Here is a 57,671-nt window from a genome sequence, read left to right on the forward strand (position 1 = left end):
GCAACCACAGTTGGAATAACAACGGTTAGGGAACCTTGACAACCACAATCAACCTTTAAACGCAACACAGGAGAAGTCTGCCCTTTTTTAGGCTATCTTCTGGAAAGGTGAGGTATTGGGAGTGGTTGTAATGGCAACTACGGTAGATTTTGTGCACGCTTATACTGCCGTGAATAATTCAGGTTAAATATTATACTTTTTTACAACTTCAACACATTTCTAAATTTTTTCTTAATTTTTCACCACATAATAAAACCCACTGTGTTTACAGTGAGTTCTATTTGCTGCCAATAATTATTTTTTGTAATAAGCACTCGAATAATTTGAAACCACACCATTATAAGTATTGCTTGGCTTATTTTCTCCTTTCTTAACAAGTAAAATCTGCATACTCTCCATTCTCAGACCAAGCCCTTCCGTTCCAGCGTTTTCTCCATTTTTAGCCCAGCTAAGCCATCCATAATTTTGTACATGTACCCTATAATAAACATCATATTTTCGTGCCATTTCTCCTGTCAAGGAAATATTTATAGCTTCTACTCGTAAGGCTCTTCCAGTTGTTCCCGAAATTTGACCATCACTTACCATATTCTGCCATCCAAGATTCTGTACATGCGTCTTGTATTGTATCGTACCACTACATGACTGATCTTTTAAATTTAATTTAAGGCTTTCAAGCCTAAGTCCCTTTCCAGTTGTTCCTGAAATTTGACCATTATTTACTGTATTCTGCCATCCAAGATTTTGAACGTGCGTCTGATATTGTAGTGTAGTATCTGTTTTAATCGTTGGTGCATCATTATATCTTGAAACATAAGCACTTGAATTATTACATACATATCCACCATACTGTTGTGAAGGTGCAGATGTTCCTTTTTCGACGATTAATATTTGAATTGCCTCTAATCTGCATTTATACTCAGATGTTCCTGCCGGCTGCCCATTTTTTGCCCATCCAAGCCATCCATAATTTTGTACATGTGCTCTATAATATATATCATATCTGTCAGAATCCTCACCTGTAAGTTTAATCATAATAGCCTCAACTCGTTTTGCCTGACCAGTAGTTCCACTTATTTCATTGTCAAACGAATTGTTATGCCATCCATCGTTCTGTACATGTGTTGTATAAATCAGTCCTAATTTTTTTTCTGTATTCAACCCGATTTTAATAGCCTCTAACCTACTATTTTTCCCAATAGTTCCAGATAATTGTCCATCTGAAACGCTACTCTGCCATCCAATATTCTGTACATGTGTATTATATGAAATAGATACATTTTGCAGTTTCCAGTGTGCATATAAAACGTGATTTTTATCTATACTTACTATGGTATCAGACTTAACCTCATCACCACTATCAGTTTCCGTCCACCATCCAACAAAATCATATCCTTCTCTTTTAGGCACTGGTAGCTCACCATATGTCTGCCCAAATGTTATAGTCTTTCCCTTTTGTTCCACTGTTCCGCCATTCGGATCATACGTTACATTATAGTCATTTGCATTCCAATGAGCATATATCGTATGATCACTTGTAGAATTCACAACAGTATCCTTTGTAATTAGTGTTCCTCCTTCTGGCAAAGTATACCATCCAGCAAATGTATATCCTTTCCTTGTTGGTCTTTCCAACTCTCCATACTTCTCCGAATATGTAACTGTCTTAGTGCTGTTATTTACATTTCCCTCTTTCGCATCATATGTCACTTTATATTGTGCTAGTTTCCAATTGGCGTTAATTACCATATCTTCTACAACACTATTATATGTTTTATCCCACTCTAAACTATAACCCGTTTTTATTAACTGTGGAGCAGTTGCATTTCTTCCACATACAACTTTTTCTTCCTTAACAAGATTGCCATTATCAAGAAATTTGACATTATATACTGTTGGTTCAGCATTTCGTCCTTCTGCCTTACCATGCTGAATATAATGTATCAAATATGATTTGTAATCATTTTTAAAACAATTCTGCAAATCAGAATAACGAGCTCTATAACTTATTACATCAAATTTTTCACTCGTTGTTCTCCCTTCATTAACACCGTAATTCAAAAAATGATAATAATATCCGTACCAATTATTTCCAAAGCAATTTTGTAAATCTACATTATGTGTTTTATAGTAGTTAACATCAAACTCTTCTCTTCCCTGACGTCCCTGACTAATTCCACACTCAGCAAAATTCTGTAATGCTGTCTGCGGATCTCCATTAACAGCGCTTCTAACATCCGGATACTTATTCATGTAATATTCAGGATCAAATACCAATTCATAATTTACTCCATTAAATACAGTTCCAGGTTTTGCCTTAGTTAAACCAAAATATTTTACAATTCCTTGAGCATCTGCAACACCTAAACGCTTAAGAGCCTCATCAGATCCTAAATAATTAGATGCATCACTTGAATTACTAATAAAAGCATGCTCTACAATAATACCTGAAAACCCTGATTTTTTACTATTTCTTATAACACTATAATAATCACATATTGAACCATCCGCATATGTATCTCCACTCTCTGAGTTTCTAATTCTTGTACCATTATTTGCAAGTCCTAATACAACTAATTGATTAAGAATATTTGATGCCAACTGTCCACCCTGAGCACCAATATTAGCATTTAAACTAGAATTTGGATAATACACTGTTGCTCCGTGGACCCTAGAACTACTACTTGAATTATTATGAATAGAAACAAAAACAGTCGCGCCCCAGTTTCTAGCTTTTGCAACACGATCTTCCAATCCAACGTATGCATCATTATCCCTGGTCATATATACCTGTACATTTTCATATTTTTCCAATTCTGCTTTACAATATTGTGCTATCTTAAGATTCAAATCTTTTTCCACATAGTTTTTGCCGCCATAACTTTTAGTAGCACCGCCATCATATCCACCATGTCCTGGATCAAGTACTACCACAACCTTTGAACTTGCCCTAAACAAATTATTACTTAAGTTGCTCTCTTGTGTAGCTATTTTTAAAGCATCCTCAATAGACTCTCCATTGTCAGTTGCAATTTCATTATTAGATACATTATCAGTAGACATCTCATCACTTTCACTATCATCTACCACGTATGCATCCGCATCTATATTATCTATTTCAGTCTCAATACCGAATTTTGCTGAAATTTCAAGTTGATCAAAATCAATTTTTTCTTCTTGATCATCGTCCACATATTTAAAACTCTTTAATATATATGTTCCTTCGTCTAAACTTGATGTTTCAAAATACAGGTTACCTTCATCTGTCATATTTCCATTAACAGTATACTCTTTCTGTAGTTCCTCGTTGTATAATACCAAATCAGCAGACTTAATTTTAGAATCCTCTGATAATCCAACAACAATTTTCATTGGATCATTCTTTTTGACATACGTATTGGAAAGCGATACATATGTAACAACACTACCTTTATCCTGTATTTTTTGTTCATTTTGATTTTCTGTTTTTTCTAAATGCTCAATATTATCTGCAAATACACCTATATTCGATGAAAATACCAGACAACATGATAAAATCAGTGCAAATATTTTTTTCATAAAAAAAACGCCTTTCTTTCTGTAGTAAATCTAGTACTAGTCTACCACAAAAAGATTGACGTTTAAATATTTTTTCTTTATATTTTCTTAAAATTTTTAATTTTTATACTTTTTCTTATCCTGAACACTAATTTCATCGCCAATCTGAACCTCAATAACTGTCAAATCAGCTCCTGCCATTATAGAATGTTTGGTGTTCCGAGGTATTCGGATTACACTTCCTGCAGATATGAAATGTTCTTCATCATTCAGAGTCACTTTTCCACTGCCGGAAAGCACACTCCACACTTCATCTCTGTGTTCATGACTATGATAACTCATAGCACTACCAGCGTTTATTTTAATCCTTATAGTCATTGCTCCCGGTTGTGCATCAAGCACGGTATATGTTCCCCATGATTTTTCAGCAAACATTACATCACTACTGATTTTTTCAACATAAGGTTTCATATACCCACTACGTTCTTTATCTGATATAAGAATTCCATCACCACTTGCTGCAATAACCATATCTTTACATCCCATACAAAGAATTGGGATATTCAATTCATTGACAACATTTGTATTTTCACAAGTATCGTCTAACGTAACATTGCCTTTTGTAGGATCAGACATAACCTCAGACATCATATTCCAAGTTCCTACATCTTTCCAGTCACCCGAATATCTCATCACTTGAATACTGCTTTCTTTTTCAACAACAGCATAATCAAAGCTAATCTTTGTAAGAGTATCATATTTCTCATATAAATCTTTATAATCTTTAAATTCAATCATGCTGTGAGCTTTATCAACTAAATACCCCAACTTAAATGCAAACACTCCAGCATTCCATAAAGCTCCCTGTGAAATATACTCTTCTGCAACAGAAACAGTTGGTTTTTCTTTAAATTCGCTAACGGCACTAACATCTTCTTTTCCTTTTGGAATTATATATCCATACTTCTCACTTGGATAAGTAGGTTCAATTCCCATAAGTGTAAGATTAGCCTGACCTTCTTCAGCTAATTTTCCAAGCTTCTTAACTCCCTCATAATATGAATTTTCAACATACGGATCTACCGGACAAATTACAACAGCAGCATCCCTTGATACATTTTTTTCATAATACAGAAATGAAGCTGCAAGTGCTATAGCTGGAAACGTGTCTCTTCTACAAGGCTCAACACATACATCCACTTTATTGCCAAGCTGATTGTGAATAGCACTTACCTGTGTCTTACTTGTTGCTATCGTAACATCTGCATCATTATCAACTTCTGTAATCTGACGATACACACGCTGTACCATTGATTCATACTTACCATTTTCATCTTTGAATAATTTTATAAACTGCTTACTCCTAATATCATTAGATAATGGCCATAAACGTTTTCCACTTCCACCAGACAATAGTATAATATTCATATTTATCTTCTCCTTAAAATTTTTGTAAAAATACACATAATATAATTAACTATATGTGTCATATGCCTTTTTGTAGAAATGCATAATAATCTTTGTAATCCAATTAGGCCAAAATTTGTTAAACATATAAGTATCATCTTTTATTCTTCTATGATCAACAATAAATTCCTTGCTAGTAGCACCATCATGAACTCTATAATATGTCAATGGCTTATCTACATATGCAAAAGTTCCCGGTATGTTCGCTATTTTTAGAAATGTATCCCAGTCAATATTAAACTTCAATTCAGAAGTAAAAAATGACTCTCCCAAAACCGTTTTATTATAAGTAACGGCAGGACAACATATACTATTTCCCAAAGACAGCACTGCCTTTTTCCAGAACTTTGTTCCTGCAAATTTGTTATTCTTCAATGGAGTCCTAAGGAATTTTCTGATCTTTGAATTTATATCCCTTGGTCCAATTTTACCATTTTTAATCGGAATATAATCAGAGACAAACGCTATAGGATTTTTAACCTGATTTATCTTTTTAAGCATTTCCTCAACATATTTCTTATTGTACTCATCATCTTGGTGTGCAATTGTTACCCAATCAGTTTTTGCGCTATTATACGCAAAATTCCAATCATCTCTGATATCACTCTTTCCATCTCTCACAAATAACGGAATTTTATATTTATCAGCCAAATTCTTAACATAATCATTTGGGGTAGAAGTAGCCATAATAATATTTGTTTTAACAGTTTGCCCTTTTAATGACTTTATACAGTCTTCCAAGTATTCAGACTCTTTATATGCACATATTGCAAATGTATGATTCGTTTCCATTATTATCTCCATCTATAATTCAACTTTTATTTTAAAAACTCTTCTATGATATATCTAGGTCTTTCCTTTGTCTCCATATATATCTTTCCAATATATTCGCCAATTACTCCAATAGCTAATAATTGTAATCCACCAATTCCCCAAATAGAAACAACAATTGTTGCCCATCCCGGTGCAGTTCGACCTAAGAAATAGCCTACAATAAAATATATAAGCAAAATAACACTAAATGCAAATAATATAACTCCCAATGATGTTATAAATCTTATTGGCTTGATGCTAAGCGATGTAATACCATCCATCGCAAATGCCAACATTTTCTTTAATGGATATTTTGATTCACCAGCAAATCTCTCATGTCTTTCATACATTACAACATCTGTTTTAAATCCGATCATTGGAACTATACCACGTAAGAACAAATTAACTTCTTTATATTTAGCTAATTCATTAAGTGCTCGGCTACTCATAAGTCTGTAATCTGCATGATTAAATACTATATCTGCTCCCATCCATTTCATTACTTTATAAAAGCCTTCTGCGGTAAACTTCTTAAAGAAAGTATCAGTCTTTCTTGCACTTCTTACCCCATATACGATTTCACAGCCGTCATAATATTTTTTTACAAACTCATCCAATACCTCAATATCATCCTGCAAATCAGCATCCATGGAAATGGCCATATCACATTCATCTTTTACCGTCATAAGTCCCGCTAAAAGTGTATTCTGATGGCCTCTATTTCTCGATGACTTAATTCCAAGTACTAAGCCATTCTTTTCATGCATATCCTTTATTATATTCCAGGTACTATCTTTTGAACCATCATCAACAAAAACCATTCGACTTTCATCTGAAATCAATCCATCTGAGATCATCTGGTTTAATTTAACTGTTAATCTGTGCTCTGTTTCATGCAATACTTCCTGCTCATTATAACATGGTATTACAAGATATAATTTTTCTTTTCTGTCCATAATCTACCCTCTATGTATTTATGTTCTAATTCGATTTTTTAAAAGCCCAAAACTTATTAATAATAAAATTTAGCGGTACACTTATCAAAAGATTAATAATTGGTGCAATAAACTCAGATATTCCTAAAACCTGTACCCACAACACTAACAATATACTACTTAAAAACAATCCTGTAAATGAATATGATATATATGTCTTAATCAAAGATTTCCATATAGATCTTTTCTCACCATTTTTTAATTCAAAAACGAATTTATTATTCCAGTAAAATGACCATAGTACACTAAGTATAAACTGTACAACCTGTGCAATTATATAGTCTACACCATATAATATATTTCCACTTCTTAGTAGTATCAAACAGACTGCATATAGTATATAGCTTATTACAGTATTTGATACCCCTACTATTCCAAATTTAATGAACTGCAAAAAATTATCTACAGTCGACTCACTTAACTCCTTATTAACCAATCTGTATATAACCTTCAAAATTATTCTAACTGCATTTTCAATCAGCTTCCAGATAGTTGATACTATTTTACTCATACTCTAATTTTCTCCATATTTTTTGACAATCTCAACATTATGCTCCCATTCATCACTTGACATTGATTGCCGTAGTTGCTCAGTATAGTCATTAATACTAAAATAATACCATCTATTATCGCTTGATACTAAATCCGGATTACCTAATATATTTTGCAATTGTTCAATTAAATCCCCAAATTCATCATCTGTATAGGCAGCTGAGTTAATAAAAATACCATCAAACCCCATGTAGCACAAACTATCAACCATATCGTTTGTGCTTTGGTCTGATACATATTCATTCCACAACAATGATTTTTCACTTGAAAATGCTCCAAAACTCCATTTAATATTAGAAGAATATAAATAGGGTTGCAAAAGCTCATTAGGATTCATATTATTTATCCCCGGTCCTGGTGGATACTCCCAATAAGGCAATTGATATATCATAGCCCCATCACTTTCCATTAATTCCAATTTATCCACAAATTGTTTCTGTATATCACAGTTCTTTACTTGTAAGCTATTATCAAAATGATACCATGGAATTTGAGTATCCAAAGATATTAATAACACAATCCCTGACATCATGCATAATAACACTCTCTTAACTCTATTTCCATTCTCATTAAACTTTATATATGACTGTTGCAACAACAAGCATACCGTATATATAGATATAAAATCAATATATATACTAATTCTGTTTGTACATCTTACCATATCTGTCGCAAATAGAAAGAAAACAACTCCTAATCCTCCTAATGTAGCGTACAATATAGCACATATTGTCATTACTGACATTAACTTTATTTGTGATTTATGCTTATTAATAAAAATAGCCAAAAATAATACTATACATCCTATAATTCCTATAATTCCCAAATATTCTGAAGTTTCCGTCTGGCAAACTGCCGATGCATTATAGGCAGCAATAATATCATCAATTTTTTGAATTCCTGTTCCTTTAGGTGGCAAAAACATCCGCACAACTTTCAATGCATATATTTCTGCGTCACCATATGAGCGCAATGATGTCATGACTGCATTTTTCCCATTAAAACTGCTTAATATATATCCAGCAATTGTAAAAAGCAAGCAAATAACAGTTATAAACAATTCTATAAAAAATTGTTTTATGCCCAATAATGACTTGCTATCAAATGACTTGTATATTCCTACAATCATAAAAAAGAAACAAGCAAATACTGTATAATATCCAATTCCACTATTTACAATCAAAAAAGAAAAAATAATAATTGCTATATTTCTTCTATTTTTAAAGAAAGTTTTACTTATTCTTAAAACACTGTCATCTTCAAATATCCACAAACATATTAATATTGCTAATGGTATTGTATATATAGGGGTTAGCATCATATGAGATACATTTCGATAAAACACATAATATGAAAATGTAAATGTCAATGCTCCTATAACACTAAAAAATGGGTTAATTTTCCTATTACGTAAAACCGCATACGTTACACCTGAATTTAGATAAAACAACAAAATATATGTCATATTCTGCGAAAGGAAAACACTCCCTGTAATACACACTATTATCATAGATAATATATGAACATCATTAAACAAATAATAAGATATATTTGATGATCTATTCGTTCCAAATGGAGCTCCTAAATTATTAGTTTCCTTCCAGTTATTATCATCATATGACATTTTAATTTCAGCCATATAACTTGTATCGTCTCGTCCTGTATTCGACAAAGGATAATTTATGTTAAAACCACTTATTTTAAACATTCCAAGTAATATAAATGTAACTATCCACCACATTATTATAAAGCCTAAAAATGTTTTTTTCTTTTCTGTATTATTAACTATAATTTTATTCATTTATCTATTTCGCAACTTTCTCAGAGGTTCTGTAATCTTCCAACTTGTTGAATTAATAACTTCATTATACTCTTTTTCAACAATATTAACCTTATCCCTTAAATTTCTGTTTTCTCTAATCTGAGTTGCAACTTTAAAAATGTATTTTTCCGTTTTACCTGAAACACTTAATACAATGTTACTAAAATTCTCGTTTTTAACTACAAACCACGGATCAACTACATCAAACACATAAATATTATCATCATTTATTTCACATGCATTTGTATCCATTATTTCTTGAAGTTCTTTATCATTGTCAGCTGTAAATTCAATAAGGCTTAATATTGAACATTCTTTTCTCGGGTCTATCCTTACTCTCAATGCATTCTTAGGTATATCTTTTATATAAATAGTCTCCACACCATTTTCATCAATTTCAGGTTTTATAAAATATGAATTTTCGTGTAAAAATCCCTCACCATAATCATAGTAAACCTGCATGCCCGGTGTTTCATTCTTACAATATTCACTATATAGTTCATGTATATTATAGGTTTTCTGGCCCATTGACTCGTGAAGCTCACCGAGACTCACCTTACCTGAAGAAATATAATTCTGAAAATTTTGCTCCATTTTCAAATATTTTTCTATATTTTCTTCATCAAATCCAAGATCTTTAAATATTCCGGTTTTTACAAAAGCTACACTTTCAGGACATGTATAAACATAATAATGTAAGGCTCTATAGAGTAAAAACTCTACCGGTATTGGAAAATCCACCGTCCACTCGTAATCAATCAATGTCTGCCTATTTTCTGAGCTAATCACGTTAGCGAATCCATAATCGAGATTATTAAATTTACCACATTTTGTTTCTTGTGGAAAATCGAAATCTCCAAACATTTGAACAAACTTATTTGTTTTTTGAAACGGCTCTGTAGACGAATACTTTTTTATCATATTAAAGTATTCTTTAATTTTACTTAGTACAGCTTCATATCCCTGGTTATTATAAATATCATGAAGCAAACTCTCCATATCTGTTCCTTCAACATACGGAAAACGCAAGCCATCACTGGCTTCCTCATATGGCTGAATTGCCAATTCACCTTTCGGAAACATAGTTGCCAATCCCCAATATGCCGCTTTCATATTTTCAAAATGCTGCTTTCCTTCTTCATACAGTGGCTTTTTACAAATCCATCTAGCACCATCATTTTCAACAATGCTTGTCTCAATCGCATATTTTGAATTACGTTCATTTGAAAATTTCGAATAAATCAGTCTATCCATCTTTACTCTCCACACTTAGCCTCTACAAGAAATGAATTTGAGAAGAATGGGAACATCCCCTCATCAATTACCTGATCAAATACTTTGCTCTCATCAAACATATATATCTTTTGCCTGTCAAAATTCAGATTATTCTTATTAAGTGTACCCTTTTCCGGTAGAAAATCATCTGAATAAATCACCATAGGAAACTTATAATCCGGATAAGGATAATAGAATTTCTGTTCTATATAACCGGCTTTTTTTATAAGCTTTTCCAGTTCTTTTCTACCAAACGTATACACACCCTCTACGTTATTATAACCTTCTATTCCTTTGAATACGCCACCTATATGATCTTCCTGACAACCTGCCCAGTATTTCATACCAAATTTATTCTCAATGGCAATATACACTCTTCCATTTGGTTTTAAATGTCTTTTAATAATACTTAAAAATTCCAGATATGGTTCATTCGATTTTATATACAAAGCGCCATATTCCAATACTCCAATTAGAGTGATACAGTCATATTTTTGTGGCAGATTCGGTTCTATGACTTGAAAATTACCTACCATGATTTCAATATTATTATATTGTCTGTTACGGTAAGCATTTATAAGTGATCTTCTTTTAGACAAATCTATGCAAGTTACATTCTTTGCCTTTCTGGCAAGGGTTCCTGTAATGGCTCCGCATCCGGCACCTATCTCCAGTACTTCATCATCCTTATCAATTGGCATACTTTGAAGAATATTGCCTCTGATATCAGATAAATGATATAGAACCGGCCAGCTTTTTCTATCTGCTATTATTCTGTTAAATTCATTTGCAGGATATGTCTTTACTATGTCAAGGATTTCATCCTCTACATCTCCATCACTGTAAAAATCCTGTCCTTCGTAATACTCATAATTAACAGTAACATTTCCAATCTGTTCCGTCATATAGCACCTCTATTTTAGTCTTCTAAAATATTAACCTCTGAATTCATATCATAATACCCTACCGAATTCTTTTTTGCAACCACGTTAAGATTAAGTAAATCATATAATCGGTGATATACAGTGAATGTTCCCATCTTAAAGCCTGTACACCCAAATGAAATCAAATAATCTCCACCCTGTAAATTCATGTTCTGAGTAAACTCTATTGTTCTTACATCGCCTGCTTTATATTCATCATCATCAAGTCCTTCAAGCTGTGTATTTGTACCTGTTATCTCTGTTCCCTTTAAATCTTTTATCGTGAATGCAAAAATAGGTGAATCTACATCCTGCATGAATTTCACCTTCATTTTAATTGTACATTCTGTATTTTTTTCAATAGTATTACTTAATCTGCCATTATGGTCAACAATGGCAAAATCAATAATATTGGCTTCTCCATTTCCATATGATTCATGATTTGGATTAACATTGAACGCATTTTGCCAAAGTTCTCCTTCTTTAATCTCGTCAATGTGAGTTGCATCAGATGTTTTTGCCATATCCATAACAGCATCATGTTCCTGCACTAGAAGCTTCTTATACATATTCACCATATCCTTAGGCGAACCCTCTGCAAGCTTATCTCCTTTATTGAGCAGTACTACTCTGTCACAGTATTTATTGATTGAGCTTAAATCATGGCTTACAAACAGAATTGTTTTTCCGTTCTTCTTAAATTCTTCAAACTTGTGATAGCATTTAGCCTGAAAGAATACATCTCCAACCGACAAAGCTTCATCAACTATCAGAATCTCTGGATCAATATTTATTGCAACCGCAAATGCCAGTCTTACAAACATACCACTTGAATAAGTTTTAACCGGTTGGTTAATAAAGTCACCAATATCCGCAAAATCAAGGATATCCTGTAATCTCTCATCTATTTCTTCTTTTGTAAAACCAATCATTGTACCATTAAGATACACATTTTCCAATCCTGTATATTCATTATTAAATCCAGCTCCGAGCTCCAGTAAAGCTGAAATCCTGCCATCCACTTCTATATTTCCGGCTGTTGGATTTAATACTCCTGTTATAATTTTTAGTATAGTTGATTTTCCGGATCCATTAGTTCCTATAATTCCAACGGTCTCTCCTCTTTTCACCTCGAATGAGACATCATTTAATGCATAATGCTCCTTATATCGTTTTTCCTTTGTAATTCCCAGAGCCTCTTTAAACCTATCCGATGGTTTATTGTACAGCTTATACATTTTGCTTATATGATTTATTTTGATTGCTATATCTTCCATCTGCCTATCCTCTTACCTATCTGATTCTTGTCTTTTACAGAACATCTGCAAAATGCAGTCTCAATTTTTTGAATAATCTTGTGCCAATAAAGAATGCAAGCAATGTAAATAGCCAAAAGTACAATGTAAGCCATGGGTGTTCCCAGAAGCCCGCCTTATTTATCAGTGCATCTCTGTATCCCTGAACAATATAATATACCGGATTAAGCTTTAATAATTTCTTTATTGTATCACTCACCTGCATTGTATCAATATTCCACAAAATAGGAGTCATCCATACCCCCACCTGTAAAATAATATTGACTATTTGTCCTAAATCCCTGAAAAATACAACCAATGGGGCTGTTATATATGATAATCCAAGAACAAGTAAGAACAGACACAATGAATAATATAATATCTGCAATGAATACCAATCCGGATAATAACCATATAAAGCATACATTATAAGTAAAAACACGATAAAGAAAATGTGAACAAATACTGCCGAGATAACCTTAACCAAAGGTAAAATATCTATGTTAAATACTACTTTTTTAACAAGGTAACTATAATCTATCAGTGCATTTGTTCCTCCATTCAAACCATCTGAAAAGAAAAACCATGGTATAAGACCAGCCATAAACCATAATGCAAACGGAAAATTTCCCACATCCTGACTTCTTAATCCTACCTGAAAAGCAAACCAATATACAAAAATAGTAATTAACGGCTGAATAAATGCCCATACTATTCCCAAAAATGATCCCGCATATTTAGTTTTAAAATCATTAAACGAAAGATTCGCAATTAATTTTCGATTGCTTATTATCTCTTTTATATAATTCATTAATTTTCTCCTACTCAGCCTCGTAGTGAACATCTCTGTTCTTGAATAAAATCTTATAGGAATCAACTGTACCTTTTCTCTTCATAGGATCTCTGTGTCTTATTCCAAGATAGTACTGCTTAAGAAAGTACTTCCAATATTCTTTCTTAGAAATATTCTTTCCAATCATTAAGAGCTTGTTCCTATAAACATGGTAAGTAAAGAAAGGTGACCATTCTTTACTGCTTCCTGTGTGAATATGCCTTACTACAGAATTAGGACAGAACATTATTTTCTTACCAAGTTTTTTTATCCTTAACGATAAATCCGTATCTTCATAGTACATAAAGAATCTCTCATCAAAGCATCCTGCCTTGTCAAAATCTTCCCTAAGCATCATTATAGATGCACCACAACCATTTGTAAGCTCACAACATTTATTGTACTCTTCACAGTCCTTTTCACAAAATCCTCTGTCAAACCCATCATATTCTTCATTTATTCCTGACCCTGCATTTTGTATAAGACTATACTTGTTCTCTTTTACAAAACTACTACTTAAAAACATCTTCGACTTTCCTAGATTTGCTTCTACTACTGTATCCGCACATTTAATCTCTGATCCGTCAACCGTAGACTTTACAGTAATTTCAATATCATAATCTGCTTCTACTCCCACACCTTCTAACAATGGTATGCATATCTGTGTATGCCCAAAACACACCAATTGTTCAGGCTCATACAACAGGTTCTTACAGAATTTACTATCTATGGTATATTTCTTGTTGTTTATCAATATTTCTTTTTCTATAATTATTTTGTCTGTTGTATTGAATTCTATTGTTATAAAATCGTAAAAGAACAAAAGCTTAGAATTCGCCATGCCGCATTCCGGATTTTCAAGCATAAAATGATACAAATTTGTAAGCCACTTTTCATCTACAGCAGTATCATTGTTCAAAAGAACAATATATTTTCCGTTTGATGCTTTCACACCGGCATTGTTTCCTCCTGCAAAGCCCTTATTTGCTCCAGTCTCAACAATATTCAGATTACATTTATCTGCATATTTATCCTTGAGATAATCAACAGACCCATCTGTAGAGTCATTATCAACAAATACAATTTCATATGCGAAATCATCATGCTTAAGTCTGATTAAAGATTCAAATAAAGCATCTATATATTTCCTACCATTATAATTTACTAATATTACAGATACATCATAGTTAAATGTGTAGCTCATTGAACACCTCTTCGTGACGACGATAAAACTCTTCTATCGAATAATCTTTTGCTCTCTCAACTGAAATTTTTGCCATTTTTTCTCTAAGAGCATCATCATTAGCCAACTTTAAAGTATACTTAATGCACTCTTCTCCATCATTCCATCTAAAGCCGTTGACTCCCTGCTCTACAGTTTCCTTTTGTCCACCCTTATTGATAACAACCGGAACTGCTCCATAACTCATTGCCTCAACTGTCGTTATTCCAAAGTGTTCCATCTTTTCAGGCTCTTTATTCTCATCAATACCATAACCGGTTCCATGCCAGAATATTTTTGCTCTGCTATATAAATCCATAAGCTCATCAAATGGACAATTCTCATGTATAAATACATTATCAACTGTTGCAGCCAGTGCTTTTATCTTATTAAGATACTCTATATCCATAGGTAAATTAGACACTGCACCTGCTAGATGATACTGATAATCTTTCAGTTCATCATGATGCTTCACAAAAAACTCAACCATCTCTAGCTGCTTTTTACTATGTGCGGCAACAAAAAACCTTCCAACACTTACTATAATATTCTCTTTCTTAGACTCTACATATCTTCCCTCTATCTCATTTTCGTTAAACACCGGAGGATATATGCATGTCTCCTTTTTATCAGGTTTCCAATATGTTGCTAACCAATGCTGTGTATATTTTGAATTAGCTATCATAGACTGGTAGCTATGGAAGAATTTATAGTCATAGAATCTTCCAACCATCTTTTGCCAAAAACTATCCTGCATTTCTGTTACAAATCTATGTGGTGGAAACATACACTGATAGATATTCACTTTTGCTCTTCCCATATGCTTACTTAAGAACATAAAATTAATAAACAGATCATATTCCTTTGTAATATTCTCAATAGTCTGCTTATTATGGAGAAACTCTAGCTTAGTGGTCGGTTTTTCAATATCAAGCTTACGAATATGTGTATTTTTAAGCTCTAACCCAAACTGATTATTAATATCATCTATAGTAACATAATCTTCGGCATGGATATCAACTTCGTTATAGTTGTGTACTAAAATATCAATTCTAACATCATAATTATAATACTTCTCGATAAACTGACACATATATCCCATATGCTTTTCTCCACCACCGAGTGTTGGTATATATGGATTAAGTACTAAAACTTTCTTTATACTCATAACATTAACCTTTCCTGTTCCTTTGTCACTAAATGCCTAAAAATTATACTCTCTACTTATACTTTTGTCAAATCATCCCCACACAGCCTGTCCCAGCCGTCTCATGGTCCCGGTCTTATACATATCATTTTCCTTATAAAACCGTTGTCTCACGCGTCTGGATTCACCTTCCAGTGCCGCATACCTTACCGCCAGGCTGTCATCGGGCAGATTATATGTCTTTGCAAATTCTCTCGCCTGAATCCGTCCCAGCTTCATGCTATCCTGTATCTGTTTTTTCTGCCAGACACGGTGCACAATATATGAGAGCTTGTTTATCCCAAGCGCTCCCAGGCTGTTGTCTCCATGCTGTCTGTACAGTATGGTTGGCTCATCTATGAATGCTGTTTTGCCAAACTGCGCAGCTACAAGTGCTGCCCACCAGTCATGCATTATTGTGTTGTCTATATTTGTGATGTGAAGCATCTTATCTCTTAAAGCTCTGTTCACCATCATTGTACAGCCTGTCACAGAATTCTGCAATATAAACTGATTGATTGTGTGCTTGTGACAGTCAAGACTCTGGTATTCGCTCATCGTGTCCGCTATTGTATTCAGCTCGCTATCAACCACGCGCAACTCCGTGTATACCAGACATGGAATCCCAGTTCTGAGCTCTTTACCATCATTCTTTCCAATTTCTTCCAACGATGCTTTCACTGTTTTCTCAATAGCCAGCATCTTATCATATGTCAGCTCTATCTTCTTTTCCAGCCATACATCGTCCTGATCACAGGTCATATAGTATGGTGCTTCCACCTGACCAAACATATAGAAAAAGTTGTACTTTGCGCCGCCGGTTGATTTACCCTCTATCAGATGTATCTTATCAGGGTATTTTTCCACATAGCTTTCTACAGCAGCTATCGTGTTGTCTGTAGAGCCATCATCGTGTATATATAGTTCCCATTCTCTGCAGGTCTGTGACAGGATAGAGTCTATCTGCTGACATATATATTTTTCTCCATTGTATGTAGCCATGAGTATAGCTATTTTGCCTGTGCTATGCATTCTTCCTCTTCCACTTTCTTCCGGCCCTGTTGCCCAGAAACTTTGCCGCACTGTCAAATATGCAGTGCACTGCTGCCCCTATCTTGAACTGCTTTAAGAGCTGTTTTTCTATGAAAAGCACCATCCTGATGCCCTCACCTGTGGTGCCGTCACACTTTATCTCATCCTTATAGGTCTCCATAAAAACCGCCACATCAAAGTTGCGCTTGTACTGCTGCTTAAATGTATAGTTGTGTGAGTGATACACCTGCGCTGTGGCACAATAGCCTATCTTGTATCCTGCCCTAAGTGCCCTGGCTGCCATCAGCATATCCTCATTTGTGAGCAGTGGGCTTTCAAAGCCGCCTATGTCTTCAAAGAAATCACGTCTGTAGGCTGAGCATACATCTGAGAAGAAATATGCCTTTATTCCAAGTCGTGGTATATCCTCTTTGCTTCGTACAAAGCTTTCTGCCGGATAATTAAACTCCCTGACTAATGCCTCGTCAGGCTTAGCATCCCTTCTTGGAAGCTGTCTCGCTGATATCATAACTACTTCTTCGTTTTCAAAGCCTGCCAGCATATTTTCCACATAGTGTTCATCTGAAGGCAGCGCATCCTGTGACAGAAACATCACTATATCACCCCTTGACATGGCTACAGCATAGTTTCTCGTGCCACCATGATCAAATTCACTTTGCTTGACCTTCAGTGTCCTAAAGCCTGCCTGCTCTGCCATGCGCACTGTGGCATCCTCGGATTCTGAGTCTATCACTATTATCTCATCGGGCGTACGGCTCTGTCTGCCCAGTATATCTATCAGACCGGGCATATACTCTGCAGCGTTGAGTGTAGGTATTATGAGACTTATTTTTATATTAATTAAATCCAGTTTTTTCATCATATTTCTCACATCTGTTATGTTTAATTCACATCTTGCACACCCGGCATTATGTGTTCACATATGTTCTGATTATTGTGCTCCATCCTCCCTGATTACAGAGAAAACGGTTCTGAAAAGTATCTTTATATCCAGCCAAAGTGAGCAGTGCTCCACATAGTACATCTCCATCCTCTGGCGCTCTCCGCTCTCATAGGTGGCGTTATTTCTGGCATATGCCTGCCAATAGCCTGTCAGTCCCGGCTTTACGCTCAGAAGCTTTGCGATGTCCTTACCGTATATCTCGGTTTCCTTCTCCACGATTGGACGCGGTCCCACTATGGAGAGCTCGCCCTTAAGTATATTGATTAGCTGTGGCAGCTCATCAAGGCTGGTCTTTCTCAGAAAGCCTCCTATTTTTGTAATTCGAGGATCATTGTCTATCTTGAATTCCTTTACATACTGCTCCAGCTGTTCAGGTGTCAGTATCTTTTCCAGATCACCTGCGTTCGTCTTCATGCTCCTGAACTTGTATACAGATATTTTCTTTCCCTTATAGCCGACTCTTGTGTGCCCATAGAACACGCTACCGCCATCACTCATTCTGATTATCACAGCGAGAATGATAAATACCGGTGACAGCACTATAAGTCCAAGCAGCGAGGCAGCAATATCCACCAGACGCTTTATAAATCTGTATACCGGCTTTCCGCTGTCTTCAGTGGCCTGATATGCCTGGATGTCATAGCATAAAGGCTCTCTATCCTTCACTAGCTCGCTCAAGCATCTCATCTCATCAACCAGCTGTGCCGGCATGACAAGCTCTCTCTTTGACACAGACCTGCACAGAGGACATACTGCCCTGAAAATAATCCTCAGATCAAGGCCCACCGTCCAATTCAGTATATATTCCTGGTCGTATTCGCTTTGCTCCTCCTCGGTAAGCAGCCTGTGCTCCCTGCTGTATGCCTGCCAGAAGCCTATGATTCCGGGCTTTACAGATAGACTTTTTCTGTGAAATGCAGAGTATTCTATAAACTCCGGCAATGATGGAGCCGGATTTCCCACCATGCTCATATCTCCCCACAGCACATTCCAGGCTGATGGCAGATTTTCAAGCCTTAATGCCCCAAGCATTCTTCCAACCAGTGTAAATCTCGGGTCTTTTCCCTTCTTTCCATCCAGTATCCATTTGTCATATCTATCCCTCGCATCCATATACATGGTGCGGAATTTGTAGTAATAAAATCTTCGTCCGTTTTTGCCGACTCTGACAAGCGATATGAGCACCGGGCCATGGTCCCCTGTGACTATTTTACCTATAAATCCTACAAGCCACACCGGCACTATAAGTATGCTTCCGGCCACACCAAACAGCAGATCTATGAGCTTTTTAATAAGTAGATGCCTTACACGGTATGTCTTATTCTTCCATGTGACCACTGCGTATTTTCCAAGGAAATCCATATAGTGCTCACCGACCTTGGCCTCATACTCGTTGACATTCAGGTGCACTGTCTTGCCCATCTCATTAAGTACTGTAACAAACTCTCTCTGCTTAAACGGATAGTTGTCTGGCAGATGTACAAACACTGAGTCTATCTCCGCTGTTGATATCACCTTAAGCAGGTTATCGGCAGTTGCGACGACCTCTATCTTGTCTACTATCTCACCGACCATATCACAGTCCAGTATTGCAATATTCGATATACGAAAATCCCAGTTTCTTGTGGTCTTTATCTTTTTTATCACTCTCTCCACCTGGTCCGAGGTTGTGACAAGCATGATTTTCTCATTGGCCCCTGAGCGGTGATATTCCTTTGTCACCAGTCTTTTCAGGAGCTGTCTGACTATCACAGTGAATATAGTACTCAGTATGAAGGTCATACCCATCTGCCCTCTTGAGAAATATTCACTTGTTTTTGTGAAATACACACAGCCGACTGTGATTGCCCCCACATATACATACATCTTCAGGACATTATATATTTCAGGAAAGAGCTTTCGGTTTATCAGATTATCATCTGCAAATGCCACGAAATGTACTACCACATATGCCACGAGCTCCACCAGAAATAGTGTAAGATAGTGCTCTGTATGGTTTATAAGTCCCGTTCTAAAAAAACCGAACTTATACCAGTTTGCAATCAGATACGATGTAAACATCACAATTATATCAAGAAGTACCTCAAGGTACTGAATTATCCATTTTTTTGAGTTCATATCTTTCTCCCGGATTTTTCCTTATCAGCAGTATCTATACCGGCAAGCAGTACAAGCAGGAAAGGATCATATGCCACCTCCAGCAGATGATGCTCCATAAAAGAGTGCACGCCAATCATGACTATTACTGCAAAAAGCACATATTGCTTTGCTCCTATTGCCTTGTGACCTATAACTATTAATAATATCAGCACTACAGCAAACACTATTATTCCATACTCAAACAACATTCTAAGATACATATCATCTATAAAAAAATATTTTGCAGGGTCTATACCGGTCGGGTCTGCAATGCCTCCCCAGCCCTGTTCCTCTATAAACTGTCCAAATGGCTTAACGCTATACTCACTCCACACTTTGTGGCTTACCATCAGCCTTTGAGATAGTACAGTATCTATTTTAACCATTATAGCATTGCTCTCACTATAAAAATAGCTCAGTGCAAGAAACAGACTCGCCCACACTATCGGCAGATATTTAAATATCACACACACCCTGCGCGCCAGATTTTTCCTCTCAAGCAGATAAATCAGGCCTGTCAAAACCAGAAATCCTGTCAGGCATACTGTTCCTGTAAATGCTCCTGCTTTTATATATATAAATACAGCTGCTGCTATCACTATAAGCCATCTGAGCCATGCCAGATATCTGTATTTTTCGTTTTCCTGTACTCTCTTCCATATACCAAGGCAGCTCACCGCCAATATCAGATAAAATATATGTGCCGCAAAGTCCGTCGGATATATGATGCCGTATGAATGTCTGGCTGCTGCTGCATTTCTAGGTGAATAGCCTATCACATCCGCTATCACACCTGTCTGACTGGCTATAGCTGCCACTATAAGCATGACCGATACTACCGCCGTATATACCTTTAGTATATTGTCAAACCTCACATTTTTTGCCCCGACAATAAGCAGTACCGGCTGTAGCAGCTCATAATAACCGGTCTGTAAACCTACTATTCCAAATATAAGAATAACTACGGCAATTGCAAGCTGCTCTTTTCTGCTGTAGTATCCAGAAAAAAGAACCTTGGCTCCTGTATACAAAACCATCGCTGCAAGAAAAAGCTTAAAGGTTCCTACCAGCACCTGCTGCGAAAACATGGTAGTCTCGTATACACATTTTGCGAGCACAATGCCATACAATATAAAGTATACTACATCCCATCTGTTATTTTTCTGTGTTGAAATTGATTTATTTTTGTCCATAAAAGATATTTTAACATATTTGTAATATATTTGCCACTTATTATTGTATATCCATATTAAATCTATATTAAATTCCTATACCAAAATAAGCTATGAACAGTATAAACCATCCATAGCTTATTGCAAGTTTTATTTATTCTAGAACTTAAATGTATTCTCCAGTGTCTCCCACTTCTGATCCTTATCACTTAAATTGATTGGTGTGCCATCCTCAAGTGTGTATCCGCTTCCGTCGGCGCTTCCCGGATACTCTCCAACAAGCTGTGGCCACTCAATGCCGATTGCAGGATCATTCCATGCAAGACCGCTCTCGTCTCCAAGGTGCCAGAAATCTGTTACCTTGTAGCAGAACTCTGCTACATCTGAGAGTACTAAAAATCCGTGTGCAAAGCCCTCCGGTATAAGGAATTGCTTCTTGTTCTCTTCTGTGAGCTCTACTCCAAACCACTTGCCGTATGTCTTTGAATCGCTTCTTAAGTCTACAGCCACATCAAATACTGAGCCTTTTACCGCACGCACAAGCTTTGCCTGTGGGTATTCCTTCTGGAAATGGAGTCCGCGGAGCACTCCCTTTGTGGAGCAAGACTGATTATCCTGTACGAATACTCTGTCAATGCCTGCCTCCTGCATGTCCTTTGAATTGTATGTCTCCATAAAGTATCCACGGTTGTCTCCGTGTACTGTAGGCTCGATGATGCAAAGTCCTTCGATTCCACCTACGTTTTTCTGTACTTTAATCTGTCCCATGATTTCTATGTCCTTTCTAAAAGTTAATCTCCTGCAGATATCTGTGCAGCGCATCCTGCCATGTAGGGAGTGGCTTAAATCCATTCTCTACAAGCTTGCTCTTGTCAAGTCTGCTATTAAACGGACGAGCTGCCTTTGACACACCATACTCTGCTGTGGTAACAGGTGCGACTGTGAGTCTGTCCTCAGAATACTCTGTATGTCCAAGCTCCACTGCCTGCTTGAAGATTTCCTTTGTAAAATCATACCAGCTGATATATCCGCCCTCGTTCGTAGCGTGATAGTAACCATATTTATCAGTCTCTATCATATCTACGAGCAATCTTGAAAGATCGAGTGTGTATGTCGGTGTACCAATCTGGTCACTTACTACTGTGAGCTTGTCATGTGTCTTGCCGACATTCAGCATTGTCTTGATGAAGTTCTTGCCATTCACTCCAAATACCCACGCTATACGCACGATAAAGTACTTCTCAAGGGTATTTGCCACTGCAAGCTCTCCGTCGAGCTTTGTCTGTCCGTATACATTGAGCGGTGCATAGTCCTTGCAGTCAGGCTGCCATGGTGTGGTGCCCTGTCCGTCAAATACATAGTCTGTGCTGATATATACCATCTTGGCATCTATCTTCTTGCAGGCATCAGCGATATTCTGAGTGCCGTCTGCATTGATTGCATGCACCTTTGCTTTTTTGTCATCATCCTCTGCCAGATCTACTGCTGTCCATGCTGCACAGTGCACTATCACGTCAGGCTTAAGCTCTGTGATTGTTTTTTCCACTGCATCACGGTCTGTGATGTCAAGTGAGACATATGGCATAGTTGTAACTGCTGTGCCATCATCTGCTCCGCTGTACTGTGGTGCTATATCTGTTCCGATTCCTTCGTAACCACGCGCTGCCAGGTCATTCATTACGTCGTGTCCGAGCTGACCTGCAACTCCTGTAACAAATACTTTCATTTGGGGTCTCCTTTATGCTTAATTATTATCGTGACTAACATCACCATATATGCGCAAAACCACCAGACAAGGTCTGGTGTCGCATTTCATGCTCAATGTTTTGCTTATATACGTTGATGTTATGCTATCGCATACGAAATATTAACATAATGGTCACTGCCTGCAAGCAGTCGTGTCCATTCTGTCAATATTTCTATTCACGATAATAACTATCTATTCGCGTACATCTTCTCGTAATAGTTCTGGTACTCTCCGCTGATGATTGTCTCCCACCACTCACGGTTGTCAAGGTACCACTTGATTGTCTTCTTGATTCCGTCCTCGAACTTGGTCTCAGGAAGCCATCCGAGCTCGTTGTGAATCTTTGTTGGGTCGATTGCGTAACGCATATCATGACCCTTACGGTCTCCTACGAATGTGATAAGGCTCTCAGGCTTGTTGAGCTCCTTGCAGATAATCTTTACGATTTCAAGGTTTGTCTTCTCATTGTGTCCACCTACGTTGTAAACCTCTCCTACACGTCCGTTGTGGATGATAAGGTCGATTGCCTTGCAGTGATCCTCTACATAGAGCCAGTCACGCACGTTCTCGCCTGTTCCGTATACCGGGAGTGGCTTATCATTAAGCGCATTTGCAATCATAAGTGGGATAAGCTTCTCCGGGAAATGGTATGGTCCGTAGTTGTTTGAACAACGGCTGATTGTTACAGGAAGTCCATATGTGCGGTGGTAAGCAAGCACGAGTAAGTCTGCTGCTGCCTTTGATGATGAATATGGGCTTGATGTATGAATTGGTGTATCCTCATGGAAGAAAAGGTCAGGGCGGTCAAGTGGCAGATCTCCGTATACCTCATCTGTTGATACCTGGTGATATCTTTTAATACCATACTTGCGGCATGCGTCCATAAGCACTGATGTTCCGATGATATTTGTATCAAGGAATACCTGTGGGTTTTCGATTGAACGGTCAACGTGTGACTCTGCTGCGAAGTTTACAACCATATCAGGATGCTCTTCCTCAAATAATTTGTATACGGCGTCACGGTCTGTGATGCTCTCCTTTACGAAACGAAAGTTTGGATTGTCCATTACAGGCTCAAGTGTTGAGAGATTTCCTGCATATGTGAGACAGTCTAAGCATACGATACGATAATCCGGATATTTGTTAAGCATGTGAAATACGAAGTTGCTTCCGATAAATCCTGCTCCACCTGTTACGATAATTGTCATTTTGATTTCCTCCTGATTCCCGCTTTTCGCAAGCGAGATTTAAATTATTTCTATTAAATTAATCTACCAGCTAACTAACGCAATATCGATTTTACTATAATTAGTACAGTTGCTCGCGGTATTTTCCATCAAGTACATCCTTTAAGTACTGTCCGTACTGGTTCTTCTTTACGAGCTCATATGTCTTTAATACTTCATCCTTTGTAATCCAGCCGTTTAAGTAAGCGATTTCCTCAAGACATGCTATCTTGCGGTGCTGATGTGTCTCGACTGTCTTGACAAAGTTTGTGGCATCTACAAGACTCTCATGTGTTCCTGTGTCAAGCCATGTAAAGCCCTGTCCTAAAAGCTCTACATTGAGTGCCTTTTTCTCGAGATAGATTCTGTTAAGGTCTGTTATCTCAAGCTCTCCTCTTGCTGATGGCTTAAGGTTCTTTGCGTACTCTACTACATTGTTGTCGTAGAAGTAAAGACCTGTGACACAGTAATTGCTCTTTGGATGCTCCGGCTTTTCCTCGATTGAAATAGCCTTTCCCTCTTTATCGAACTCTACGATACCGAATCTCTCAGGATCATCTACATAGTAGCCGAATACTGTGGCGCCCTTACCGCTCTCTGCGTTTTCAACTGCTGCCCTTAGTCTCTTGTTGAGTCCGTGTCCTGCGAAGATGTTGTCTCCGAGAACCATGGCTACGGTGTCATCACCGATAAATTTCTCACCGATAACGAATGCCTGCGCCAGTCCGTCCGGGCTTGGCTGTACCTCGTAGGTGAGGTTGACACCAAACTGATGTCCGTCTCCTAAGAGCTCCTTGAATCTTGGTGTATCCTGTGGTGTTGAAATGATCAGGATATCTCTGATGCCTGCATTCATAAGCACTGACATTGGATAGTAGATCATTGGCTTGTCATAAATTGGAAGTAACTGCTTTGATGTTACCATTGTGAGTGGGTAAAGACGTGTGCCTGAACCTCCCGCTAATATAATACCTTTCATGTTGTTCTCCTTTAAACTGAAACTACGTGCTGCACTTGATGCTTTCGGTCTGTAGAATCCACTGACCTGATTCATCATTTATCTGCATTATAAAAGGTGCCCCAAGGGCACCTTCAAGTACTTTTTTATATTTTTAGCATTTTTCACAAAATATATGCTTATAATATCCTGTTTTTGAATCATTTTCGTGCAATAAATACACCTGCATCCTTTGTGATATGGAACCCTCCCTCTGTCTTCTTTCTGACAAATGCCGCAAATTCCTTATAGCGGTCCACAATATACCTGTTCTGGTTGCCATGGCACGAGAGCACATACTCTATCACAGGCTCTGCTTTTTCTACCACAAGCTCATCCTTGTATTCATGCCAGCTTACCTCACCAAAGTATTTTCCCAGTATTGCCTCACCATTTTCTTTACCGAATTGCTCATACAGCCTTTCCGCTGACAGCTCTATACGGTCATCAAACTCCTGCACCAGGTCGTTTATTTCCTTCATGTGCCGTGAGCTGTATGTACTGCACACGAACACACCACCAGGCTTTAGCACCCTTAGGATTTCACTGCACACGGCATCCATATTGTCACAATAGAACAGTACATGGTCTGCTATCACGCAGTCATACGATGCATCCGGTTTATACAGCCTGTGGGCATCCATCACCTCATATGTGAAGCGCCTGTCATCTGCGCCTACATTTCTCGTTGCATCCCTTACCATGCCATATGATATGTCGGTCAGGGTTATCTGCATATCTGCCGGTATCCGGTCTATGTTCTGTGTCCATAGAGAGGCATCACCACAGCCCACCTCAAGCACTTTCTCCCCCTTGAAAAAGTCACACTCATCAAACACCCAGCTAAACCAGCTCACCGGATTCATTGAGAAATCCCTGTGAAGTTTAATTCTGGCTGATATATTCGAAGCATCCCTGTACTGCTGCTTTAGCTTTTGCTCCATCTCATTTATATTGACCAGCTCCAGCATATGACTCCAGTCCACGCTTCGCCCCTCGTCTATTACCTCTGAAGCCTCCTGCAGTGCTGATTTCATAAGCTTCATCTGCTCTATCCTCTCCTCCACGAGACCAAGCTGCATGTGAAGCGACTCAGACATGACATTGCTGTCCGTGTTTCTGAGCGTCATCTCCTTGATATCATCCAGGGAAAAGCCCAGATATTTGAGGAACAGTATCTGCTGTAGACGAGCAAAGTCGTCATCATTATAGAATCTGGCTCCGTTTTCGTTTACGTAGGATGGTTTTAAAATATTGTGCTCGTCATAATACCTGACAGTCTTTTTTGTAATATGCGCTTTTTTTGCAAATTCTCCTGAGGAGTAGTAGCCGGGTAGTTTCATATTCTCTAATTGCCTCCTTGATAGCCCATATACTCTATGATATAATCATTGGGTAGTCGAAAAGAGCTCGGGTGTTAATTCTGATTATAGACAACCACAAAAAGAAATAGCACCCCAACCGCCTAAAGTGAGGGTGCTAATCTTTATACTAATCAATCACTGAGGGCAAATCGGAATAACATCCGATTACCTTTGAGTAGATTATACAATAGAGTGGTTGATAAATCAATCACTCTTTTAAAAATCTATCTAAATTAATTTGGAGAATACAATGAAATACGATTATTTAATAGTAGGTTCCGGTCTCTACGGAGCCATCTTCGCCCATGAGGCAAAGGCCAAGGGCAAATCAGTGCTTGTTGTGGACAAGCGTCCTAACATAGCAGGAAATGTATACACCGAGAAGCAGGAGGGCATCAATGTACACATGTACGGAGCCCACATATTCCACACCAATGACAAGAGGGTCTGGAACTACATCACACAGTTTGCTGAGTTCAACCGCTTCACAAACAGCCCTGTGGCAAACTACAAGGGTGAGCTGTACTCAATGCCTTTCAATATGTACACCTTCAACAAGATGTGGGGTGTGGTGACACCTGAGGAGGCTGCTGCAAAGATTGAGGAGCAGAAAAAGGAAATAACCGGTGAGCCAAAAAATCTCGAGGAGCAGGCTATCTCACTCGTTGGCCGTGATATCTATGAGAAGCTCGTAAAGGGCTACACTGAAAAGCAGTGGGGCCGTGATTGTAAGGAGCTTCCGGCTTTCATCATCAAGCGACTTCCTGTTAGACTTACCTTTGACAACAATTACTTCAACGCTCTTTACCAGGGTATTCCAATCGGTGGCTACACCAAGATGGTTGAAAATCTGCTCGACGGCATTGAGGTCAGATTAAATACCGACTATCTTGAGCACAAGGCTGAGCTTGATGCTCTTGCTGACAAGGTGGTATACACAGGTCCGATTGACGCATACTTTGGCTTTAAGCTAGGTACTTTGGAATACCGCTCAGTTCGCTTTGAGAATGAGACCCTCGATATTCCTAACTTCCAGGGCAATGCCGCTGTCAACTATACTGACCGCGAGACTCCATGGACACGTATCATCGAGCACAAGTGGTTCGAGTTCGGCAAGGATGAGGATGGCAATGACCTGCCAAAAACTATCATCAGCCGTGAGTACTCTTCTGAGTGGAAGGCAGGCGATGAGCCTTACTACCCTGTAAACGATGAGAAAAACGGACAGCTCTACGCCAAGTACAAGGAGCTTGCCGATAGGGAGAACGGTGTTATATTCGGTGGTCGTCTCGGCGAGTACAAGTACTATGATATGGATACTACCATTGCTTCTGTACTTGATATGTGTGAGAAGGAGCTTGGCTAATATTTTATTTAAGCAGCCTGTAAAAGGCTTTGCTTATGTTATATCAAAACCGCCCATAGCATATTTGCCACGGGCGGTTTTTAGTTATTAAATATAATTGAAGCTCATTTCCACTCTTCATGCATAGCTACTGTGCATTTCTTCTTATAGCATGCTATTCCGTATTTTAATACATGCTTCACATCATACTGATACAAATAAGATGTATATCTCATTTTATCAATCTGTTTAATTGCCTCTTCCGCCAATTCATCAACATTTCCGTCATCTGCATATTTCACTTCAATAACAATTCCTGTATCGCTGTCATCTATAAGCACCTGAATATCACTAAAGCCATCCCCTGACTCACAGTTAGACCTTACTGACCAGCCCGCCTTGCAGCCCAATATGCCAAGCAGGATTCCATGATAAAAATTCTCCCTGATATTTTTCCGTACAAATGTATCTCTGACGCTTATGGTAGACTCCATAAATTCCGTAAACAGTTTTTCTACCATTTTCGCATCTGCGCCAAGCAATGCAATGCAAAAAGCATTCACCCTCTGTCCATCAGCAGACAGCCTTGCTCTAAAAAGCGTAAGTATATGCTCTATGATAATATTTCTGATTTCTAGATTAGGTACTATCAGATCATACCTTCTGCCATTCGGCTTTCCTCTGTAAGTCAGATAGCCTGTCATAAAAAGTGCACTCCACAGATTTTCTATAGAGTCATACATCTCACTATAGGTAAGCTCCTCGTATATTTCCTTCTGAATGATTTCTCCATTGACCAGCCTCTCAAGTTCACTTTTTGCTGCTTTATTCTGTCCATCTGCAATATCTATAAAGTGTTTTATCACGTCATTACCGCTTGTGTTGAGCCAGTAATTTTTCGGTTCCAGATCAGGATTTGTTATATGACTGTTGCAATAATTAATCACATCCCACGGACAGTATACATCCTCACTTCCAAAACGATATCCATCATACCATGCCTTCACAATATCGTATTTATCATCCTGACCATAATAGTGAAGCAATTGTCTGACTTCGTCATCAGTAAATCCAAAGCTCTCGTCAAATTCCTCATCTGTTATTGAAAATACATTAAAATTATTGAGTCCTGTAAAAATACTTTCCTTCGCCACCCGAAGGCACCCGGTAAGCACCGCAAATTCAAGGCTGTCATTTGTTTTCAAAACGCTTGAGAGCATATTTCTGATTAAATCCACCATCTGCTCATAATATCCATTCTGATTTGCCTTTGCCAGCGGAACATCATACTCATCTATCAGTATAATAACCTTCTTATTAAAATGCTTCTCAAGCAGTGTGGTAACGGTTTTTAATCCATTTACAGCAATCCTTCGGCTCGTTTTATTTTCCAGCAAACCCTTAAAGGTCATTTTCTCGACATCTGTCAATTGACTGCTTTCTAATAAGAACTGATTTTCCAGTGCCACTTCAAATACCATGTCGCACACCATATCAAATGCATCATCAAAGTTTAAAGCCTCAACACTCTTTAATGAGACTGAAATCACCGGATACTGTCCCATATACCTCTCACACAGCGCTTTATTTTTAGAAATATATAATCCATCAAAAAGTGTCTTGTCTGTACCTATCTCAAAGAAGCTCTGCAGCATACTCATATTGAGTGATTTTCCAAATCTTCTCGGTCTGGTAAAAAGATTGGCCACTCCTCCTCGATTAACGAGTGTCTCTATCAATCCGGTCTTATCCACATAATAATAATCCTTTTTTATCATATCAGGAAAATTCTCTATTCCTATTGGAAGCCTCTTCATACTGACCCTCCGATTTTTATTCAATAATCTTGTTTGTATAAAAATATATACCCATACTATATACTTAACAAAAATAAATCAGCTATACTAATGTTTATAGTATAGCTGATAAATATACAAATTACAATTTTTTTCCGGCCAGATTTATCTCCGCCGCCGGAATATGCTCCCTCAGGCACTCATATCCGCATTCCTTCGAATACGCATATATAGCCGGAAGCTGTCTTGACAGAAAGAGCGCCGGTGCTTCTGTCACAGAGTATGCGCCACAGTGCCCGAACTCTATAATATTATCAATTTCCAGTCTTGGTAAGACAACTTCACGCACCATGACATCTGCAACTGTACATAAACTTCCACACAAGGTATAGTCCTCACAATCATTTGCTTTCTGCATATTTTTATTAATAATATCGTTTATACATTCATATCCAACCATGCCACGTACTCTACATACATCAGATGATTTTTCAAGTTCCCAGTCAATACCATCAAACACCTTAATCGGCGGCACCTGCATAGCCATTCTCTGTCCAAAGTAATTCAGGTGGTGGATTCCTCCATCCAGAATTGCATAATTGGCATCGCCTGTCGATTTTAAGTCCTTTACCTGTGTGTAATATTTACCGCATGAGGCCGCTAGGAAGCGTCCCATCTCAATGCCAAGCGGATATTCCACAGCAAATTCTCTAAGCACCTCTGCTGCCTCATCAAGTGATTGTTTTTCCTTTTCCTGCCAGTCATCCTCAAAATACTCCACGTAAAGCCCCGGGCCATACTCTACAAGCTGTGGCTCAAAGCCGTATTTTTCTTTTAATCCGGTCAGTGCAGACTTTATTTTTTCCAGGTCCTTATTTATTTTGCGCAGGCTCTTCTGTGTGCCGGAATAGTAGTGGATACCCATTACCGCAATACCCTTAAACTCATCCGGATGCGAAATAATGTATTCAATATCCTCAAGCGACATGCCAAACTGGTTGCCACTTGTCAGGCGCAGTATGACCTGTGCTTTCGTTTCGGCAAACTCGGCTTCATGCGCACCTTCCTGTATACATTCAAGCATCACTTCTGATATCAGCGTCGCATGTCTTATGCTCTCACATGTCAGTATGCCGGCGCCATATGAAACTGCTCGCTCTATATCGCATTTTTCCTTCATCACACCTGAATAGATGATGCTCTCCGGCTTCACGCCAAGTGCAATACATATCTCAAGCTCTCCCGGGCTGCACACCTCCACATGATCTAAGCCCTCCGGCAGCCTGTGAAGCAGAAATGGGTTTGCCTTTATCGAAAAGCAAAGCGATATCCTACGTCCTCCTTTACAATCAAGAGCAGCCCTTATCATGGCTGCTCTTTTTGCAAACTCATCCGTATCAAATACATAGTACGGTGTCTGTCTCATATGCTTTATTCCTCCACAAGCTCTTTCACAAGCTTCTCGATTGCATCTACTGAGTTGAAATTCTCAGGAACCAGATCCTTTGGTCTGATTGTGATATCAAACTCATCAGTCAGCTCCGATACGAGTGAAACTATATCAAATGACTCAAGAATTTTGTCATCGATAAGCTTTGTCTCCTTCTCAAAATCCACATCCGGTCTTAATTCCTCTAAAATCTCTAAAATTGTGTCTCTCATTTTACATTTCCTCCAGTTTTTTCATATCATATTTTCCGTTTGGAAGCTTAGGAAGCTGCTCCAGTTTCTTGATTTTCCTTGGCACCATAAAGCCCGGTAGCTCGTCCCTCAGTGCCAGCGCAAGGCTTCTCCTGTCACAGTCACCTGTGTAGAAAAGTATCAGCACCTCTTTTGCTTTATTATATATAACGCAGCTTTCTGCGACTCCCTCGACCACATTGGCGGCATGCTCCACCTCGTCAAGCTCCACACGGTGTCCCATGTGCTTTATCTGGCGATCCATACGTCCACAGAAATGAAGTATGCCGTCCTCATCGAGCCTTCCGTAATCCCCTGTGCGGTACATCCGCTCAGGATAAGCCTTGTTGAGTGGATTGAGTGTAAATGCCGCTTCGGTTCTCTCATTGTCATTATAATACCCCAGCGCCAGGATTGGTCCACATACGCATATCTCGCCCTGTTCTCCGACAGCCGGCTCATTTCCATGCTCATCTATCAGGAAAACTCTGTAATTGTCATAAGCGCGGCCTATCGGAAGCACCTCGTCATCTTCCACTGTATGATCCACGCTATAGTAGGTGCATGATGCTGTGGCCTCTGTCGGTCCATACTGGTTCACAAAATGTGCTTCCGGCAGATTTTCCTGCCATTTTCTGAGTACCCTGCACGGCATCACTGAGCCTGAGAAGCAGATTTTTCTGAGACTCTTAAGCCCTACTTCCTCAAATGCGCCAAGCGATGTGAGGATAGTAAATGCCGAAACACTCCAGCCGACACTGCTGACCTTCTTATCATTCATGTAATCAAACAGGGCATTTGGCTCCATAAAATACTCTTTTGGAATAATCGCTGTGCTGCAGCCGGTTTTTAGAGGCAGATAAATGTCCCTGATTGCCGCAATATAGTCAAGCGGCGACTGATTGCCCAGCACATCACTTTCCTCTATATGCATCACATCACAATATGCGTTGATGTACGTCATAAGTGACAGATGTGATGTCATGACTCCCTTCGGATTGCCGGTGGAGCCTGACGTGTAGATAATGTACAGCGGGTCTGTCATGGACATCTGTCGGCGGACTGCTGCGAGCTTCTCCAGTGAGCTGTCATCTGTTTTTCCTGCACAGCCTGCGACAACACCACCATCTGTATCGTTATCACTATCCGTCACAGCGTCTCCTGCTGATTCTCTGATTTTACAATTACTATCAGCGCACGCCGCCTGCTCGAAGCGCGATATATCCTCAGCAATAAATATCTGCGGTCTATCGAAGCCTTCTGACTTTGCCAGCTCATCCACTATGCTCTCCACATGCTCAAGGCTTTCCCTGTCTGCAACAATAGCCCTTGGACACAGATTTTCAAGAATTTTCTCAATTCTCTTGTCAGGAAGCGATGCATCAATCGGCGCATACGGTCTGCCTGCATATACCACTCCCAGGAAGTATGCCGGTGTCACCATTTTCCTTCCGGCAAATACTGCAACAGGGGTTCTGTCCACTCCAAGCTGTTCTATCAGATATGCTCCTGTATTTCTTGCTATATCATACACCTGTGCAAATGTAATGCTGCTTTCAATATCTGAAAACGCAGCCTTGTCAGGGTATTTTGCCACTGTGGCCTCAAGCCACTCCAGTACGTTTTTCATCTTATTCCTCTTTCATGCAATAATAAACGTTGCCGGGAAAAATTATAGCACATAACATCCGAAAAAAATGTCATGTGCTATCGAATTAAGAATTCTTAAGAAAGCCTTAATATTTCTCTGTAGGTTTTTCTATATTTGATTCTCCTATTAAATATATCGGTCTGTCCTTTGCCTCAAGATAAAGCTTTGACAGATACAGTCCAAGTATCCCTATACTAAGAAGCTGTATGCCACCGATAAAAAGAATGATGACCACAGTTGATGCCCAGCCTGCTACCGGATCACCAAACACAAGTCTTCTGATTATGATAAAAAGCATGGCTGTTATCGCCACAATAAAGCTGAACACCCCGGCTATTGAAGCCATGTATAGCGGAGCGTTGGAAAATGCCACTATTCCGTCAAGGCTATACAAAAAGAGCTGCCAGAATGACCATTTTGTCTCACCTGCCACCCTATTTACATTCTCAAACTCAAGCCACTTCACCTTAAAACCAACCCATCCAAACAGTCCCTTTGAAAACCTGTTGTATTCCTTGAGGGACAGCAGTGCATCCACGTATTTCCTGTTCATAAGCCTGTAGTCGCGTGCGCCGTCAACCATATTGGCCTTTGATATTCTGCTCATGAGCCTGTAAAATTTTCTGGCAAAAAAAGATCTGATCGGTGGTTCACCCTTGCGTGTCACCCGCCTCGTGCCGACTGCATCATACCCCTCTTTAGTAAGAACCTGATACATCTTCGGAAGCATCTCCGGGGGATCCTGAAGGTCTGCATCCATTATTGCCACATACTCACCCACAGCATGCTGCAAGCCTGCATACATGGCTGCCTCCTTGCCAAAATTACGCGAAAAAGATATGTATTTCACACCGGAATCATTTGTCGCAAGCTCCTTTGTGACATCAAGTGTCCCATCTGATGAGCCGTCATCCACTATAATCAGCTCATAGGACAATCCCGCTGTCTCACTCTCTTGATTCATCTGATTAAACAGCTGGGTTATTTTATTATAAAAAAGAGGCAGAGCCTCTTTCTCGTTAAAGCATGGTACCACAATGCTTATCTTATTTTTTTCCATATAAGCCACCCTGCATATAATATCAAATAAATAAAAAATCCGATTGCTGCTCCTGCCGTATTGGTCACAAAATCATCCAACTGACAATATCCCCTGCCTGTGATTAACTGCGTATACTCAATTGCAGCGCTTGTAAGAGCACCAACAGGTATTGTAAACCATCTCATCCAGTTTTTAAAAACCAGCGGAAACAAAAGTCCAAATGGTATAAACAATACTATATTTTCTATAAAATAAGCGTGCATTTGCAGTGTCATGCCCCAAGTGCTCCACAGCACCATATCGGCGACGCCCGTTCTGCTTCCCGGCTCCCTTGAATAATACACTATCATTATAAGCGTATACATATAAGCCACAAATGCGCCGCAGAACAGCATATGCCATATTTTGCCCACTATCTTTTTTCTTCTCTCATCTGCCTGTGATACCTCTCTCATTGTGAAAAGATATCGCAACAGACACACAAAAATATACATCGCAATGCAGATTAAAGCCAAATATACCGCTGACGGAAGATATTTGAACTTTTCCTGTATGTCTCTTATTATATAATCCTTTAAACTCAATGTCCTTTTTTATGCTCCTTGTAGGCACGAATGAACTCCAGCTGTCGTTCATCGTCCTTTTTCTGTTCGTCATCAGACATATGACTCACTTTAATAATTATACACAATATTATGCCAATTACAATAATACCGGCACATAATATAAAAATAATTAAGATTTCAGGCATAGACTATTTCCTCCGGCAGAATTTAATTCCTATTCTCTCTACAGATTAAATTATATCCACTTAATTTATCTTAATTCACTCATTTATGAACCCTGATAACAGCAAAAGCTGCATGATATTCTCACACAGCTTTTGTATATTACGTGTATTATCTTTGGCATTAACCTTTATTTCAATTTTGCAACAACCATATCCACATATTTCTGACAGATTTCTTCGCTCTCTGCCTCAACCATGACACGGATAACAGGCTCTGTGCCGGACTCACGCACAAGTATACGTCCTGTATCACCAAGCTCTGCAGTAACCTGGTCGATGGCCGCCTGAACCTCAGTATTGGCAAGTGCCTCAGCCTTGTCAGCTACACGCACATTCTGAAGTACCTGTGGGTAAATGTTAAGTCCCTCACATAACTGGCTCATCTTCTGTTTTCTCGCCATCATGACCTCCATCATCTTAAGGCTGGTAAGGATACCGTCTCCTGTTGATGCATACTTAGAGAAAATGATATGTCCTGACTGCTCTCCGCCGATGCGGCAGCCGTTCTGCTGCATGTACTCGTATACATATTTATCACCTACTGCAGTCTTTGCGTAGCCGATTCCAAGCTCATCAAGAGCCTTATAGAGTCCAAAGTTAGACATAACTGTTGTGACAACAGTATTGTTATCAAGCTTTCCTCTCTCTTTCATGTACTTTCCATAGATGTAGAGAATATGGTCTCCTGTAATTACATTGCCCAGTTCGTCTACACAAAGACATCTGTCTGCATCTCCATCGTATGCGAAGCCTACATCAAGTCCATTGTCCACTACATATTTCTGTAAGCCCTCGATATGTGTAGAACCGGCATTGTTGTTGATGTTGAGACCGTTTGGCTCATTGTTGATGACATAGCACTTTGCTCCGAGTGCCTCAAAAATAGACTTTGCCATATTCCATGAGCTTCCGTTGGCACAGTCAAGACCAACCTTCATGCCCTTGAATGAGTAGACTCCAAGCGATATGAGGTATCCCATGTAACGGTTACGGCCTGCCACATAGTCAACTGTGCATCCGATAGCATCCTTATGTGCATAAGGCAGCTCCTTCCACTCCTGACCAAACAGGCGTAGCTTGCCGTCTATATAGTCCTCGACAAGGAGAATTGTCTCCTCATCCATCTTCTCTCCATTGCTATTGATAAGCTTGATTCCGTTATCATAGTAAGGATTGTGGCTTGCTGAAATCATGATACCACAGTCAAAATCATCTGTTCTGGCTACATATGCTACTGATGGAGTTGTGGTAACGTGTAATAGATATGCATCTGCTCCCGATGCTGTAAGTCCTGATACCAGCGAATACTCAAACATGTAGCTTGAACGTCTTGTATCCTTTCCTATTACTATCTTTGCCGGTTCATCAAGCTGTTTCTGCTTCTTAAGCTCTCCATAATACCAGCCTAAAAATCTACCAATCTGATATGCATGCTCTGCTGTTAAATTAACGTTGGCCTCTCCACGGAAGCCGTCTGTTCCAAAGTATTTTCCCATTGTCGTCCCCTTGTGAATAAATTTTTCTTATATTATACACTTAATAAATATGTTTGTGTAGTAAAATAAGCTTATTTGTTAAATTATTCGACTTCATAAAATCAATTGTTTATTAATGTGATAAAATTGACATATTATGTAAATCAAGGCTACATAGATATCTTATGACACTCCATATAGTATCTCTTCTCATTCGCTTCTCCGATTGAGAATGTCTTTCTCGGAAGTACTCCGCCCGCATTGATTGCAGGAAACAATGTGCTCTTGTCTATCGACTGAAGAAAAATGCCACATCCTTTAGTCTCCTGTACCAGTCCGTGAAGTGCCTCATCACCATGGATATAGTCAATTACCACATTGGCATGTGTCTCAAGATATTTATCTAAAATACCCTGAAGTATCTCAACCGGAAGACGATCACCGCGGTTTGTAATATTTATTCCATGTGTCTTAATTGCTGCTGTGCAGGTTCCATCATTATTTTCCAGAATCGCTTCATTGCCATTTGCCGTTTTTGCACTGTCACCGCTTCCTGATTCAATATACTCAAATACTATCTCATCGCCCTCAGTGCTCTCAAGCCCCTGTTTTGTGATTTCAGCTTCAAAAAACGACAGCATATCCTTTACATCAACATTTGTAAGAAGTCTGTGAATAGGCTTAAACTCAAGTGCCCCACTATGCAGATTGCAGATTTCCACAAGAGCATACCTTGCAGGATGAGTTTTCAACTGCTCCTCTGTGAATTTTCCTGATTTTTTGATATTTTCCCAGCAGGTCTTCGCTGTCGCAAGCGAATGGTTTCCATCACCTACTGCAAACAAAAAGCCTCCACAGCTATTCTGTTTTGCTGCAAATGCCTCTGTCACCTGCTTTGCTGCCTCACCCTCGACAGCATAGCCGCGGATATGTCCGCCACCCTGCATAAGGTCTGTATCGTAAAGCTTACGAAGAGTATCCCTGATGGCATACACACACTCGATTATACCATGCTTTACAGCTCCTATATTTATAACATTTTCCCTTGAAGCTTCCATGCATCCATCAGTATTTTGTCCGTCTATCGGATCATCAACAAGCAGCATAACATGTGGCAGCTCAATCGCAGCATGCTCCCTGATTTTCACTCTCGGTGGTATACGCGAGATTACAGTTCCCTCGGTAGCTCTGATAAGTGTCTTCTTTTTCGGGTCGAAATCATAGTCATCCAAATCAATAAGTCCTACTATTCCAAGGCGTACCCCAGACTCTGTAGTACGCTCAACAAGCACATATCCGTCTGTCACTGCCTGCTTTAAGGTTCCATCTGTGAGATATGTATCCATCGTGGTATTGATATATTTGATTCTCTCATCATCTGTCATTGAAGCATATTTTGTTTTCCTGCCGGTTTCTTTGTCATTTTTGACACCATCCCCTGACGAATTGCAATCATTCTCCTGTTTTGTAATTGTTCCCAGATATATCTCAGGGAACACCACATTAAGCGTTGAGGGTGCATCATCCACATACTTTTCCACAGCATCCCAATAATCCGCCTGACTTGTGAACTGGTCACAGGCGATAACTGACCATTTTTCCATATCTATATCATCGTTTGGCAAAAGAATATTTGCCGTATTGAAACAATTTGACATATTAACAATTCTCCTTTAAATATACAAAATATATAACAAAAATCCGCTATACTCTATAGTATAACGGATTTTTGTTTATTTGCATATATTAAATTCCTTTTGTTGTAAGAATTCTTCCAACTGCATCATCTAATTTTTCTGCCGGTATCTCTCCACTGTTAACCGCTGATAATACCGCATTATAGCTGCCCTCGAAGCCTGTTGAAACATAAATCATGCTCATTCCTGCTTTAACCGCTGCCACAGCCGCCTCATCCTGTGTACATACCTTATTAAGAGATGCGTCTGATAAATCATCTGTAATCAAAAGGCCATTAAAGCCCATGGTAGTTCTCATATAGTTTACGGCACCTGCTGATGTAGAGCATGGCGTGGTTTCCTCTCCTGTCACACTCTGGCAAAGCACATTTCCCATCATGATTGCCGGAACACCTGCTTCAATTGCCTTCTGATATGGCACAAAATCAGATGCCTCAAGATCCTCCAGCTTGTCTGTCATCCAGAGCATTCCTGTCGCTGAATCTGTAGTAGCCTTTCCTTTTCCCGGAAAGCTCTTTGCTACAGAATTGATTCCTGCACCATTATAGCTGCTTACCTGTGCTGCAACACAGTCACCTACAGTCGATGACTCGCTGCCAAATGCATATGTATCGTTATCTGCATTGTCACCGTATGCTATATCCGCTGTCGGCCCAAAATTCATATTAAGGCCATTGGTAGCCATATATGAGCCTATCTTTCCTGCACTGCTGCCCGCTGCGTCAGCATCTCCAAGCTGTGATGGTGCCTGCTGTGCCTCATATCCATTAGCTGAAGCAAGAGGAAGTCTTTCTCCACCTTCTTCATCAATTGCAAGAAACAGATTCACGCCCAGTCGCTCCTGCGAAAATGACTGAAGACTGCTCATCATCTTTGTAACTGCAGCCTCACCTGAGAAATTCTCCTGTCTAAAAACAAAACCACCAAGAGGATATGTACCAATAGCTGCCTTTGTCTTATTACCGGCCTGAGTGAACTGTGATACACCTGTAATCTCCTCAGGTCTCGTAATGAATAGCTGAGCTACCTTTTCCTCTGTTGTCATAGAAGACAGCTTTGTCTTGACAGAATCTGACATAGTAAATGCCGATGCTGCCGGCTGTCCATCAGCTTGTACCTGCTGAGTTCCATCCGTCTCCTGAGTAGGATTCTGTGTCTCCTGCTGGCTTTCTGTTATTTTCTTATTCGCCTTATTCCCCGGCATCACAAAATGCACTGCTCCAAATACCAGCACAACTATCAGTGCAATTACTTCTATTGTGATGAGATACTTATCTCCATTTTGTCTGAAGTTCATATTTAATCCCCAAAATCTGTATTTGTTAAATCATTATTAGGCCCACTGACTTTTGCAGATAATGCACTACTGTACTCATTAACAGTCGCACTAGGAGTGTAACCTGTATCTCCGTCAAGAAACTGATGAACACCTGTTGCCATGTCTGCAAGTGTAGTAGGCACCTCAACCCATGCACCATCAACCTTTCCACCATAGAATACCTGTGGATATGCTGTCGAATCCTCAACAGTGTAATCTGCAAGGTTTTTGAACACTGAAAGAATCTCATTTGTATCATAATTGGTATTAACATGGCTGATAAGATCTGATACCATCTTAATTTTTGCAGCTGTATTCATCTCTTTAGCCGATTCAAAAACCTTAAAAAGAACTGTTCTCTGTCTCTCAGCACGTTTATAATCTCCACCTGCTGTATAACGGATTCTTGAATATGCAACTGCCTGTGTTCCATCAAGTGTATATGTACCGGCTGATGTAATATGGTCAGAGCTTGTACCACGCACTTTATTGACCTCGTCAATATATCCGTTAATTACTTTAACCTCTGAATCATCAAGATCCTGCACAATACCTCCAACTTCATCTATTATCTCACCGACTGTGTTAAAGTTTACAGTTACATAATTTTTAATATCAAGATCCAGATTTTTGTTAAGCGTATCAACTGCAAGCTTCGGACCACCAAATGCATGAGCATGTGTCACTTTCTGATATCCATGACCATCAATATTCATCATACAGTCTCTAAAAATGGATACCATACGTATCTTTTTAGCATCATGGTCAACCTTTACAACCATAATGGAATCCGATCTGGTTCCCTTGTCAAGCTGATCTGAACGGCTGTCAACACCAAACAATGCAAATTCTTCTATTCCTGATTTATCAGGAGTATTCTCATCTGTCTTCTGACTTTCTTCTTCAGACTCCACTGCCTCTGAGCCCTTATTTGCATCATTGGTTCCATTATTCTGAACCTTACCGCTGTTAATTTTAACAAGTACAACTGCTATTATTACAATCAAAGCAACAAATACAACTGCTATTATTATATTTTTCCTTTTCTTCATCTGCCACAATTCTCCGTCATCGTATTACTGTCTATTTTTCTTCCTCGTCTCTACCATAGTAATTGCCATAGTAATTACCATAATAGTTGCCATAATAGTGACCGTATTTGGATTCCTCAAACTTGCACTTATTGAGAACCGCCCCAAGAATCTTCACTCCTGAATCCTCAAGTGTACGCTTTGTATTGATGATTGCACGGCTGCTTGTAACATTCTGTGCTGCAACAATGACAGCTCCATCAACATTCTTTCCGACTACTGCAGCATCAATTGCAGCTCCTGTAGGCGGTGTATCAACAAGCACATAGTCAAAATTCTTCTCTCCAAACTCTATAAGCTCTGCAAATTCTTTTGTCTCAAGAAGCTCTGTAGGATTTGGCACCTCATGTCCTGCAAATAAAATAAATACACCTTTTATATTGGTCGCATAAACAACCTTGTCCAAACCGACCTGTCCTGAAAGATAATGTGACAATCCGTAAATCTTCTCTCCACTTTCAACCTTTGCTCTGAGTCGTCCGACAAGAACTGACTTACGCATATCTGTATCTACAACAAGTACTGACTTCTTTGAGTCTGCCATTGACCTTGCAAGATCCATAACAACAGTAGTTTTTCCCTCATTAGGAACACTACTTGTAAAAAGGATTGATTTCACTCCCTTACCACTGAAGCTGATGCTTGTCTTTAAAGCTCGGAGTGATTCTTTCATTGTATAGCTCTGGTCTTTTATCTGATTAATTACTACTGTTTCCATTAAACTGCCCTCTTTTTACTGCTTGAATTAGATGTCTTTGATTTTTTCTTTCTCCTCTTTTCCTTTGCTCCATCGTACTCAGTCGTATCAACAGGAAGTGAAGCAAGTACCTTGAGTCCTGTTCTGCTCTCCATATCATCAGCATTAGAGATTGTATCATCAAGCATATATCCAAGTACTACCATTCCTGCCGCAAGGAAAAGTCCCAGCACCGCACCTATTACAGTATTCTTCAGAATATTGTTGTTCACAGGTGTCTTTGAAGCGTATGCGGTCTGAATAATCTTTGGCTGTGACTGTTCCATATTATCTGCTATGTACTGTGACGAAACATTTGCTATCTCATCCGCTACAGCCTTTGCGTCATCATAATCAGTGTCTGTAACTACAATTTTTAATACACGGGTATCTGTAGGGTTTTCAATTGATACTCTCTGCTTGAGCTCTTCATATGTCTCATCCATATTCAGATTGTCAATAACCTTTGAGAGTACTGTTCTTCCGGTGATTACATACTCATAATCATTTGTAAGGCTGGAGCCTACCTGTATATCAGCAAGACTTGTGATAGATGTAGACTTTGTAAGTACATACATCTCGGCTGATGCATCATACTCCGGTACAAATGTAATCTTGGAATACAATCCAAATACTGCTGCAAGAAGCACTATCGATGCTACAAGCGCTTTCCAGTGCTTCACTAGTTCGTGGAACAATGCCACTAAATCAATTTCAATTTCCTGATCTCTTATTGGTTCGTTATTTTCCATTTTCCTGCCCTTTACATATATTTAATTAATTTCGGTTTAATCCAATGTTATAATACTATACTTTAGTCCTTATGTCCATTTTTAGATGTCACAAAAAAAGTGTTAAGAATATGTCATATTTTGTAAATAATTATGCAATAAAAGAGAAAAATGTCAGGAAACGACATTTTTCTCTTTTATAAAACCATTTAAGTTATTATTGTACTTATAAATCCGGCTTTGGATTTACAGTTATGTTTATTGAACTGCTTGCACCACCCCAGCCAGATATAGCACTTGCTGTAACAGTGATTGTTGCCTGTCCCTGCCCAACAATATGAACCTCTCCGTTTCCATCAACTGTTGCTACTGAATGGTTACTTGACTCATATGTAAGAGGTGCTCCATTATTTACACTAGCATTTACAGAAAAATCTCCATCACCTACTGTCTTTGTCACATTTCCGCATCCTATTGAAACCGATGGTGTCTGAATTGGTTGTGGCTGGGGCTCAGGTTGTGGCTGTGGCTCAGGCTGTGGTTGTGGCTGTGGCTTTGCATTTACAGTAATTGTTATTGTTTTTCTGCCAGCCTTGTATGCTGCTGTAGCCTCTGACTTGACCGTGATTGCCGCTGTTCCCACACCGTTGATTGTTACATTTCCGCTTGCATCTACGCTTGCCACACCCTCGTTGTCACTTGAGTATGTGAGCTTTGCGTTGTCCTGTGCTGTCACACCGAGGTTAAATGGTGCATCTCCTTCGGTAACCGTATGTGAATCTGCCCCGCCAAGGCTCTGTGACTTGCTCTCTACCTTATCTACACCACCGTATACAATAACCTTTTCACCCATTGATACATTTGCAAAAAGCTTCTGTACCTGTGCATATGGCATATTGATACATCCATGGCTTCCGCTGTACAGATAAATATTGCCGCCGAAGGTGCTTCTCCATGATGCATCATGGAATCCGATTCCACCGTTAAATGGAACAAAGAAATTAACCCATGACCTGTAGCCGTCACCATTTAAGTATCTGTTCTTGTCCATTGAGAATATGGAATATACGCCAGTTGGTGTACCATGTCCCTTTGCTATACAGCCTGTAACACATGGGCTGGACACTACCTGCTGTCCATTTTTGTACACATATACCATCTGATTTGTCAGGTCAACCTCACAATAATTGCCACCATATGTAACGTATTCTCCGGTTTCTTCCTCCTGTGCCTCACTGTAAACAGCCTCAACTGTTGCTGACTGTTTCTTATTTATTGCATCAGCAATCGACTCGTATAACTTGTTACCATCCACAGTCTGTCCTGCCGCCGGTACATTTACACTAATTACACTTCCTGAGGTTGTTTTGAACTGTCCCTTTTTTGTCTTTGAAACATCATGCTTTTTGGCAAGCTCTGTGCAGTAATTAGCCATGCTCTCACCATCAAGGGATACTGAAAGTCCATCATTGCCTACAATAAGCCACTGTGAAATCTGATCCTTTCCAACAGTCTCTGTCGAAGCTTTACCTGTAGAAGGATTAAAATTACAGGTTACCGTAACATCAAGGTATGCATTGGCTTCCTTGAGCGCATTCTGGACATAATCGCTGTCCGCTGCCACATCTCCCTCAACATTGCCTGTCTCTGATGCAAGCTCCGCTTTTTCCTTTAATTCTTTTACAGCCTTTTTAAGATTTTTTGTGGCTGTGTCATATACCGGAGCTTCTCCTGCCACTCCATCAACACCTACAAACGCTCCTGCTTCTGCATTGTAAGCTATTGTAGCGCGATATGGCTGTATTGTCCTGATATCAAAGGTCTGTGCTTCACCTGTCGAATCCTGTGTTGTTTCAGATTCCTGCTTTTTATCAGTATCAGAATCGTCTGCGCTTTGTGTTGCTGCATCTGACTGTTCCTGTGTCTTCGCAGTAATATAGGAATCCACCAGTGCACTTTCAAGCTCCTCGGCATTTTTAGTCTTAAAAAGCCCGACCTTTTTTTCCGGTTTCTCATCCTTATTAGCTGCATTGATAAGCATCTGCATATCTGTCTTGTCATTGTATTCAAGTCCCAGTTCATCAGCATTCATATCAAATGAAGCATCATCCAGCTTAACCGCTATCTGATATTTCTTTACTGCGTCTTTTACAGCTTTTTTTGCTTCCTTAGCCGTCATTCCTCCCACATCAACAGATGCAAGTGAATATTTTTCAGGGAATGTATCATAATTCTTTTTTCCACAGCCTGCCATTCCCAGCGCTCCAATCACGCAGGCACCAACTAATAGAAGTTTTACATTTGACTTTTTCATCTTGTTCCTCTTTTATATACAATCTTTTATTATTATCACAGCAACATATTTTATCACTTTATATGAACTGACTCAAGTGAGATTTGTCACATATTTTCTTAATTTTGTTTGTAATTCTTCATCATTATGCTCTTATTTAGTGTCTTATCACATGTAATAAAGGAATAAAAAATCTCCTGTATATGTTGTCACTCATATGAAGCTTATTCAATGCACAAAATACCCTATAATTTTTATTGACACAGTCATACATTTCAGGATTCTTATCGTTAATCTGCTCCACAAAATGCTTCATTCTCTCTCTTAGTTGTCTTTTATCACTGTTTCTTATCAGGCAAAGCTGCATATAGTCATTGATGAACTTACTTGTTTTGCTAAACCACAAGGCTTTTCCGCCTTTGCTGAAATTAGCAGCATCATTTCCTGCATCAATAAGTCTCATTATAACCTTCTCATAATGATCAAGCCTCTTTAACGAACTTTCTATAGAAACACTCTGGTTTACATCTCCAACCCTGTACTCATATAATGGTTTGTCGTATGCATAAAACCGCCGTGCATATGCCATAGGAACTATAGAAAATTCCTGATCCTCATAGAACACCCCTTCAATGAGTGTTCTGCCAATACTTCGATAAAATCCGGTGTTGTATATCACTCCATGAAGACTGAGACCCCACCAGAAATCATATAAATGCTCATTGATATATTCTGCATCGTAAGGTCCTCCATTTTGTTTGATAAACTTATCATCATATGGATACTGATTTGTTCCTTCACGCTGCAAAACATATGATTTGTAACTCATCAACACAACATCTGCAAAATTCTCCTTTTGCTGCTCGTGCTGCTTAAGATAACAAACTGTCTCCTTTAATATCTGAGTATCCACCCAGTCATCAGCATCTACTACTTTAAAATATCTGCCATTTATTATGCCAACTCCTGCATTAATTGCCGAACCATGACCCCCATTCTTTTTATTAAGTATCCTATATACATTTGGATATCTGTCAACATATTTCTGTGCAACTGCCACACTATTGTCAGGTGTTCCATCATTTACAACAACGACTTCTATCTCATTTAAAATAGAGTTATCATCCACTAAAAAAGATGATAACCCTTTATCCAAAAACTTTTCTGCATTATATGTCGGCACAATTATCGATAAAATCTTGTTTGTCTCTCTATCCATCCCTATTTCCTATACAGTTTTTCAACACCACCGGTTTTTTTAAAAAATTCCAGTATTTTTGAAAACTTATTCTCATAAAATTTATTACTCATATGAAACTTATTAAAGATCATAAAAACCTTGTACTTGCGCTGTACCGTATCATACATCAGTGCACTTTCTTTGGCAAGCCTACTGTTAAATGCTTCAACAATGCTGCGGCCATTTTTCCTGTCTGTATTCTTGATAAGTGCTATCTGATAATAGCTTGTAATAATACCAGAGGTTTTTCTTATGAAATGTTCTTTTCCGCCCGCCGGCATTTTATCAAAACTTTTCTCTGCCTCAAGCACCTTAAATATCACCTTGTCCAAATCCGGCAGTCTCTTTACCTGGCTGGCGGCTGATACACTCTGATTTACATCCCCAACCCTGTAAACATACAATTCTTCTTCTACAAATCTAATTGTCTCTGCAAACGAAAACGGTACAGTGGCATATTCCTGATCCTCATAGAACACATGCTCTGCAAGACTATAATTGAGTGATTTGTAAAACGCTGTATTATATAACACACCATGGAATGATAGCCCATCATATACATCATCCCACATATTCAGCACATCATTAAGCCCATACTCTCTGTTAAAATCAGGCACTTTGATATCCGCCGGTCTGTACTCATTCTTCGAAATGTCATAATATCTGAAGCTTTGTATTATAGCATCTGCTTCAGTATGCTCTAGAGAATTGATTAAATGCTTAAGGGCAAGTGTATCTGCCCAATCATCTGCATCTACAACCTTAAAGTACTTTCCCGATACATGCTCCACACCTATATTTATTGCTGATCCATGACCACCATTTTCTTTATTTATGATTTTAAACGTGCCTGGGTACCAGTTCACAAATCTTTGCGCCACTGAAACACTATTATCCGGTGTACCGTCATTCACAACGATAATCTCTAGCTTATCAAGCATATTCATATCGACATCTATTTCCTCAAAGCGGTCATCCTTTGCCGATACGTAATTGTGATATGCAGTTGTTTCGTCTGTATTCCTACATATCAAAAAAGAAGAAAGGCCCTTATTGAGAAACTTTTCTGCATTATAGGTTGGTATTATTATTGATAATATTTTACTCATTTATATGTTATATCCGTCCTGGTTTCCATAATGTTGTAATATTGCCCGACTAGCAAATGGTTACTATCCACGAAGCCTGCTGTATACCCATGCAGCCATAGGAAATAGCTTAAACTGTGTCTTGCGAAGAAGCCATACACTCTTTCTGGAGCAGGCTGCATAAACTCCCGGATGCTCCTCTCTCAGCTTTAAATCAAACGCTTTCATCTGTTCAATGTTTTTCTCATCATTTCCTTTAGCAAGAAAAATCTGATATTCGTCATCCACCGCTTCTGCTATGCCACGCTCTAAATACAGCTTCTTGTAGGTCTGAAGACTGCCATGCACATTATTGTAATCAAAAAGCGCATTAAGCACCCTTAAATGCTGGTCATGACGCTTAATCATCATTTTTATATCCACGCTCTGTCCGCTTCTGCCAAGCCTGTACTGGTATAGTGGAATTGGTGAAAAGGTGATGCTTGTGCAATATGGTATGGGATACAGTATATACTCCTGATCCTCATAAAAACAATGCTCATCCACCCTGATGTCATTTTTTTGCAAAATATCAGTACGTATCGTCATGGAATGTATTGTCACAAGAGGGTCCATAACTGCCTCTGCAAAGCCCCACTCTCTGTTGTAGTGGTAGCTGTTTGATGCTGCCTTTCTGCGCTTTGTGACCTTCATTGTCCTGTCATCAACCAGATTAAAATCATTTGAGATCATATCGGAATGTGTATGTTTCAACAGCTCAACAAACTTTGGCAGTTGACTCTTATCCACCCAGTCATCTCCGTCGAGCACCTTAAAATACTTTCCTGTAGCTCGTGGAATGGCATAGTTTATGGCAGAGCCATGCCCTCCATTCTCCTTTGACAAAACCTTTATACTGTAGGGATATTTATTTTCATAGGTTTTAGCAATCTGGAATGTCCGGTCTGTGGAGCCGTCATTCACAACCAATATCTCAAGACTTCTAAGCACGGATATCTCAATCAGTGAATCCAGACAGTTCTTTATATACTTTTCCACATTGTAGGCCGGCACTACTATGGTAAGAAGCTTTTCCATATGTTACTCTCCAAGTCCATCCTCTATATACTGTATCAGGTATTCCAGAGCCTCAGCTTCATCCTCTCCATCACAGATAAGCTCTATCTCAGCTCCGGATTTGATGCATGCTCCAAGCACTGACAAAACACTTTTTGCATTTGCAGTATTTTGTTCATCGTATCTGAAGTTTACCTTTGACTTAAATTTCATTGCCTCCTTGCAAAGATTCCCTGCCGGACGCAAGTGTAATCCTGTAGGATTCTTAATTGTAATTTTTTGTGATAACAATTTCATTACCTCTTTTCGGTTTTGTTTTATTTAAGGATTATATTCCATCATTATTTGTTGTTTTTGCTTTTGATTCGCTGCTATTGCTTCCGGTATTACTGCCGGAACTTCCTGTACCGGTAGTTCCTGTATCTCCGGCAGTTCCGTTGCTTCCGGTATTTCCTGAGCTTCCGGTATTGCCCGTATTACCGGTGTTGCCGGTATTTGAATCCCCAGTGTCTGAACTGTCCTCATTCTCGGATGAAATAATCACCTGCACCTTTATCTCACCCCAGGTATATTCGGTATTATCAAGATTTGGTGTGACTGTTACCGTATGTGTACCATCGTCTAGTCCTGTCACATCTATCCTGCCCCTGAGTGTCATTCCCGAAAGCTTGTCGATGTTTGATTGTGTTCCACTGACAACCACACTGGTCTTGTCTGTTGCAAATGAAAGTTTATGTCCATCTGAAACACCATCATAGGATATGTTACTGCTATTTAAGGTCAGTGTTGCAGTTGCATTTGTCTCAATCTGTATATCTATGCTAAGCTTAGACTTTCCTGAATTGACAAGTGATACATTATCAGGCAGATATCCCGACAAATCTACAGATGTCTTTATATCCTCTGTCGCACTTGTAATATCAATCGGTCCCACATCTATCGATGTAATACTGTTGAGACTTTCAGCCGCACCCTTTATGAGAACGGATTCCTCAGACAGATTTACTCCAAGCACACTCTTTCCTCCCGCCGGTGAGCCTGTTGTTGAGCATTTGATTGGAACCTCCTTGGTACTGAGCACATCAACTGAAATAGCTACTGACTTGTACTGGCTGTCAATATCAAGCTTTGACATATCGACCTCATCACCATTTTCATCAAGCAATATAAGCTCGCCTCTGTCAGTAATCTGATTATCTGCTACTATTGTATTCTCATCAACCTTGACGGTCACATTTGCAGAAGCAATCTCTGATACCAGTGATTTTGGTCCTCCAACCTTTACAACCTTTGGGTTTGCCTCCGGATTATCCCCCAAAGCCCTGTTGCCGGACACGCTTCCCTCAATCGATACCTTGACCGCAAACTGCTTTTGCATATATTCCTCAATTGAAACCGGTATCTGATGCTCGCCTCTGTTGAATGTAATGGAATGCTTATATTTTGTACAGCCTATATCCACCTTGACCGTAGCAGAATTCGGGTCATCCTTGTCTACAACTATATTCGATAAATCAACGTCTGCATAAAAATCAGAGTCATCAAGCTCAGACAGATAGCTTCTCTTTGCCGATACGGAAAAAGTCACTGTTTTGTCAGACTCTTTTATAGTAGGCCATTTACCCATATCTACCACTGCTTCTTTGCCTGTAACCGACACTGTCGTGGTAAATGTCTTTGTCTTTACCGGATCATTCAGATTGTATACAACCAGCCATAATATAAAAGCAAATGCAACTGCCAGTATTTTATATCCAATATTATTTGTGAAGGTCTTTAGAATCCTGTTTCCCATTCTTAAACCTCCTTTTTATCAATTCAAATCTTGTTGCCTCTCTGTGTCTGTTCTGGAGCTGTTTGAGCTGTTCTTTCAGATATTTTGAATCTATATCATACTCAATATGCCCCTTATAAGCAGTTGACACCGCTCCGGTCTCCTCTGAAACCACTATGGTAAGTGAATCACTGACCTCACTGACACCAACTGCCGCACGATGCCTTGTTCCAAGATCCTTTGAAAGCGCCAGGCTGTCCGACAACGGCAGATAACATGTCGCTGAAACGACACGATTACACCGGACTATCACTGCTCCGTCATGAAGCGGTGTATTTTTCTCAAATATATTGATGAGAAGCTGGCTTGTAAGTATAGCATCAACATCAATTCCTGTTCTGATATACTCTCCAAGATTAATCTCATCCTCTATAACTATAAGCGCTCCTGTTTTTACTTTTCCCATTGCAAAGCATGCTCTTATAAGCTCTTCTATGGTCTTATCTGAAAATTTTTCAACCTCACCATGCGACGTGCTGAAAAAATCCCCAAGAATTGTTTTTCCTCCCAGGTTTTCCAATGCATTTCGAAGCTCCGGCTGAAAAATAACAACCATTGCAACAAGTCCTATATTAAACAGTCTCTCTGCAAGCCACAATATGGTGTCCATCTGGAATATTGCCGCCACAAGCACAAAAAGCAATATAACTATGATTCCCTTAAAGAGATTCCATGCTCTTGTTGTCTTAATCCACAAAAGTATGTTATAGAAGAGTACTGAAATAATGAGTATCTCTATAATATCTATGACACCGATTTTTACACCCGGCACATTTGTAAAAGTAAGAAACTGGTCTTTAAAACGTACCAATACACCACTCACATTTTCCATCGTACCCTCCTTTCCCAACAGTTATTCTGCCTTTCTTTAATCATTATTGTCTTTAAATATGTCTTCATCAATATCAAGCTCTCTCGCTATAGATTTTCTGCTGATATTCTCCTGATTGTGTTTCGGTATTTTCTTTCCCAGGCTTCCTGTATTTCCAAAATGCTTTACCACCTTTTCCTCTGTGGCAATCATCTTCTTTGGAACAGCCTTCACATAATAATAATATTCGTCATCCTCAAACTGTACATTTTCAGTACGTGCATAATCAAGATCCATAAATATAAATCTGATTATAACACCGACTAACAGTGAAAAAATACTTCCAACAACCAGCCATACAAGTCTTGACGTCATTCCAAGTACTAAATATCCGACTAACAGCGAAACAAACTGAATGAGTACGCCGGCCACCGTCGCAATATTCCATGAATTATTGACATTAAGCCGCCTTACCTGATATACAACCAGAGTCGTAATCACAAACACTACCATCACCATGAGCATTTCCTTGTTTTCAAGGAGCTGTCCCATTGTGACATTAATCTTTGTTGCACTGCCACCCTTTTTGTCGGCAACCTCCGCAAGAGCAGAGGCATTCTGCCTGATCCCATCAAGGAAATAATAAACAAGAGTACCACATACTATCGCAATTACTGAATAGGCCTTTCTCAGCAAACCTGCTGCCACAGGCATCACATAAGGAATATGAAGCTGAAAGCACACCGGGGTGAGTAATGTCACCATGCTGTCCTTCGGTGCAAACCTGAAATATAAAAAATATAATACTATAAACAGCACAAAGGTGATAGTGGCAGCCTCAATCGAGAGCTCATACATATCAAGCAATATCATTACCGATGCAATAAATATAGCCGTATTTGCCGGGAAAAGCGCACACAAAAGTGCAAGAACAAGTGCCACCGGCAATGAGCTGATCTGTGTCATATAACCAATATTCAAATCTATTGTCAAAAATGCAGTAAATGCAATAATAAATTTTATTATTGGGAATATATAGTTTTCATATTCACCGTAAAACTTTACTGCCTTGTCTCTAATTTCCAGTAATTTATTCATAAGGGCTCCCTATCTCTTTATATTTTCCTCTCTTGAGTATATCTTTCCGACCTCCTTAAGATGACTCATATATTCATGAACTTCTTTTCGGCCTGCCTTATATCTTGAAGCATACACCACAATTGTGACAAAAATGTAAACTGCTAAAAATGCCACATATAACACCCCGGTTGTAATTCCTATTGATTTAAAATCAAGGTTGTTTATCCGGTTAATAAGATCCTCTGCATTGATTGCCATCCATAAAACTACCAGACCAGCAAATGCAAATGTTCCGGTAAAAAAGCTTTTTAAGCCTTCCTTCCATAAATAGTCCCAGCCGTAATATGACGCTGCCTGCTTATCAACGCGGTTATCCTTGCTGTCATACACAGCGACATGGAAAAGCTCTTTCACTTTTTCTTCATTAATCATAAATTTTCCTCGCTTAAGACGCAATATTATACTACTTAATATATCTCATCTTTTCTTTATCTGCAATTATCCTCTTATTCTCTCTTTTTTGTGCCGGCTTGTCCAGTACACTCTGCAATGTATTGGCAAGCTTTTTCTTGCACTCATCACAGTATTTTCCTGTAGGTATTGTCTTTCCGCAACACTCACATGGCAGACCATATGCTGAGCCCGGTGCAAAAGTCAATCTTTCCTCCCTGATCCATTTGTTAAGCTGTTTCATGGTTGTTTCGGTTTCTTTTGCAACAGTTTCTACCGGAACGTTCGGATTATCATCCACGAATTTTTTTACTACCTCAAATTTTTCATCCATTTTTTTCATACAGTTTGGACAAAGCTGCTCATTTGATAATTGATTAAATAGTCTGCCACAGCCTCTGCAATTTGTCACATTCATATAAAAACCTCCTATTTTCCCTGCCCTGTGCAAATACAAAGGGCATATACACTGCACTCACCTTTTTTTGCTATTGCATGTCCGATAGACTCAATAGTGCTTCCGGTGGTATATATATCGTCAACTATTAGTATATGGTCATATTTTACTATACTATCTAAAACTTGAAAAGCCCCGTCAAGATTTTTTTTGCGTTCAACGTATCCCAGCTGTTTCAACGGCTCTGTATTCTTCACTCTGCGGACAAGCCCCCGTGCCATCGGGATACCTGTTTTTTCCGACAACTGTCTGCCAAAGCATTCCGCCTGATTATAGCCTCTTTCCCTTCTCTTTCGTTTGTGCATCGGTACCGGGACAATAACTTCTATACCGCATTGCCTTATCCATTCAGCGTATTTATCAACCGCCGTTTCTGCAAAAAAAGCTGCATACTCTCTGCGATTCGCATATTTAAATCTGTACATTGATTCCTTTATGCTGCCCTTATAACCAAACAGGGCTTTTCCCTGTTTGTAAAAATCTTTTTTCCGGTATTTCCTGCAGTCTTCAACGGTACGCTTGCAGTCATCACAATACTCATGCCTCTCAGTGACTACGGTTTTTCCACAGCGCATGCATACAGGCTGCTTTATCTCTATAAGTTTCTTTTTACAGTCACTATGTATAAGATGCTCATAAGGACTGAGGAGTCCATCACACACCGGACATCTTGGCGGAAATATGACATCTTGTATTTCCCTATATATTTCTGTAAACCTTCCCATTTTTATCCCCGAATTTTATGTTAATCTTTACAATAACTATTACTCTTTAATATATAAAAAGCGGAGTGCAATAAATATCTCTTTAACAGTAGAAACTTATTGCTCTCCACTTTCTTTCCGTCATCTAATTAAAACTCTTCATCCTTTTTACCTGCAAGAAACTCAACATACTTTCCTGTTCCGATTGCCACACAGGTCATAGGCTGTTCTGCTGTTATTGTATTGATGCCGGTCTTCTCCTCAATAAGCTCCTCAAGTCCACGAAGGAGGGATCCCCCACCTGTGAGTACAATTCCTCTGTCTGCGACATCGGCTGCAAGCTCAGGAGGTGTCTGCTCAAGCACTGAATGAACAGCATCAACTATCTGAAGAGTAGCCTCTCTGAGTGCTTCCTCTGTTTCCTCAGAGCTTACAGTGATGGTTCTAGGAAGTCCTGTTACAAGGTTTCTTCCCCTGACCTCAAGTGTCTCCGGCTGTGCAAGAGGGTAGCATGTGCCTATTCTCATCTTGATATCCTCTGCTGTTCTTTCTCCGATAAGCAGATTATGCTTCTTTCTCATGTATCTCACGATTGCCTCATCAAAATCGTCTCCGGCAATCTTTATTGATGTACTTACTACAGAGCCTCCAAGTGAAATCACCGCAATATCCGATGTACCTCCTCCGATATCTACTATCATGTTTCCACATGGCTTTGCAATATCTATTCCGGCACCTATCGCTGCTGCTATAGGCTCCTCGATAATCTTTACATCTCTGGCTCCTGCCTCAAATGTTGCATCCTCTACTGCCTTTTTCTCGACCTCTGTTACTCCGCTTGGTACGCATACGCTGACAAGCGGCTTTCTAAAGCTCTTTTTGCCGATTGCCTTCTGGATGAAATACTTGATCATCTTTTCAGTGGTCTTGTAATCTGAAATAACACCCTGTCGGAGTGGTCTTACTGCCATAATGTTGCCCGGTGTTCTTCCAAGCATGAGTCTGGCTTCCTCTCCGATTGCCTTAATTTTGTCTGTATCCTTGTCAATAGCTACTACAGAAGGCTCTTTTAATACAACACCCTTTCCTTTTATATAAACAAGTATACTTGCTGTTCCTAAATCAATTCCGATATCTGATCCGACCATTTTGATAGCCCCTTTCCTGTTTTCATATTTATCAAAGTTTATTGCATATATCTATTACAGCTATCAATCTATGTTACCTGAACGTCATTTATCAAGCCACTGAGTCTGATTCATAACTGCCACACCATTAAATTTACACATACACTCTCTTATTATATACAATAAATCCCATTTTTCAAACTTTTTTTTTAAAATTGGCTACTTTTAATAAAAAATTAAACTATTTGTGGTCTTTTTCCAGATATGGTTTCAAAAACAGGCCCGTATATGACTGTTTTACCTCGCATATCTCCTCAGGTGTACCCTGCGCTATGACGGTTCCGCCGCCGTCTCCGCCCTCAGGTCCCATGTCTATGATATAGTCAGCTGTCTTTATCACATCGAGATTGTGCTCGATAACAACCACCGTATTGCCTCCGTCTGACAGCCTGCGCAGTATCTCCACAAGCTTGTGTACATCTGCAAAGTGTAGTCCCGTGGTCGGCTCATCGAGTATATATATGGTCTTTCCGGTGCTCTTTCTGCTAAGCTCTGTGGCAAGTTTGATACGCTGTGCCTCACCACCCGAAAGCTCTGTGGACGGCTGTCCCAGCTTCACGTAGGATAGTCCGACATCATAGAGCGACTGTATCTTGTTTTGGATTTTTGGCACATTTTTAAAAAATTCAAGTGCCTCCTCCACTGTCATATCCAGCACATCATATATGCTCTTGCCCTTGTACTTTACATCAAGTGTCTCCCTGTTATATCGCTTGCCTCCGCAGACCTCACACGGCACATATACATCAGGCAGGAAATGCATCTCTATCTTAAGGATTCCATCGCCGCCGCAGGCCTCACACCGACCGCCCTTTACATTGAAACTGAAACGGCCCTTTTTATAGCCCTTTGCCTTGGCATCGGGTGTGGATGCAAAGAGGTCTCTTATCATGTCAAACACACCTGTATATGTGGCGGGATTAGAGCGGGGTGTACGGCCTATCGGTGACTGGTCGATGTCTATGACCTTATCAAGCTGTTCAAGACCATCTATACCGTCGTGGTCACCTGCGATACACCTGGCTCTGTTTAAGGATTTGGCCAGATGCTTGTAGAGTATCTCATTGGTCAGCGAGCTCTTTCCCGAGCCCGACACACCAGTGACACAGGTCATGATACCAAGAGGTATCTGCACATCAATATTTTTCAGGTTATTCTCCCTGGCTCCTCTTATCGTGATATATCCGCTTGGCTTGCGCCTCTCCTGTGGCACCGGTATCTTTATTTTACCGCTCAGATATGCTCCTGTGAGTGATTTCCTGCACTTTATGATGTCTTTTAATGAGCCTGCCGCCACTATCTCCCCGCCGTGCGAGCCGGCTCCCGGCCCTACATCCACGATATAATCCGCTGCACGCATGGTATCCTCATCATGCTCCACAACTATGAGCGTATTTCCCAGATTCTTAAGATTCATAAGTGCGCCAAGCAGCTTGTCGTTATCCCTCTGATGCAGTCCAATACTTGGCTCATCAAGTATATACGCCACACCGACAAGCCCTGAGCCTATCTGCGTGGCAAGCCTGATTCGCTGGGCTTCCCCACCTGAGAGGCTTGCCGTACCACGGGTAAGGGTGAGGTAATCAAGGCCGACCTGCTGCAAAAAGCCAACTCTCGCACGGATTTCCTTTAGTATCTGGTCTCCTATATAGTGCTGCTGCTCTGTAAGCTCTATATCAGCAAGGAACTTCACAAGCTCCTTCACAGACATGGACGTCATCTCATATATATTCTTGTCCGCAACCGTAACGGCAAGTGACGACGGCTTAAGCCTCTGCCCCTTACAGCTCGTACACGGAGTGATGCGCATAAACTGCTCATACTCTGCCTTTGCCGTATCAGAAAAGGTCTCCTTGTATCGGCGCTCAACATTGTCCACAAGACCGTTCCATACAAGGTCATAGACGCCTTCGCCTCTCTGACCCTTGTATCTGACCTTGAGCACCCTGCCGTCTCCACCGTAAAAAAGCAGTTTTTTCATATCTGCAGATAAATCATCAATCGGTGTGTCCAGAGGAAGCCCATAGCCCTCATGCAGCGCACGCAGTGTCGCATAAGTATAGCTCTTTGGGTCTGTACATGACTGCCAGCCCATCACTTGTATGGCACCCTCTGATATGGAAAGCGATGAGTCAGGCACCATAAGCTGTGGGTCAAACTCCATCTTGTAGCCGAGTCCGTAGCAGGTCGGACATGCTCCGAACGGATTGTTGAAGGAAAAGCTTCTCGGCTCAACCTCATCTATGCTTATGCCACAGTCAGGGCACGCAAAATTCTGGGAAAAGGTCATCTGTTCGCCATCCACAATATCAACTATGGCATTGCCCTCTGTCAGTTCAAATACATTTTCAAGTGAATCAGTAAGCCTCTTCTCTATGCCCGGCTTTACAACCAGACGATCCACTACTATATCAATATTGTGCTTTATATTTTTCTCCATCGGGATATCCTCAGAGAGCTCATACATGCTGCCATCTACAATCACACGCACATATCCGCTCTTTTTGGCTCTCTCGAACAGCTTCTGGTGCTCACCCTTGCGGCCTCTGACCACCGGTGCAAGAAGCTGGATACGTGTGCGCTCAGGCAGTGCCATAACAGTATCCACCATCTGGTCTATAGTCTGCTTTGTAATGGCACGCCCGCACTTCGGACAGTGTGGTATTCCAATTCTGGCATAAAGCAGTCTGAAGTAATCATATATCTCTGTGACTGTTCCGACAGTTGAACGTGGGTTCTTGTTGGTGGATTTCTGGTCAATGGAGATGGCAGGCGGAAGTCCCTCTATAGACTCCACATTCGGCTTCTCCATCTGCCCTAAAAACTGACGCGCATACGATGAAAGTGACTCCATGTACCTGCGCTGCCCCTCAGCATATATGGTATCAAATGCCAGTGATGACTTGCCGGAGCCTGAAAGCCCTGTAAAAACAACAAACTCATCTCTTGGGATGTCGAGACTGACACACTTTAGATTGTGCTCACTGGCACCTCGTATTTTGATGTATTTTCTTTCCTTCTTTGCCATAATTTGTGTTCCTCCAAATTGCTTCCAAATATCATAAGCTTTTATCGTATATCCCTCAGTGTGTTTTTCAGCATAATAAGCTTATCCCTGTACTCTGCAGCCGCCTCGAAATTGAGCTCTGCCGCTGCTTTTTTCATCTTTTTCTCTATATCCGCGATATGCTTCTCAAGCTCTTTTTTACTCATTGACTCCGGATCTTTGTCAAGAGCATTCTCATCGGCCGCTACCTTCTTTGAGATAGCTATGAGATCACGCACGGATTTCTGTATAGTCTGTGGTGTGATGCCGTGAGCCTCATTGTACTCTTCCTGTACCTTTCTACGACGCTTTGTCTCGTCAATTGCAACACGCATGGAGTCTGTAATCTTGTCCGCGTACATAATGACATGACCCTCGCTGTTACGCGCGGCACGTCCTATCGTCTGGATAAGCGAGGTCTCCGAACGAAGGAAGCCCTCCTTATCCGCATCAAGTATGGCAACAAGTGTAATCTCCGGGATATCAAGTCCCTCCCTGAGCAGATTGATACCG

At 39.6% G+C, this 57,671-nt stretch carries 49 protein-coding genes (1 of these 49 running past the window's edge); 1 reads left to right on the top strand and 48 read right to left on the bottom strand.

Going from position 1 to position 57,671, the window contains the following annotated elements; all coding sequences use genetic code 11:
- Nucleotides 1-294: 294 nt before the first annotated feature.
- From ACTQ1L_RS11020 to ACTQ1L_RS11120, 21 genes are all read right to left on the bottom strand, one after another.
- Nucleotides 295-3,558: an N-acetylmuramoyl-L-alanine amidase gene (locus ACTQ1L_RS11020; protein ID WP_441367152.1), complete on the bottom strand. Its 3,264-nt coding sequence runs from the start codon at nucleotides 3,556-3,558 to the stop codon at nucleotides 295-297.
- Nucleotides 3,559-3,654: 96 nt separating this feature from the next.
- Nucleotides 3,655-4,965, bottom strand: a complete 1,311-nt coding sequence (locus tag ACTQ1L_RS11025) for a sugar phosphate nucleotidyltransferase (RefSeq protein WP_441367154.1) — start codon at nucleotides 4,963-4,965, stop codon at nucleotides 3,655-3,657.
- A gap of 45 nt (nucleotides 4,966-5,010) precedes the next feature.
- A complete protein-coding gene (locus ACTQ1L_RS11030) occupies nucleotides 5,011-5,796 on the bottom strand; it encodes a glycosyltransferase family 2 protein (protein ID WP_441367155.1) in 786 nt (261 codons plus the stop codon).
- A 26-nt stretch (nucleotides 5,797-5,822) separates the two neighbouring features.
- Nucleotides 5,823-6,773 carry a glycosyltransferase family 2 protein gene (locus ACTQ1L_RS11035; protein WP_441367157.1) on the bottom strand — a complete coding sequence of 317 codons (951 nt, stop codon included), beginning with the start codon at nucleotides 6,771-6,773 and terminating at the stop codon, nucleotides 5,823-5,825.
- A gap of 25 nt (nucleotides 6,774-6,798) precedes the next feature.
- Nucleotides 6,799-7,323 (bottom strand): GtrA family protein, encoded by a 525-nt coding sequence (locus ACTQ1L_RS11040; protein ID WP_441367158.1) that lies wholly within the window; start codon nucleotides 7,321-7,323, stop codon nucleotides 6,799-6,801.
- A gap of 3 nt (nucleotides 7,324-7,326) precedes the next feature.
- Nucleotides 7,327-9,165: a hypothetical protein gene (locus tag ACTQ1L_RS11045; protein ID WP_441367160.1), complete on the bottom strand. Its 1,839-nt coding sequence runs from the start codon at nucleotides 9,163-9,165 to the stop codon at nucleotides 7,327-7,329.
- Nucleotides 9,166-10,440 carry a hypothetical protein gene (locus ACTQ1L_RS11050; RefSeq protein ID WP_441367161.1) on the bottom strand — a complete coding sequence of 425 codons (1,275 nt, stop codon included), beginning with the start codon at nucleotides 10,438-10,440 and terminating at the stop codon, nucleotides 9,166-9,168.
- A gap of 2 nt (nucleotides 10,441-10,442) precedes the next feature.
- Complete coding sequence (locus ACTQ1L_RS11055; RefSeq protein WP_441367163.1) at nucleotides 10,443-11,366, bottom strand: class I SAM-dependent methyltransferase; 924 nt, start codon at nucleotides 11,364-11,366, stop codon at nucleotides 10,443-10,445.
- A gap of 14 nt (nucleotides 11,367-11,380) precedes the next feature.
- Complete coding sequence (locus tag ACTQ1L_RS11060) at nucleotides 11,381-12,661, bottom strand: ABC transporter ATP-binding protein (protein ID WP_441367165.1); 1,281 nt, start codon at nucleotides 12,659-12,661, stop codon at nucleotides 11,381-11,383.
- A 34-nt stretch (nucleotides 12,662-12,695) separates the two neighbouring features.
- Complete coding sequence (locus ACTQ1L_RS11065; protein WP_441367166.1) at nucleotides 12,696-13,490, bottom strand: ABC transporter permease; 795 nt, start codon at nucleotides 13,488-13,490, stop codon at nucleotides 12,696-12,698.
- 10 nt (nucleotides 13,491-13,500) lie between these two features.
- A complete protein-coding gene (locus tag ACTQ1L_RS11070) occupies nucleotides 13,501-14,715 on the bottom strand; it encodes a glycosyltransferase family 2 protein (RefSeq protein WP_441367167.1) in 1,215 nt (404 codons plus the stop codon).
- A complete protein-coding gene (locus ACTQ1L_RS11075) occupies nucleotides 14,699-15,901 on the bottom strand; it encodes a glycosyltransferase family 4 protein (RefSeq protein WP_441367169.1) in 1,203 nt (400 codons plus the stop codon). Before ACTQ1L_RS11075 ends, ACTQ1L_RS11070 begins: the two co-directional genes overlap by 17 nt.
- A gap of 72 nt (nucleotides 15,902-15,973) precedes the next feature.
- Nucleotides 15,974-16,951 (bottom strand): glycosyltransferase family 2 protein, encoded by a 978-nt coding sequence (locus ACTQ1L_RS11080; RefSeq protein ID WP_441367170.1) that lies wholly within the window; start codon nucleotides 16,949-16,951, stop codon nucleotides 15,974-15,976.
- Nucleotides 16,944-17,834, bottom strand: a complete 891-nt coding sequence (locus ACTQ1L_RS11085; protein ID WP_441367171.1) for a glycosyltransferase family 2 protein — start codon at nucleotides 17,832-17,834, stop codon at nucleotides 16,944-16,946. Before ACTQ1L_RS11085 ends, ACTQ1L_RS11080 begins: the two co-directional genes overlap by 8 nt.
- Before the next feature lie 69 nt (nucleotides 17,835-17,903).
- Entirely contained in the window at nucleotides 17,904-20,033 is a 2,130-nt protein-coding gene (locus ACTQ1L_RS11090) for a sugar transferase (RefSeq protein WP_441367172.1), read from the bottom strand.
- A complete protein-coding gene (locus ACTQ1L_RS11095; protein ID WP_441367173.1) occupies nucleotides 20,030-21,247 on the bottom strand; it encodes a hypothetical protein in 1,218 nt (405 codons plus the stop codon). Before ACTQ1L_RS11095 ends, ACTQ1L_RS11090 begins: the two co-directional genes overlap by 4 nt.
- Nucleotides 21,248-21,385: 138 nt before the next feature.
- Nucleotides 21,386-21,994: a dTDP-4-dehydrorhamnose 3,5-epimerase gene (rfbC, locus tag ACTQ1L_RS11100; protein ID WP_022293018.1), complete on the bottom strand. Its 609-nt coding sequence runs from the start codon at nucleotides 21,992-21,994 to the stop codon at nucleotides 21,386-21,388.
- A 16-nt stretch (nucleotides 21,995-22,010) separates the two neighbouring features.
- Nucleotides 22,011-22,952, bottom strand: coding sequence for a dTDP-4-dehydrorhamnose reductase (rfbD, locus tag ACTQ1L_RS11105; protein WP_441367174.1), 942 nt, complete (start codon nucleotides 22,950-22,952; stop codon nucleotides 22,011-22,013).
- A 209-nt stretch (nucleotides 22,953-23,161) separates the two neighbouring features.
- Complete coding sequence (gene rfbB / locus ACTQ1L_RS11110; RefSeq protein ID WP_015568288.1) at nucleotides 23,162-24,181, bottom strand: dTDP-glucose 4,6-dehydratase; 1,020 nt, start codon at nucleotides 24,179-24,181, stop codon at nucleotides 23,162-23,164.
- 100 nt (nucleotides 24,182-24,281) lie between these two features.
- Complete coding sequence (rfbA, locus tag ACTQ1L_RS11115) at nucleotides 24,282-25,178, bottom strand: glucose-1-phosphate thymidylyltransferase RfbA (protein ID WP_321111286.1); 897 nt, start codon at nucleotides 25,176-25,178, stop codon at nucleotides 24,282-24,284.
- A gap of 179 nt (nucleotides 25,179-25,357) precedes the next feature.
- On the bottom strand, nucleotides 25,358-26,539 hold the full coding sequence (locus tag ACTQ1L_RS11120; RefSeq protein ID WP_441367175.1) for a MerR family transcriptional regulator: 1,182 nt from the start codon (nucleotides 26,537-26,539) through the stop codon (nucleotides 25,358-25,360).
- A gap of 271 nt (nucleotides 26,540-26,810) precedes the next feature.
- Between ACTQ1L_RS11120 and glf the strand changes: the two genes are divergently transcribed.
- Entirely contained in the window at nucleotides 26,811-27,926 is a 1,116-nt protein-coding gene (gene glf / locus ACTQ1L_RS11125) for a UDP-galactopyranose mutase (RefSeq protein WP_441367177.1), read from the top strand.
- A 104-nt stretch (nucleotides 27,927-28,030) separates the two neighbouring features.
- Here the strand turns inward: glf and ACTQ1L_RS11130 are convergent, their stop codons facing one another.
- The 27 genes from ACTQ1L_RS11130 to uvrB all read right to left on the bottom strand — a co-directional run.
- Complete coding sequence (locus tag ACTQ1L_RS11130) at nucleotides 28,031-29,722, bottom strand: AAA family ATPase (protein ID WP_441367179.1); 1,692 nt, start codon at nucleotides 29,720-29,722, stop codon at nucleotides 28,031-28,033.
- A 121-nt stretch (nucleotides 29,723-29,843) separates the two neighbouring features.
- Nucleotides 29,844-31,127, bottom strand: a complete 1,284-nt coding sequence (locus tag ACTQ1L_RS11135; protein ID WP_441367180.1) for a diaminopimelate decarboxylase — start codon at nucleotides 31,125-31,127, stop codon at nucleotides 29,844-29,846.
- A 5-nt stretch (nucleotides 31,128-31,132) separates the two neighbouring features.
- The gene (locus ACTQ1L_RS11140; RefSeq protein ID WP_012743481.1) at nucleotides 31,133-31,363 is read right to left on the bottom strand and encodes an acyl carrier protein; all 231 of its coding nucleotides are present in this window, start codon (nucleotides 31,361-31,363) and stop codon (nucleotides 31,133-31,135) included.
- A 1-nt stretch (nucleotide 31,364) separates the two neighbouring features.
- Nucleotides 31,365-33,011: an AMP-binding protein gene (locus ACTQ1L_RS11145; protein ID WP_441367181.1), complete on the bottom strand. Its 1,647-nt coding sequence runs from the start codon at nucleotides 33,009-33,011 to the stop codon at nucleotides 31,365-31,367.
- A 106-nt stretch (nucleotides 33,012-33,117) separates the two neighbouring features.
- On the bottom strand, nucleotides 33,118-34,092 hold the full coding sequence (locus tag ACTQ1L_RS11150) for a glycosyltransferase family 2 protein (protein WP_441367183.1): 975 nt from the start codon (nucleotides 34,090-34,092) through the stop codon (nucleotides 33,118-33,120).
- Nucleotides 34,074-34,658, bottom strand: coding sequence for a VanZ family protein (locus ACTQ1L_RS11155; RefSeq protein ID WP_441367185.1), 585 nt, complete (start codon nucleotides 34,656-34,658; stop codon nucleotides 34,074-34,076). Before ACTQ1L_RS11155 ends, ACTQ1L_RS11150 begins: the two co-directional genes overlap by 19 nt.
- Nucleotides 34,655-34,825, bottom strand: a complete 171-nt coding sequence (locus ACTQ1L_RS11160; protein ID WP_015517224.1) for a hypothetical protein — start codon at nucleotides 34,823-34,825, stop codon at nucleotides 34,655-34,657. Before ACTQ1L_RS11160 ends, ACTQ1L_RS11155 begins: the two co-directional genes overlap by 4 nt.
- A 167-nt stretch (nucleotides 34,826-34,992) precedes the next feature.
- Nucleotides 34,993-36,360 (bottom strand): phosphoglucosamine mutase, encoded by a 1,368-nt coding sequence (gene glmM / locus ACTQ1L_RS11165; protein ID WP_441367187.1) that lies wholly within the window; start codon nucleotides 36,358-36,360, stop codon nucleotides 34,993-34,995.
- 149 nt (nucleotides 36,361-36,509) lie between these two features.
- The gene (locus tag ACTQ1L_RS11170; RefSeq protein WP_441367189.1) at nucleotides 36,510-37,997 is read right to left on the bottom strand and encodes a DUF1015 domain-containing protein; all 1,488 of its coding nucleotides are present in this window, start codon (nucleotides 37,995-37,997) and stop codon (nucleotides 36,510-36,512) included.
- An 88-nt stretch (nucleotides 37,998-38,085) separates the two neighbouring features.
- A complete protein-coding gene (locus tag ACTQ1L_RS11175; RefSeq protein WP_441367191.1) occupies nucleotides 38,086-39,333 on the bottom strand; it encodes a glycoside hydrolase family 3 N-terminal domain-containing protein in 1,248 nt (415 codons plus the stop codon).
- A gap of 2 nt (nucleotides 39,334-39,335) precedes the next feature.
- Nucleotides 39,336-40,406: an LCP family protein gene (locus tag ACTQ1L_RS11180; protein WP_441367193.1), complete on the bottom strand. Its 1,071-nt coding sequence runs from the start codon at nucleotides 40,404-40,406 to the stop codon at nucleotides 39,336-39,338.
- Nucleotides 40,407-40,437: 31 nt separating this feature from the next.
- Nucleotides 40,438-41,163 carry a CpsD/CapB family tyrosine-protein kinase gene (locus ACTQ1L_RS11185; protein ID WP_441367194.1) on the bottom strand — a complete coding sequence of 242 codons (726 nt, stop codon included), beginning with the start codon at nucleotides 41,161-41,163 and terminating at the stop codon, nucleotides 40,438-40,440.
- Nucleotides 41,163-41,933 (bottom strand): YveK family protein, encoded by a 771-nt coding sequence (locus tag ACTQ1L_RS11190; protein WP_441367196.1) that lies wholly within the window; start codon nucleotides 41,931-41,933, stop codon nucleotides 41,163-41,165. Before ACTQ1L_RS11190 ends, ACTQ1L_RS11185 begins: the two co-directional genes overlap by 1 nt.
- Nucleotides 41,934-42,138: 205 nt before the next feature.
- Entirely contained in the window at nucleotides 42,139-44,226 is a 2,088-nt protein-coding gene (locus ACTQ1L_RS11195; protein WP_441367197.1) for a L,D-transpeptidase family protein, read from the bottom strand.
- Nucleotides 44,227-44,362: 136 nt separating this feature from the next.
- Complete coding sequence (locus tag ACTQ1L_RS11200) at nucleotides 44,363-45,424, bottom strand: glycosyltransferase family A protein (RefSeq protein WP_441367199.1); 1,062 nt, start codon at nucleotides 45,422-45,424, stop codon at nucleotides 44,363-44,365.
- 2 nt (nucleotides 45,425-45,426) lie between these two features.
- Nucleotides 45,427-46,554 carry a glycosyltransferase family 2 protein gene (locus ACTQ1L_RS11205; protein ID WP_441367200.1) on the bottom strand — a complete coding sequence of 376 codons (1,128 nt, stop codon included), beginning with the start codon at nucleotides 46,552-46,554 and terminating at the stop codon, nucleotides 45,427-45,429.
- 63 nt (nucleotides 46,555-46,617) lie between these two features.
- Nucleotides 46,618-47,610, bottom strand: a complete 993-nt coding sequence (locus tag ACTQ1L_RS11210) for a glycosyltransferase family 2 protein (protein ID WP_441367202.1) — start codon at nucleotides 47,608-47,610, stop codon at nucleotides 46,618-46,620.
- 3 nt (nucleotides 47,611-47,613) lie between these two features.
- The gene (locus tag ACTQ1L_RS11215; protein ID WP_321110060.1) at nucleotides 47,614-47,880 is read right to left on the bottom strand and encodes an HPr family phosphocarrier protein; all 267 of its coding nucleotides are present in this window, start codon (nucleotides 47,878-47,880) and stop codon (nucleotides 47,614-47,616) included.
- Between the two features lie 37 nt (nucleotides 47,881-47,917).
- A complete protein-coding gene (locus ACTQ1L_RS11220) occupies nucleotides 47,918-49,384 on the bottom strand; it encodes a CdaR family protein (protein WP_441367204.1) in 1,467 nt (488 codons plus the stop codon).
- Nucleotides 49,350-50,255: a diadenylate cyclase CdaA gene (gene cdaA / locus ACTQ1L_RS11225; RefSeq protein WP_441367205.1), complete on the bottom strand. Its 906-nt coding sequence runs from the start codon at nucleotides 50,253-50,255 to the stop codon at nucleotides 49,350-49,352. Before cdaA ends, ACTQ1L_RS11220 begins: the two co-directional genes overlap by 35 nt.
- Nucleotides 50,256-50,291: 36 nt before the next feature.
- Complete coding sequence (locus ACTQ1L_RS11230) at nucleotides 50,292-51,332, bottom strand: hypothetical protein (protein ID WP_441367207.1); 1,041 nt, start codon at nucleotides 51,330-51,332, stop codon at nucleotides 50,292-50,294.
- Nucleotides 51,333-51,341: 9 nt separating this feature from the next.
- On the bottom strand, nucleotides 51,342-51,746 hold the full coding sequence (locus tag ACTQ1L_RS11235) for a hypothetical protein (protein WP_441367208.1): 405 nt from the start codon (nucleotides 51,744-51,746) through the stop codon (nucleotides 51,342-51,344).
- Between the two features lie 31 nt (nucleotides 51,747-51,777).
- Entirely contained in the window at nucleotides 51,778-52,182 is a 405-nt protein-coding gene (locus ACTQ1L_RS11240; protein ID WP_441367210.1) for a hypothetical protein, read from the bottom strand.
- 11 nt (nucleotides 52,183-52,193) lie between these two features.
- Nucleotides 52,194-52,946 carry a ComF family protein gene (locus ACTQ1L_RS11245; RefSeq protein WP_441367212.1) on the bottom strand — a complete coding sequence of 251 codons (753 nt, stop codon included), beginning with the start codon at nucleotides 52,944-52,946 and terminating at the stop codon, nucleotides 52,194-52,196.
- A 128-nt stretch (nucleotides 52,947-53,074) separates the two neighbouring features.
- On the bottom strand, nucleotides 53,075-54,073 hold the full coding sequence (locus ACTQ1L_RS11250) for a rod shape-determining protein (protein WP_321110067.1): 999 nt from the start codon (nucleotides 54,071-54,073) through the stop codon (nucleotides 53,075-53,077).
- 220 nt (nucleotides 54,074-54,293) lie between these two features.
- Nucleotides 54,294-57,140: an excinuclease ABC subunit UvrA gene (gene uvrA, locus ACTQ1L_RS11255; RefSeq protein WP_441367213.1), complete on the bottom strand. Its 2,847-nt coding sequence runs from the start codon at nucleotides 57,138-57,140 to the stop codon at nucleotides 54,294-54,296.
- A gap of 41 nt (nucleotides 57,141-57,181) precedes the next feature.
- On the bottom strand, nucleotides 57,182-57,671 hold the 3' portion of the coding sequence (gene uvrB / locus ACTQ1L_RS11260) for an excinuclease ABC subunit UvrB (RefSeq protein WP_321110069.1). Its footprint extends 1,493 nt past the window's final position; only the last 490 of its 1,983 coding nucleotides appear in the window; its start codon lies beyond the right edge, outside the window; its stop codon occupies nucleotides 57,182-57,184.

The organism is Agathobacter sp. LCP21S3_B2 (assembly GCF_052118705.1).
In the GTDB taxonomy this organism is placed as follows: Bacteria; Bacillota; Clostridia; order Lachnospirales; family Lachnospiraceae; genus Roseburia.

What these genes read in the sequence shown, in the direction of transcription:
- ACTQ1L_RS11035 (WP_441367157.1), bottom strand. Translation starts at nt 6,773, where the DNA reads ATGGACAGAAAAGAAAAATTATATCTTGTAATACCATGTTATAATGAG.
- ACTQ1L_RS11195 (WP_441367197.1), bottom strand. Translation starts at nt 44,226, where the DNA reads ATGAAAAAGTCAAATGTAAAACTTCTATTAGTTGGTGCCTGCGTGATT.
- cdaA (WP_441367205.1), bottom strand. Translation starts at nt 50,255, where the DNA reads ATGGAAAATGTGAGTGGTGTATTGGTACGTTTTAAAGACCAGTTTCTT.
- ACTQ1L_RS11120 (WP_441367175.1), bottom strand. Translation starts at nt 26,539, where the DNA reads ATGAAACTACCCGGCTACTACTCCTCAGGAGAATTTGCAAAAAAAGCG.
- ACTQ1L_RS11190 (WP_441367196.1), bottom strand. Translation starts at nt 41,933, where the DNA reads ATGGAAAATAACGAACCAATAAGAGATCAGGAAATTGAAATTGATTTA.
- ACTQ1L_RS11060 (WP_441367165.1), bottom strand. Translation starts at nt 12,661, where the DNA reads ATGGAAGATATAGCAATCAAAATAAATCATATAAGCAAAATGTATAAG.
- ACTQ1L_RS11145 (WP_441367181.1), bottom strand. Translation starts at nt 33,011, where the DNA reads ATGAAAAACGTACTGGAGTGGCTTGAGGCCACAGTGGCAAAATACCCT.
- ACTQ1L_RS11020 (WP_441367152.1), bottom strand. Translation starts at nt 3,558, where the DNA reads ATGAAAAAAATATTTGCACTGATTTTATCATGTTGTCTGGTATTTTCA.
- ACTQ1L_RS11135 (WP_441367180.1), bottom strand. Translation starts at nt 31,127, where the DNA reads ATGAGACAGACACCGTACTATGTATTTGATACGGATGAGTTTGCAAAA.
- ACTQ1L_RS11075 (WP_441367169.1), bottom strand. Translation starts at nt 15,901, where the DNA reads ATGAGTATAAAGAAAGTTTTAGTACTTAATCCATATATACCAACACTC.
- ACTQ1L_RS11230 (WP_441367207.1), bottom strand. Translation starts at nt 51,332, where the DNA reads ATGAATAAATTACTGGAAATTAGAGACAAGGCAGTAAAGTTTTACGGT.
- ACTQ1L_RS11240 (WP_441367210.1), bottom strand. Translation starts at nt 52,182, where the DNA reads ATGAATGTGACAAATTGCAGAGGCTGTGGCAGACTATTTAATCAATTA.
- ACTQ1L_RS11080 (WP_441367170.1), bottom strand. Translation starts at nt 16,951, where the DNA reads ATGCATAGCACAGGCAAAATAGCTATACTCATGGCTACATACAATGGA.
- ACTQ1L_RS11050 (WP_441367161.1), bottom strand. Translation starts at nt 10,440, where the DNA reads ATGGATAGACTGATTTATTCGAAATTTTCAAATGAACGTAATTCAAAA.
- rfbA (WP_321111286.1), bottom strand. Translation starts at nt 25,178, where the DNA reads ATGAAAGGTATTATATTAGCGGGAGGTTCAGGCACACGTCTTTACCCA.
- ACTQ1L_RS11160 (WP_015517224.1), bottom strand. Translation starts at nt 34,825, where the DNA reads ATGCCTGAAATCTTAATTATTTTTATATTATGTGCCGGTATTATTGTA.
- rfbD (WP_441367174.1), bottom strand. Translation starts at nt 22,952, where the DNA reads ATGAAAGTATTTGTTACAGGAGTTGCAGGTCAGCTCGGACACGACGTA.
- ACTQ1L_RS11245 (WP_441367212.1), bottom strand. Translation starts at nt 52,946, where the DNA reads ATGGGAAGGTTTACAGAAATATATAGGGAAATACAAGATGTCATATTT.
- ACTQ1L_RS11070 (WP_441367167.1), bottom strand. Translation starts at nt 14,715, where the DNA reads ATGAGCTACACATTTAACTATGATGTATCTGTAATATTAGTAAATTAT.
- glf (WP_441367177.1), top strand. Translation starts at nt 26,811, where the DNA reads ATGAAATACGATTATTTAATAGTAGGTTCCGGTCTCTACGGAGCCATC.
- ACTQ1L_RS11185 (WP_441367194.1), bottom strand. Translation starts at nt 41,163, where the DNA reads ATGGAAACAGTAGTAATTAATCAGATAAAAGACCAGAGCTATACAATG.
- ACTQ1L_RS11235 (WP_441367208.1), bottom strand. Translation starts at nt 51,746, where the DNA reads ATGATTAATGAAGAAAAAGTGAAAGAGCTTTTCCATGTCGCTGTGTAT.
- ACTQ1L_RS11175 (WP_441367191.1), bottom strand. Translation starts at nt 39,333, where the DNA reads ATGAACTTCAGACAAAATGGAGATAAGTATCTCATCACAATAGAAGTA.
- glmM (WP_441367187.1), bottom strand. Translation starts at nt 36,360, where the DNA reads ATGGGAAAATACTTTGGAACAGACGGCTTCCGTGGAGAGGCCAACGTT.
- ACTQ1L_RS11220 (WP_441367204.1), bottom strand. Translation starts at nt 49,384, where the DNA reads ATGGGAAACAGGATTCTAAAGACCTTCACAAATAATATTGGATATAAA.
- ACTQ1L_RS11025 (WP_441367154.1), bottom strand. Translation starts at nt 4,965, where the DNA reads ATGAATATTATACTATTGTCTGGTGGAAGTGGAAAACGTTTATGGCCA.
- ACTQ1L_RS11030 (WP_441367155.1), bottom strand. Translation starts at nt 5,796, where the DNA reads ATGGAAACGAATCATACATTTGCAATATGTGCATATAAAGAGTCTGAA.
- ACTQ1L_RS11150 (WP_441367183.1), bottom strand. Translation starts at nt 34,092, where the DNA reads ATGGAAAAAAATAAGATAAGCATTGTGGTACCATGCTTTAACGAGAAA.
- ACTQ1L_RS11170 (WP_441367189.1), bottom strand. Translation starts at nt 37,997, where the DNA reads ATGTCAAATTGTTTCAATACGGCAAATATTCTTTTGCCAAACGATGAT.
- ACTQ1L_RS11090 (WP_441367172.1), bottom strand. Translation starts at nt 20,033, where the DNA reads ATGAACTCAAAAAAATGGATAATTCAGTACCTTGAGGTACTTCTTGAT.
- rfbB (WP_015568288.1), bottom strand. Translation starts at nt 24,181, where the DNA reads ATGACAATTATCGTAACAGGTGGAGCAGGATTTATCGGAAGCAACTTC.
- ACTQ1L_RS11140 (WP_012743481.1), bottom strand. Translation starts at nt 31,363, where the DNA reads ATGAGAGACACAATTTTAGAGATTTTAGAGGAATTAAGACCGGATGTG.
- ACTQ1L_RS11065 (WP_441367166.1), bottom strand. Translation starts at nt 13,490, where the DNA reads ATGAATTATATAAAAGAGATAATAAGCAATCGAAAATTAATTGCGAAT.
- ACTQ1L_RS11130 (WP_441367179.1), bottom strand. Translation starts at nt 29,722, where the DNA reads ATGAAGAGGCTTCCAATAGGAATAGAGAATTTTCCTGATATGATAAAA.
- rfbC (WP_022293018.1), bottom strand. Translation starts at nt 21,994, where the DNA reads ATGGGACAGATTAAAGTACAGAAAAACGTAGGTGGAATCGAAGGACTT.
- ACTQ1L_RS11250 (WP_321110067.1), bottom strand. Translation starts at nt 54,073, where the DNA reads ATGGTCGGATCAGATATCGGAATTGATTTAGGAACAGCAAGTATACTT.
- ACTQ1L_RS11095 (WP_441367173.1), bottom strand. Translation starts at nt 21,247, where the DNA reads ATGGACAAAAATAAATCAATTTCAACACAGAAAAATAACAGATGGGAT.
- ACTQ1L_RS11210 (WP_441367202.1), bottom strand. Translation starts at nt 47,610, where the DNA reads ATGGAAAAGCTTCTTACCATAGTAGTGCCGGCCTACAATGTGGAAAAG.
- ACTQ1L_RS11040 (WP_441367158.1), bottom strand. Translation starts at nt 7,323, where the DNA reads ATGAGTAAAATAGTATCAACTATCTGGAAGCTGATTGAAAATGCAGTT.
- ACTQ1L_RS11085 (WP_441367171.1), bottom strand. Translation starts at nt 17,834, where the DNA reads ATGATGAAAAAACTGGATTTAATTAATATAAAAATAAGTCTCATAATA.
- ACTQ1L_RS11205 (WP_441367200.1), bottom strand. Translation starts at nt 46,554, where the DNA reads ATGAGTAAAATATTATCAATAATAATACCAACCTATAATGCAGAAAAG.
- ACTQ1L_RS11045 (WP_441367160.1), bottom strand. Translation starts at nt 9,165, where the DNA reads ATGAATAAAATTATAGTTAATAATACAGAAAAGAAAAAAACATTTTTA.
- ACTQ1L_RS11200 (WP_441367199.1), bottom strand. Translation starts at nt 45,424, where the DNA reads ATGGATAGAGAGACAAACAAGATTTTATCGATAATTGTGCCGACATAT.
- ACTQ1L_RS11055 (WP_441367163.1), bottom strand. Translation starts at nt 11,366, where the DNA reads ATGACGGAACAGATTGGAAATGTTACTGTTAATTATGAGTATTACGAA.
- uvrA (WP_441367213.1), bottom strand. Translation starts at nt 57,140, where the DNA reads ATGGCAAAGAAGGAAAGAAAATACATCAAAATACGAGGTGCCAGTGAG.
- ACTQ1L_RS11180 (WP_441367193.1), bottom strand. Translation starts at nt 40,406, where the DNA reads ATGAAGAAAAGGAAAAATATAATAATAGCAGTTGTATTTGTTGCTTTG.